We start from the raw sequence: 57,671 nt of genomic DNA, 5'->3' as shown, positions 1-57,671 counted from the left end.
GCGACACGAGTCCAAATGCAAGCAAGGTGGGCAAGGCCGGCACGGCAATCTCCTTCGGGGCGAAGCGGTCAGGGGCGAGTCCGAACAATGTATTGCATCCCGACCACCATCAGCATGAATAAAGTTCAAGCCGCCCATGAGCGCGGTTCATCGCACCGGCCGTTCGTTACCTGCCCTTTCTCGCACGCGTGTGGATCGCCTTCGCCGCCTTCGCGCGTTGCGCGTCGACGAGCCGCACGAACGCATCGGTGATCGCATTGCCGGCCGCATTCCACGACAACCGCACCGAGCGATGCAACTTCGGCGACAGTTCCAGCACGCGACCACCGAACGGCGTATACGTGAGCGTGATGCGCGGAACGATCGACACCCCCATGCCGGCTTCAGCCATCGACAGAATGGTACGCATCTCGACCACGTTGAACGCAGCCCGCAGCGGCACGCCGCCACGCGCGAAATAATCCGCGATCACCGGCCCGCAGCCCGCCTTCGAGAAAATGAACGGCGCCGCGGACAACTGCTTTGCCGACACGCTCTTGCGGCCGGCGAACATGCCGTCCGCCGCCACCGCGACAAAATCCTCGTCGAGCAGCGGCAGGTTGTGCGCGAACGTCTTCGTGCCGGCCACCACGCCGACATCGGCCGTACCGTCGTCGATCCACCCTTCGACCTCGCTGTCCGTGCCTTCGAGCAGCACCGCCGACACGCCCTGGTGCATCTCCTTCAACGCCTCGAGCGCAGGCACGACGAACGCCAGCGACACGCTCGGCAGCGACGCGACCACCAGCTTCCCTTCGAGCTTGCCGCGCGACAGGCTGAACTGCTGGCGCAGCAGCTGCGCTTCCCGCACCACGTTCTGGACGTACGGCCACAGGCGCTCGCCCGCCGCCGTCAGGACGACCGGCTGCCGGTCGCGCCAGAGCAGCTTGACCTCCGTGATGTCCTCGAGCTCGGTCAGTGCATGACTGATCGCGGATTGACTGCGGCTCAACCGGTCGGCCGCGGCCGTGAGTGAGCCGAGTTCGACCACGGCCGCCAGGGCCTGCAACTGGGCAAGCGTCATCGGGTCTCCTTGTTCAGGGATATGTATGTCGCGCATGATGCGACAAGCCATCATGAATTATATTGAACCGCGGAAATGATCGCGCCGACGCTACCGGTGGCGCGCCGCGGCCAGCGCCGCATGTCCTCCGCAACGCTCAGGTAAGATGCATCCTCGAATCGCCTGTCGATTGCCTGCTGACCCGGCCGCACGATGGTACGGCGCCGTGCGATCGACTTCCGGTTCAAGCCAATCCAGAACAAATGCGTGCGACACGCACGCGACCGCAACGGGCTGAGTCGACAGCGCTCGCTGCCGGATATGCCGCGACATGCCATTCCATGATGCATTTCAATCTGACTGAAGGTGTGCTGGTCTCCAGCCTGCAGGGGCTCAGTGCGTTCGATCTGGCCGGCATCGCCGTCGCGCTGTTGCTGGGCGGCATGGCCAAGGGGATCACGGGCATCGGCGTGCCGCTGATCGCGATGCCGATACTCAGCCAGTTCCTGCCGATCCGGCATGCGGTGCTGCTGCTGTCGATGCCGATCATCCTCGGCAACATTCCTCAGGCGCTGGAAGGCGGCCAGGTGCTGGCGACGGCACGCAAGATCGCCGCGCCGATCGCGGGCACCGTGATCGGCAACATCGTCGGTGTCGCGATCCTGCTGTCGCTCAATCCGGGTCATGCGCAGGCGGCGTCCGGCGCGCTGCTGATCGTCGCCGCGGCGCTGATGCTCGCCGCGCCGAAGCTCAACCTGCCGGACGCGTGGCAGAAGCCCGTCGGCTTCGCGCTCGGCTTCGGTGCGGCGCTGATGGAAAGCATCGCGTCGGTTCCCGGCCCGCTGCTCGCCACCTACCTGATTTCGTCCGGCGCGACCGGCCGCGTCTTCACAAAGCAGATCGCGATCATCCTCGTGGTGTCGATCGTCACGCTGATCACGACGTTCAGCGGCGCCGCGCACGCGAGCGGCGCCGACCTCGTGATCTCGGCGGCGGCCAGCCTGCCGGCCATCGCCGGCATGTGGCTCGTTCGCCCGCTGCGGGACAAGATGTCGCCCCGCCTCTTCAGGATGGTCGTGCTGCTGTTCGTGCTCGTCGCGGCATCGCAGATGATCTGGAAATCGGGCGTGTTCCGCCACGGCGGATCGCACGTTACCCAGACCGGCAACGCGCACGCGGGCATGAACTAGCAGGCGACGTACTGCCATCGATCGCGCATGCGTTCTGAAAGCTGCCAGGCGTAGTATTCGCGGACTCGGCGTATCGCCCCGCCCGACGGTGCGGACGATACGTCACCGACTTTGCTGCTCGCGCGCCGATGCCCACATTGGCGCTGCCGCGCTTTCAGAGGCATGAAATGGAAACCTACGTATTGCTCGGCTGCGGGTTCAGCCTCGGCCTGTTGATCGCCATCTGGGGTATCTGGCAGCTCAAGTAACGCTCGCCGGCACCGTCCGCGCAAGCAATCCGTATGGAGAGGGACGGGAAACCGTAGTTCGCGGCGGCGTTCATCGCCCAACTATTTCGCACTCCGATTCAGCTACCCGTGCCGGCTCCCGTTCGAAAGCAAGCGTGATCGAGCTGCATCAAAGCGCCCGCACTCGGACTTGAGCCAGTCCGAAAAAGCCGCAGTACGCGGATCGTCGGGATTGCGCGACAACAGCATGTAGCGCGCCGGCGCTCGCACGTGCCTGCCGAAGACATCCACGAGCCGTCCGCTCGCGATCTCGTCATGCACCAGCGCGGCGCGCCCCATCGCGACGCCCTGATGGTTCAGTGCGGCCGTGATTGCCAGGCTGGAGAAGTTGAACTGCGGGCCGTCAAGTTGCTCAGCCCACGCCGGACGGACTGCTTCCAGCCACGTGCGCCACTCCACGAACTCGGGTGCACCGCCCCACGGAGCAGCGTCGTGCAGCAGGACGACGCCGTCCAGCGATTCCCCGCTGGCAAAGGACGGATGCTGCGCCAGATACGCAGGCGTGGCGACCGGAAACAGGATTTCGTCGAGAATGGCCTCGGCATGCAGACGATCGTATTCCACCGGGTCGTAGCGCACCGCCACATCGATGTCATCGGTCTCCATGGCCTGACGATCCAGCACCTGAAACTCGGCCTTCACGCGAACCGGCACGTTCGGTTGTTGCCGGTGAAATTCGGACAGGCGCGGCATCAGCCATTGCAGCGCGAGCGACGGCAGGCAACTCACCTGCAGTGGCGCGTCCGACATGCCAAGCGCCTGAAGCGTGCGATTGATGTCGACGAACGCGCTCGACATCGTCCCCAGCAGGATTCCGCCCTTCTCGGTCAGCTTCAGCCCGCGCGCCTGGCGCACGAACAGCGGATAACCGAGCCGCTCCTCCAGGTGGCGGATCTGCTGGCTCACCGCGCTCTGCGTCAGGTTGAACGCCTGCGCCGTCTTCGTGAAGCTCAGCAACCGGCCGGCCGTTTCAAAGCAGAGCAACGCACCGAGGATCGAACCGTCGAGTCGCATATATATAAGTCAGGCTAATGCATCAATTAGAAATCGGCGCTTTTGCGCAGCCGTCCTGGATCGTAGCATTCCGGCCATACATCCCGTCTATCCGATGAAAGGCCGATCCATGACCATCACGCTCCAGCCCGCCGATCTATTAGCCAAACTGCAATCTCTCCAGCCGCTGCTGTGGCTGAATCCCCATGCCGGCAGCCCGCTGCCGCACGACGCACCGGGGCTCGGCGCCATCTCGATGGCCGAGGCGCGGCTGGCGCGCTGCGAACCGCTGATGGCCGAGCTGTTTCCCGAGCTCGTGGCGAGCGCGGGAAAAATCGAATCGCCGCTGATGCCGGCAGACAGCCTGCAGCGCATGCTGTCGCTCCCGGCGGACGCACACGGCGCGTGGTTCATCAAGCGCGACGACGCGTTGCCGGTCGCCGGTTCGATCAAGGCGCGCGGCGGCTTTCATGAAGTGCTCGCGCTCGCGGAGTCGATCGCGATCGAGCACGGGCTGCTCGAACCCGCGGGCGACCGGCGGATCCTCGCATCGGCCGCCGCACGCGACCTGTTTGCCGCGCACACCGTCATCGTCGGCAGCACCGGCAATCTCGGCCTGAGCATCGGCGTGATCGCCGCCGCGCTGGGGTTCGAGTCGGTCGTTCACATGTCGACCGACGCAAAGCCGTGGAAGAAGGCGCGCCTGAGAAAACGCGGCGTTCGCGTAATCGAACATGACGGCGACTACGCGCAAGCCGTCGCGGCCGGACGCGCGCAGGCACGCGATCGGCCGCGCAGCCACTTCGTCGACGACGAAGGCTCGCTGATGCTGTTCCTCGGCTACGCGGCCAGCGCCCGGCATCTCGCCGCGCAGCTCGCCGAGGCGGGCCGCCGCGTGGACGCGACGCACCCGCTCGTCGTCCATATCCCGTGCGGCGTCGGCGGCGCACCGGGCGGTATCGCATACGGTCTCAAGGCGCTATTCGGCGAGCACGTGCATTGCTTCTTTGCCGAACCCGTCGCTTCGCCGTGCATGCTGGTCCAGCTGGCCGCCGGCCCCGGCAAGCCCGTGTCCGTCTACGACGCGGGGCTCGACAACCGGACCGAGGCCGATGGCCTGGCCGTCGCACAGGCATCGCACCTCGTCAGTCCGCTGATGGCGTCCCTGCTGTCGGGGGTCTTCACCGTCAGCGACGTGCAGCTCTACGCCCAGTTGCTCGCGGTCCAGCGCGCGACGGGCGTGGAACTCGAGCCGTCGGCCGCCGCTGCCGTCGGCGGCCCCGGCTGGCTGACGCAGTCCCCGGCCGGCCGCGACTACGTGCATCGCCACGCGATCGACCTGCGCCAGTCGACGCACATCATCTGGGCGACGGGCGGCTCGCTCGTGCCGCCGGAAGAACATCGCCGCTTCCAGTCTCATGCGACAGCGCTCGCCGGTGCTGCAGTCGACAATTGACGCGTTGGGGCCGGCGTCCAGCCTCGTTCCCGAAGACACGTTAGACTGTCTCGATGGAACAATGCCGTTATTGCCAGAGAATCCGCGATGAATGGGATTGCCACGGTGACGAATGCCGCCGGGCAATCGCCAAGGCGCTGCGCCGGCAGCGTGCGGGCCTGCCCATGGTGCCCGATCGCATCCGCAACGAACTGCCGTCCGGCGCGCCGACCCAGCAGGTGATCGCCGTGCTGTCGCGCCAGCGCCTGCGCGCGCGCCGCGGCAACGAGGAACGCCGGGAGCGCAAGGAAATCGACGACGACGTCTGATCCGGCAGCGTCGCCGCCTGTCCGCATCCCCTCCGCCCGCGCCTCCGCCGCCGGGCGCCCATCCGTGCGCGTCATCCGCGCCGCGCGCATCCGCCCGCTCCCTTGCAAATCCGGCAATGCCGAATAGGGACAGAAGGCATTTATCTCGAAATTATTGTCTCGGCTGCAACGATCTTTCGCCAAATCTCACGTTTACCCTAGGTCGACCGGCGCCTACGATGTAATCAACCGCTTACGACATGGTGTCGAACGCGGAAAGCCAAAAACATCGGAGGTCATCATGAAATCGCTCGTTTCCGCAGTCGTTGCCGCTGTTGCCCTGTCCGCCTCGTTCGGCGCATTCGCCCAAAGCACCGTGACCCGCGCCCAAGTGCGCAACGAGCTGGTCCAGCTCGAAAGCGCCGGCTACAAGCCGAGCCAGTCGAGCCCGTACTACCCGGCCGACATCCAGGCCGCACAAGAGCGCGTGCACGCCGCCGACAACAGCGGCTACGGTGCGCAACCGGCCGCGACCGTCCAGGGTGGCGCACCGGCCGCCAAGGTGCAAAACCCGCGCGACTCGGTCTACTTCGGCCACTAAGCCAGCCGCTGCGCGCCTTCGCGCGCAGTCCGCACCGGCAACGAGCCCGTCCCGCGACGGGCTCGTTGCGTTTGCATCGTGCCCGTCAGCCGCCGGCCGTCACCGGCTGCCGCCCGACGCGACACGGCCGGCCGCTTCGTCGGTCCCGTTGCCGGTGCCGGTGCCGCCGCCCGAGCCGCTCCCGCTGCCGACCAGTTCCTGATAGCGCACGAACGCGCACTGCGTGGACGCCTTCGCCGCGTACATCGCCGCGTCGGCCTTCACGAGCAGTTCCTCGGCCGACGCACCATCGGCCGGAAACTCGCTGACGCCGATGCTCGCGCCGACGGCCATGCGCCGGTCGCCGAACTCCAATTCTTCCGCCATCACGAGCTGGATGCGCGACGCGACGTCACCGATCTCCGACGGCGAACGCACGTCCGAAATCAGCACGATGAATTCGTCGCCGCCGAGCCGCGCGACCATGTCACCGCCGCGCAGCGCGAGGCTCAGCCGCTTGGCGACCGCGACGAGCGCGCGGTCGCCGGCCGAGTGCCCGTGCTGGTCGTTGATCTGCTTGAAGCGGTCGAGATCGACGAACATCACGGCCAGCCCCTCGTGCAGCGCAGCCGCCCGCCGGATCGCGGCATCGAGATGCTCCATGAACAGCAGGCGATTCGGCAGCGCGGTCAGCGCATCGTGGCCGGCGAGGTGCGTGAGCTCCAGCTGCTTCGCGCGCAGCATCGCGACCTGCGTGCGGATCTCGACGCGCATGCTGTCGAAACAGCGCGCGAGGACGCCGATCTCGTCGGCGCGCCCGACCGGCAACTGCTCGGCGACCGGATCGTCGAACACGTGCGTCGCGGCGCGCGCGAGCGTCTGCAGCGGCCGCGTCATCGCACGCGCGAACAGGATCGCGAGGATCACCGCCATCAGGCTCGACACGAGCACCATCCGGACGATCCGTTCGCCGAGCATACTGGCCGGCGCCAGCACATCCGCGAGCGGACGCCCCATCCCGAGCACGACGAAGCGGTTGCCCTCGTCGTGCCCGAACGGCGTGCGAGCGAACGCGAACATCTGTCCCGGCGCTGCGTCGGGCTCCGCGAGGCCATTGAGCGTCACGCTCGCGCGTGTGCTGTCGAACAGCGTGTGGGTGGCGGCAAAGCGGTCCTGCATCAGCACGCGCCGGCCGCGATCGAAACCGAACGTCTGCGACGGATCAGGGTGCACGAGGAAATCGCCCCACTCGTTCGCGAGATACACCGCGTAGTCATCCGGCAGGTCGCGCTCGAGCCGGGCGAACACGCGCGACAACTCGACGTCGACGACGAGCGCGCCAACCGTCTGGCCCGACGCGTCGACGACCGGCGTGCCCACGCGCAGGATCGGCAGCCCTTCGGCCGCGTGCGACCCCGTCTCGTGGTTGATCACGATCGGCGACAGGTAGATATGACCGGGCGCCGTCGCGAGCGTATCGAACACGTAGGAAAACTGCCCCTTCTCCTGGAACGCACTGTCCGGCAGCACCACGATGCCGTGCGCATCGCGATCGACGCGGATGCGTTCGAGCCCGAAATCTCCGCGCGCGATCAGGCGGACCTGCAGATACTCCGGGTGATTTCTCATGAAGCTGACGAAGACCTGCTCGAGCCGCGCGCGTGGCGCGCCATCCTGCTTGCCGCCGCCCGAGACCAGCGCACACGACGGCAGCTGCGCGAGCACGAGCGCATCGTCAGCGACGTCCGCCAGCGCCGTGGTGAAGCGTTGCCCGAGCAGTTGCGTCGACATCAGCAGGCTGTGCTGCGCTTCCTGCACGAGCATCGTGCGGTTTGCGCGATACGCGTAATAGCCGGTCGTACCGGACGCGATCACGCCGATGCACGCGAACAGCACCGACAGTTTCGACGTGAGCCCGAGCCGGATCATTTTCCGAACCGCTCCGGACGATCGCCCGACACGATGCGGCTCCACAGCGATTCGCGCCGCGCGATGTCCTCGACGGGCTGGAGCCAGACGAGATGCTGGTGCCCGGTGTCGAGGCCCGGTGGCGCCGCGAGCGTGTTCGCGAGGCCCTGGCGTTCGGTCAGCAGCGCACCGATCGCCGGCTCGAGCATGTAGTTGATCCATGCGGACGCGAGCTCGGGATGTTGCGCGCCGCGCGTGACGGCCCAGCAGTCGAGCCACGCGAGCGCGCCTTCATCCGGGATCACGTAGCCGACGTCCGCGCCGGCCCGCCGCAGCAGTTCGACCTGCTGCGTGCCGTAGTTGCCGAACATCAGCGCCGCGCGATGCTGGACGAACAGCTCGGTCGCCTCTTCAGGAAGCGTGTAGTAGGTCAGCAGGTTGCGGCGCAGGTCGATCAGCTTGTGCGCGACGGCGAGCGTCTGCGCGGGCGACAGGCGAAACGGATCGGAATAGCCGAGCGCCAGCGCCGCGAACGAAAAATTGTGCTGCGCGCTGTTGAAGTCGAGCACCTTGCCGCGGTAGCGCGGATTCCACAGTTCCCGCATCGAGCGCGGCGCGACCGGCACCTGCTTGCGGTCGTAGATCAGCCCCATCGACGAATACGTGAACGGAATCGCATACGTGGCGCCCTCTTCGACGAGCCCGTCGATCGTCGCGAGTTGCTGGAAGTTCGGCAACTGCCGCCGCCGGTTCGGGATGCGCGACAGGTCGATCGGCGCGATCAAACGTTCGTGTGCATAGCGCTGGATCTCGGCCGTGTTCGCGGCCAGCACGTCGTACGGCGGTGGCGCCGCGCTGTGCATCCGCGCCCACAGTGCTTCGTCTGAGTCGACGAACGTCACTTCGACACGGGCGTGAAATTGCGCTTCGAACGCGCTGACGACGTCGTTGTCCGCATAGCCGGGCCATGCAAGCACGCGCAGCACGTTGTCGTTGACGGCTTCGGGAGACGCGGCGAAAACCGCAAGCGCAGGGGCAAGCAAGCCCACTGTCAAAATGATGAGCAGCCTGCGCACGGCGATACGTACGCGCGTACGTGCGCCGATTCCCCTGATGAATAGGACCCCGTGTGAATCGCCCGGCTGCATTCGACTGTCCTTTTTCGAGTCGATGCGATATCCCGCAACAAGACCATAAAACCTACGGTCGCGCAATCGGAAGAAGCCGTACAAGGGGTGTGCGCCGGTCGCCACCGCCGCATGAGGGTGACGTTACGCCGGCCCGTTTCCTCTGATGGAACGAACGTCAGCGCCACGCCTGCGTGAATTCCGCGATCACGCGCGACAGGTGTGCACGCATCGCGTCGCGTGCCGCGGCCGCGTCGCGCGCCATGATCGCCGCGAAGATCCGCTGGTGATCTTCCTGCGACGCCTCGCGCAGCGCGGTCGAGTGAAAATGCTCCTCGATCTTGTCCCACAGCGGATCGCTGCGCGCGCAGTCCCACATCGCGGTGACCATGTGCAGCAGCACCGTGTTGCCGGTCGATTCGGCAATCCGCAGATGAAACTGGCGATCGGCCGCGTCGTACGTGGCCTTGTCGTCCATCTGCTCGCGCATCGTCGTCAGCGAGAAAAACAGCCGGTCGAGATCCGCATCCTTGCGTTCGGTCGCCGCGAGCGCCGCGACTTCCGCCTCGATCAGCCCGCGTGCGCGCAGCGTCTCGATCGGCCCCGGGCCACGCGGCACCTCGAACGTCACCGGCCGCGCGGAGTCCGCCGCCGATACGTAGATACCCGAGCCGATCCGCACCTCGACGATCCCCTGCACCTCGAGCGCGATGATCGCCTCGCGCACCTGCGTGCGGCTCACGCCGAACTGGTCGGCCAGGCTGCGCTCGGACGGCAGCCGCGCGCCCGCCTCGAACGCGCCGGCGGCCACCATCGCGTGAATCTGCCGCGCAAGGCCGATATAGGAGCGGTCCGCGGCATCGGTGTCGCGGCTGGCTGGCAGGCTGGAAAGATCGGTCATCGAAAGGCTCGCAACAGGCTGGCCGGCGCCGTCGCGGCGCCGGATCGCCAAAATGGTACACCAATTCCGGCCCGCTTCCGATTCGGCGTGTTGACCGGTGTGCATGGGCCTTGCCTGAAGCGACATGCCAGCCAGATCTGAACCCAACAACTGGTAAACCACTATCCCGCACAACTGGCATACCAATCATAATCCGCACACCGGAGACAGGCCGGCACGCTGCCGCCCGTCCGCCCGATGCAACAACCGCCAGCCAGGAGCCGCTCCAGTGAAGATGTCTTTCCGTTGGTACGGCGAGTCCGATCCGGTCTCGCTGCAATACATCCGCCAGATCCCGGGCGTCACGCACATCGTGTCCGCGATCTACGACGAACCGGTGGGCGAAGTCTGGCCCGCGCACAAGATCGACGCGCTGAAGGCGACGATCGAGCGCGCCGGCCTGCAGTTCGAAGTCGTCGAATCCGTGCCCGTCCACGAGGACATCAAGCTCGGCAAGCCGGGCCGTGACCGCCTGATCGACAACTACCGTCAGACGATTCGCCATCTCGGCGCGGCCGGCGTGCGCGTCATTTGCTACAACTTCATGCCCGTGTTCGACTGGACGCGCACCGAGCTGTCGAAGACGCTCGACGACGGCTCGACCTGCCTCGCGTTCAGCACCGACGCGGTCGACCGGATCGATCCGGACGACGGCATCGCGCTGCCGGGCTGGGATTCGAGCTACCGGCCCGAACAGTTGAAGGCGCTGCTCGCCGAATATCGCGACGTCGACGAGGCGGCACTGTGGGCAAACCTCGAATACTTCCTGAAGGCGATCACCCCCGTCGCCGAGGAAGCCGGCGTGAAGATGGCGATCCACCCCGACGATCCGCCCCGCCCGATCTTCGGGCTGCCCCGCATCGTGAAGAACCGCGACGATCTCGCGCGGATCGTGCGCATCGTCGACACGCCCGCGAACGGGCTGACGCTGTGCTCGGGCTCACTCGGCGCGGGCCCGCAGAATGATGTCGAGGCACTCGTGCGCGAATTCGGCGCGATGGGCCGCATCCATTTCGCGCACATCCGCAACGTGAAGGTCGACCCGAACGGCGATTTCGAGGAAACCGCCCACCTGTCGAGCTGCGGCTCGCTCGACATCGCCGCGATCGTGAAGGCGTACCACGACACCGGCTTCACCGGTTACGTGCGCCCCGACCACGGCCGCATGATCTGGGGCGAGACGGGCAAACCCGGCTACGGCCTCTATGACCGCGCGCTCGGCGCGGTCTACCTGAACGGCCTGTGGGAAGCGCTCGCCAAGTTCGACCGCACGCCGTCGCAAGCCACGCGATAACTCGCCCATCGAGGCCGCCGGCGCTGCGGATCGCCAGCGGCCCGCCACGACATTCCGCGCGGAGACACCGCATGCCACGCATCCGATGGGCCATGATCCTCATGTGCTTCCTGGCCAACGTCATCAACTTCATCGACCGCGCGAACCTCGCGATCGCGGCGCCCAGCATCCGTGCCGACCTCGGCCTCGACGCGGTCGGCATGGGTCTCGTGCTGAGCGCGTTCTTCTGGACCTACGCGTTCCTGCAACTGCCGGCCGGCTGGTTCATCGACAAGGTCGGCGTACGCGTGAGCCTCGCGCTCGCGGTCGGCTGGTGGTCGGTGTTTACCGTCGCGACCGGCGCCGCGCGCGGCCTCACGCAGCTCGTCGGCGTGCGGCTGATGCTCGGCGTCGGCGAAGCGGCCGCGATCCCGTCGTTCGCGAAGGTCGCGTTCAACTGGTTCCCGCGCAGCGAACGCGGGCTCGCAAGCAGCATCTTCGACAGCGGTTCACGCGTCGGCTCGGCGCTGTCGCTGCCGCTCGTCGCCTGGCTGATCTCGATCGTCGGCTGGCGCGGGTCGTTCGTGATCACGGGCGGCATCGGCATCGTGTGGGCACTGGCGTGGTGGTTCATCTATCGCGACCCGGAACGCTATCGCGCGATCGCGCCCGACGCCGTCGATGCACTGCTCGCGCAACGCGGCGCACCGACCGTTGCGGCCGCAACCGACGGCCCGAAGGTGTCGTGGCTCGACCTGTTCCGCTACCGCACCGTGTGGGGCATGATGATCGGCCTGTTCTGCCTGAACTTCGCGATCTACTTCTTCATCACGTGGTTCCCGAGCTACCTGCTGCAGTCGCGCGGCTTCTCGCTCGCGTCGCTCGGCACGTGGGGCATGCTGCCAGCGCTGCTCGCGATTCCGGGCGGCTGGCTCGGCGGCTATGTGTCGGACAGCCTGTTCCGCCGCGGCTGGAGCGCGACCGCCGCGCGCAAGACCTGTCTCGTGATCGGGATGCTGCTGTCTTCGTCGATCGCGCTGTCGGCGGTCGTCGAGAACGTGTGGGCCTGCCTCGGCCTGTTCGCGCTGGCTTATGCGAGCCTGTCGTTCGCGGGCGCCAACGTGTGGACGCTCGTCGGCGAAGTCGCGCCGACGCCTGCGCATGTCGCATCGCTCGGCGGCATCCAGAACTTCGCGGGCAACCTCGCGGGGATCTTCATCACGACGTTCACGGGCGTGATGCTGTCGATCACGAAGGGCTCGTTCGCCGTGCCGCTCGCGGTGGCCGGTGCGTTGTGCGTGGTCGGTGCACTGTCGTACCTGTTCATCGTCGGCAAGGTCGAGCCGTTGCCGCCGCTGCGCGGCGGTGCGAACCCGCGGAATGTCGAGCCGAACGCGGCCTGACGCGGCAGGAAAGCGCGGCCGGCGCGCCCGCGCTTTCCTTTTCGGGCCGCGCATCGGACAATGAGCCGCGCCCGCCGGCGCGGCGCCACTCCGGCCCGCGCGCGGCGACGGCGCGCGCCACCCTCGCCGATGAAACGCTACGAAACCCTCGCCCACACGATCGCCGACGACATCCGCAACGGCAACCTCGCCGTCGGCACGCGCCTGCCGTCGCTGCGGCAGATCATCGCGCAACACGGCGTGAGCCAGTCGACGGTGTTTCGCGCGTACTACCTGCTCGAACAGTGGGGGCTGATCCGCGCACGCGAACGCTCGGGCTACTACGTCGCGCCGGGCGCGACGCCCGAGGCAAGCCCTGCCGCCAAGCGCCGTGCAAGCCGTCCCGGCGCCACGCGCAAGGTCGACATCAGCAGCCTCGTGTTCTCCGTCCTCGATGCGGCCACGCAACCCGGCATCGTGCCGCTCGGCTCCGCCTTCCCGTCGCCGCAACTGTTCCCGCTGCCGCGTCTCGCGAAATCGCTCGCGCAGGCCACCCGGCTCGTCAGCCCGTGGAGCACGGTCGTCGACCTGCCGCCCGGCAACGAGGCGCTGCGCCAGCAGATCGCACGGCGCTATCTCGCGACCGGCATCTCGCAGCCCATCGACGAAATCGTCGTCACGAACGGCGCGCTCGAAGCGCTGAACCTGTGCCTGATGGCCGTCACGCGGCCCGGCGACGTCGTGGCCGTCGAGGCGCCCGGCTTCTATGCGGCGCTGCAGGCGATCGAGCGGCTCGACCTGCGCGCGGTGGAGATTCCCGTCGATCCGCGCACGGGCCTCGATCTCGATGCGCTCGCGAACGCGCTCGACCGGCACGACATCCGCGCGTGCTGGTTCATGACCAATTTCCAGAATCCGACCGGCGTCACGCTGTCCACCGAGAAAAAACGCGCGCTCGTCGAGTTGCTCGCCGCGCGCGACGTGCCGCTGATCGAGGACGACGTGTACGGCGAGCTGCACTTCGGCCCCGACTATCCGCTGCCCGCGCGCGCGTTCGATCGACACGGCCTCGTGATGCACTGCAGTTCGTTCTCGAAGACGCTCGCGCCCGGCTACCGGATCGGCTGGGCCGCCGCCGGCCGGTTCGCGGAGAAGGTGCAGCGGCTCAAGCTGATGACGACGCTGTCGGCCAGCATCCCCGCGCAGGTCGGTATCGCGAACTATCTCGAGCACGGCGGCTACGACCGGCACCTGCGCAAGCTGCGCGGCGCGCTGCACACGCAGCTCGACCAGATGGACGACGCGCTGCGGCGCTGGCTGCCGGCCGGCGTCGAGTGGGTGCGGCCCGAAGGCGGCTATTTTCTGTGGCTCGCGTTTCCGGACGCGATCGACGCGATGGAGTTGCATCGCCAGGCGATCGCACGCGGGATCAGCTTCGCGCCCGGGCCGCTGTTTTCGGCCGCGCACGGCTTCGAGCGTTGCGTGCGCGTGAACTTCGGCCATCCGTGGAGCCGCGACATCGAGCGCGCGATCCGTGTGCTCGGCGAGCTCGTCGCACAGCCTTCGGTCCGCAAGGGCGGTTGAATCGCACACGATGCACGCGATGCAGGTGATGCGCACTGCCTGCGCTACGACGATGCACGCAATCCACGCGCGGGTTACAGTGCTGATCCCGCCGCCCTTCATGATTTCCGATGAGTCAACTGCCCTACCTCGATCACGACGCGCTGTTGAAACTGACGGCTGAAGCCGCGCACGTCACGCAGCCGTGCACCTGCACGAAAACGCCGCTCGCCGGATGGACGACCCTGCCGTTGTCGCTGCAGGGCGCGCAACTGACCGAAGTCGCCACGCTCGTGCCGCCCGGCGAGACGGAGCCGACCTACGCCGAATATCATCCGGGTGGCACGCGCTACGCGTCGGACGACGCGCCGATCGCCCTGCGCCATTTCCCGTACAACCGCTGCACCGTCAACCGCTGCCGCTCGTGCGGCCGCCTGTTCCTGCGCTACCAGGAAGGCGGCGGCTACTTCATCGACCAGCGCATCCGCGCGCTCGATCCGGCACTCGTCGTCGACGCCGCAGTATAAACACCCGCCACGGGCATGCACGCATGCCCGGCCCGCGCCGTCGTCACGCCGGCCATCTGCTGCGCCCTTTTCGTCCCCATCTGCTGCTTGTCCCGCCTCACTGCGTTCCCTACGCTGTCTCCGGTTGCCTGACACCCGTCGCAACGTCTCTCCCGAGCTGCGCGCTTCGCGCCGTGGCTCCACTCGCGTATCACGTCATGTATCGATATACCGTTTTCGACCGGGCGCTCGTGCACAGCCGCGCCGCCCAGTTTCGCGACCAGCTCGAACGCTGGCAGCACGGCACACTGAGCGAAGATGCGTTCCGGCCGCTGCGCCTGCAGAACGGCTGGTACGTGCAGCGCCATGCGCCGATGCTGCGCGTGGCCGTACCGTACGGCGAACTGTCGAGCGCACAGTTGCGCGTGCTCGCGCGGATCGCGCGCGACTACGATGTGCCCGACGACGCCATCTATCGCGCCGCATGCGACGCACAGTCCTTGCTCGGCACGCTGCGCCTGCCGACCCGCAGCGCGCACTTCACGACGCGCACCAACGTGCAGTTCAACTGGATTCCGCTCGCAAAAGCCGCCGACGTGATGGACCTGCTCGCGACCGTCGACATGCATGGCATCCAGACGAGCGGCAACTGCATCCGCAATATCTCGTGCGACGAACGCGCCGGCGTCGCGCCGGACGAGATCGCCGATCCGCGCCCGTTCGCCGAAGTGATGCGCCAGTGGACGACGCTGCACCCCGAATTCGCGTTCCTGCCGCGCAAGTTCAAGATCGCGATCACCGGCGCGGCCGAAGACCGCGCGGCCACCGACTGGCACGACGTCGGGCTGAAGCTCGTGCGCGACGACGCGGGCGCGCTCGGCTTTCGCGTGAGCGTCGGCGGCGGAATGGGCCGCACGCCGATGATCGCGACGCTGCTGCGCGCGTTCCTGCCGTGGCAACACGTGATGAACTACATCGAGGCGATCGTCCGCGTGTACAACCGCTACGGACGGCGCGACAACAAGTACAAGGCGCGCATCAAGATCCTCGTGAAGACCGAGGGGCAGCGTTACATCGACGACGTCGAGGAGGAGTTCCGCCAGATCGTCGATCACGACGGCGGGCTGCACACGATTCCGCAGGTCGAATTCGACCGCGTCGCCGCATCGTTCGTCCCGCCGCGGCTCAAGCCGCGCACGGCCAGCCTGCGCGATGCGAACCTGCGCATTTCCGCCCAGGCGGCACGCCATCCGGCCTTCGCGCGCTGGCTCGCACGCAATGTCGCCGACCACCGCGACCCGGCACTGCGCATCGTCACGCTGTCGTTCAAGCGCCGCCTGCAGGCACCGGGCGACGCGTCGCCGGACCAGCTCGACGCGCTCGCCGATCTCGTCGACCATTTCTCGGCCGGCGAGGCACGCGTCACGCACACTCAAAACGTCGTGCTGCCGTGGGTGCACGTCGACGACCTGTTCCTGCTGTGGGAAAACGCCCGCACCATCGGGCTCGCGAGCGCGAACGTCGGACTCCTGACGGACATGATCGCGTGCCCGGGCGGTGACTTCTGCGCGCTTGCCAACGCACGCTCGATCCCGATCGCCGACGCGATCACCGAACGCTTCCAGGATCTCGACATGCTGCACGACGTCGGCGACATCGACCTGCACATCAGCGGCTGCATCAATTCGTGCGGCCATCATCACAGCGGCCACCTCGGCATCCTCGGCGTCGACAAGGACGGCGCCGAGTGGTACCAGGTCACGCTCGGCGGCTCGGACGGCTCGACCGCAAGCGGCCCCGCGCGGCCGGGCAAGGTAATCGGCCCGTCGTTTTCGGCGGACGAGATCGTCGATGTCGTCGACGCGATCGTCAACGCGTATCTCGACGCGCGGATCGATGACGATGGCCGCAGCGAACGATTCATCGACACCGTCCGCCGCGTCGGCATTGAACCCTTCAAGGCCGCCGCGAACGACGCGCGCCATCAGGTGGAGCACGCATGAAACAAGCGCACCCGACCGCACGCATCCGGCTGCTGACGCCGGCCGAACACGCCGGCGACGCGCAGCAGCACGACGCGGCAACGCTGACGATCGGCAACGACGAGGAACTGCCGCCGCTCGCCGCGCAAATCGCGCAGGCTGCGCGTATCGACCTCGCGTTTCCGTCGTTCACCGACGGCCGTGCGTACAGCCAGGCGTACCTGCTGCGCAAGCGCTATGGCTTCGCGGGCGACTTGCGCGCGACCGGCGACGTGCTGGTCGACCAGTTGCTGCTGATGGAGCGCACAGGGTTTTCGAGCGCGGTGCTCGGCGACGGCACGGACATCACGGCCGCGCGGCGGCAACTCGACCGGTTCCCCGGCTTCTACCAGCACGATGCGCGAACGGCGACGCCGCAGCAGGACGCGGCAACGCCAGCCGGAAAATGAAACGGGCGGCCCGCAGGCCGCCCGTACGATGAACCGGAAGCTGCCGGCCGGCGCCCGCCGCGAAGCGGGCGCCGGCGTTCAGCGTGCCGCCACCGGCTTGCCGAACGCGCCGAGAATCTTCTTCTCGAGCGCGATGTAGTCGCGGCCGAAGTGATGATCGCCCTGCGTCTTGACCACGTCGGCGCCCGTGTTCACGAGTGCCGGACACATCGTGTCCTTCTCTTCCGCGCCATAGAAGCACTGCACGAGCTGCGGTGGCACCTTCGCGATTTCCGGCGCGACCTTCAGCGCCTTGTCGCTCGCGGGCATGCCGAGCCAGCCCGTCACGCGGATCTGGAAATCGGCGGCCGGCGCGAAGCCGAGCAGCGACATCACGGCGACCTTGTCGCGCAGGTCGGCCGGCAGCCGGTTGTACGCGAACGGCATCACGTCCGCCCCGAACGAGTAGCCGACCAGCGCCACGCGGTTCGCATGCCAGCGCGCCATGTAGGTGCGCATCACGCGCGCGAGATCGCGGCTCACCTGCGCCGGCGGCTTCTCGCTCCAGAAATAGCGCAGGCTGTCGATGCCGACCACCGACACGCCGTCGCGCTGCAGCGCCTCGGCGATCGTCTTGTCCAGATCGCGCCAGCCGCCGTCGCCCGAAATCACGATCGCGAGCTGGCCGTTGCCGCCCTTGGCCGGCAGCTCGACGAGCGGCAGGTCCGACACGTCGAGCTCGTCCCCGCTGCTGCTGTCACGCAGATGCGACGTGACGAGCGATACGAGCTTCGCGGAATCACCCGCGGCCGCCGTTTCGACAAAGCCCGGCATCGCGCGGCGCACGATCGTCGGATCGGGTGGGCACGGCTTGAAGCGCGGATCGAGCTTCGCGGCCGGACCGACCGATACGACGCCCGCGATCGTGTTCTCCGGCGCCATCGACAGGATCTGCTTCGCGATCGCGCCGCCCTGGCCAACGCCCGCGACGATCGGCGTGAAATAGCGCGACGATTGCGCAAGGCGTTCGAGCTGGTGGCTGACCGCCTCGGCGTCGCCGTCGAGGTGGTGGCAGGCCTCCTGCTTCGCGGCGAGATTCGTCGCATAACGCTCCGAATCGACGCCGACCGTCATCGCACCGGCCTTCGCGAGCGCGTCGGCGGCCTGCTGGTCGGCCGCATTCCAGCCGGCCTCACGCGAGAACAGCACGACGAAGCCGCGCAGCGGCCCGCTGGGTTTGGTCACCGTCACGGGCCCATAGCGGCCGCCCGAAACGGTTTCGGCCTTCACTGCGGCTGGCTGCGTGGCGCACGCGGCGCCGGCCAGCATCATTCCCGCGCAGGCGGCTGCCGCCCGCGCGATTCCCTTCTTCGACATCATGAACGCCGACCTCCAGCCAGCAATGACAGATCCGCCAGCGTGACGAACACGCCGACCGTGCCCGAGGCCGCGAGGTAACGCGGTTCCCAGTGCGGTTCGAACTTGCTCTTGAATGCGCGCAAGCCGCGGAAGTTGTAGAAGCGGCCACCGAAGCGCCAGACCATCAGGCCGATCCGGTGCAACGGCGACGGCATCTTCGCCGCCCCCATCCCCGAGAACGGCGCGATACCCAGGCTCAGCTTGCGGAAGCCCGCTTCCTTCAGATGCAGCGCGAGCTGCGTAAACAGATATTCCATCGCGTACGGCGACGCGTCCGGCAGATGGCGCATCACGCCGACCGTCGCCTCGGTGTTGAGGTCGGTCGTCATGAACGTGACGAACGCGATTGGCTTGTCGGCCTGCCGCACGAGCATCACCGACTGCGTCGCCAGATAGCCGTCGTGGAACGCGGCGACCGAGAAGCTCTTCTCGCGCGCGTCGCGGCTGTCGAGCCAGCCGTCCGAGATGTCGCGCAGCGCCGGCAGCGCGGCCGGCACGTCGCTCGGTGAGATCACCTCGACCGTCAGCGCGTCCTTGTCGCCGCGACGCAGCGCGTAGCGCAGGTGCGAGCGGTTCGAACCTTTCAGGTCGAACCGCTCGAGTGCGATATGCGCTTCCTCGCCGAGCTTCATCAGCGTGAGCCCCGCGTCGAGATACAGCGGCAGCGCGTTCGCGCGCACCTGGTAGAACGCCGCACGGCCGCTATGCGCGTGTGCGAGCGCAATGAACTTGCTGATCAGCGCCGGCCATTCCTCGCGCGGCCCGACCGGGTCGTGCAGCGCGGCCCACGTGCGGCCGTTCTTCGCATACATCAGGAACGCCTGGCGGGACTCCGAGAACAGGAACGACTTGTCGCCCATCAGCGCGAGGCCCGCATCACTGCATTCCTGCGCGCGGATGATCCGTTCGGCATCCGACAGATCCTGCTCCGCAGGCTTCACGAAGCGGCCCGGCGCCGGGCGCAGCAATTGCCACAGCGCGAACAGCGCGACGAACACGCCGGACGCGAGCGTCGCGCGCAGCGCGCGCGGCGCACGCGCGTCGAACGAGAAATGCGACCACAGCTCGCGCGTGTACGGCACGTCGCGGAACGCGAAGAACAGCACCCACACGGCCAGCATCAGCACCATCGCCACCGACACGAACCAGCTCACCGTGAAGCGCTCGGCCAGCAGCGACGAATGGCGGTTGAAGCGGCGACGGCTGACCAGCAGCAGCACCAGCAGCGTGCCGAGCACGCCGGCCTCGACGAACGCGAGCCCCTTCGCCAGCGACAGCGCGAGGCTGGCGAGCGTCAGCGCGAAAGTCATCCACCATGCGCCGTCGAGGCGGCGCAGCAGCCCGCGCGCGACGAACAGCAGCGCAACGCCGAGCACGCTGCAGATCACCTGCGAGCCTTCGAGCACCCACAGCGGCACGAGATGACGCAGGATCGCGATCCGGTACCAGAACGCAGGCGTCGCGCTCGAGATCACCAGCATCCCGCCGACCGCGAACGTCACGAGGCTCAGGAACACCGGCGCGAGCTGCGACACGCGCACGGCCTGCCGCGTCACGAGCCGGCGCCGCAGCGCGCGGCCTTCGAAACCGGCCAGCAGGCCGGCCGACAGCACGAGCGGCACGCCGAAATAGATTGCGCGATACGCGATCAGCGCGGCGACCATCGAGTGCGGCGGCACTTCGCGACCGAGCGTAAAGACCATCGCGGCTTCGAACACGCCGATCCCGCCCGGCGTATGGCCGATCATCCCGAGCAGCAACGCCGCTGCGTAAACAGTAATGAAGGTCGGGAAGCCGACCGGCGCGGCCGGCAGCAGCACCCACAGCGTCAGGCCCGCCGCGACGACGTCGAGTACCGCATAGACGACCTGCGCGACGAGATCGCGCCGCGCCGGCACGTCGAACGACAGCCACTTGAAGCGCGTGACGACCGGACGCGCGGTATTGCCGCACATCACCACCATCGCGGCCAGCACCGCGAGCAGCGCCGCGCCGGTCCACGTCAGCACGCCGGGCGCGACGTGCAGCATCGCGGCGAGCGCCTCCGGCACGCAGACCATGCCGATCGCCGTCATCCACACCATCGCGAGCGCGAGCGTGCCGCTCGTGAACACCGTCATCCGGCCGATCTGCGCGGGCGTGACGCCCGACACGCCGTACACGCGGGCGCGCACCGCGCCGCCCGTCAGCGCGCCGAAGCCGGTCGCGTTACCGAGCGCGGACCCGGCGATCGCGCCGATCCACAGCGCGACGCGCGGTACCTTCGCGGCGACATAGCGCAGGCCGACCGCGTCGCGGGCGACAAGTGCGAGATAACTGAGGGCCGTCGCGGCCAGCGAAGCACCCCACTCGCCGGCGGACATGTGACGCAGTTGGCGGATCACCGACCGGTAGTCGACGGATTCCGACAGGTGCTGGAAAACCACGATCAGCAGCAGGCCGATGCCGAGCGCGAGCAGCGGCGACAGCACACGCTCGTTGCGGATCAACGCCCGGGCACGGGCGATCACCGCCGCGGCGCGGCCGGGCGAACCAGAGTGGCGGGAAGACATAGGTTGTTCAGTGGTGGTGCATAGCGTGTCGCGGCGCAAGACGGCCAGGCGGCGACGTATCTGGTTGTTCTGCGTGGGCGGTCGGCCGAAGGAAGTGGCAGGCGGCGCCTGGATCAGAACTTACGAGTATACGGAATTTATATTACAGAATCTTTCAGGTTCGCATTGTGCGGTTTTGTGGCGCCTCGCACATCAAAATCGCATAAAAAATATCGCGTCCGACAAACGCAAGGTGCGCATCATACCGGGAACCGGAGGGGTTTTTTCATCGGATGAATGACTTGTGATGCATTTGGGAGAAAACTGCCGGGCGGCGCCCTGCGGGCGAGGATAAAACCATGAGGCTGGCGGGCTATCCGGGAATGGGGACAGGTCGGCTGACGGCCTGCTGCCACTCCGTTGGCAGGACAGCCGATGTCCGGTTTGTGCCGTTCTGTCTCGCAATCGGCGATGGCGCGCTGCTCTTGCGTGACCTTCGTCGCTAAAACTGCGCCGTCAGCTGGAAACCGAATGTGACACGCGCGGTCGGGAAACCTGACGGCTTGTAGACCGGCGTACCGGCGAACAGGTCGTACGCATACGCACCAAACCGCGTGCCGACGCTACCCTTCACGCCAATCACCGCGCCTGCCAGTTGCGTGCCGACCAATGCAACCGGCTGCGGCCCCCATACGCGACCGTAGTCGAGGCCCGCGTAGAGCGCCTGCCCCGTCTGTCCGATCGGCATCTGCAACTCGTTGCGCCAGTAGAAGCCGCGTGCGGCGGCCAGCATCGTCTCGCCGTCGAAGCCACGCACGGTGTAGCGGCTGCCGATCGTCAGGTCGTCGATGTAGTACAGCGTGTTGCCGGTGTACTGGCCGTGGAAGGTGCCGACGTAGCGGAACGGTTGTTTGGCGATGGTGAACGGCACCGACAAGTTGGCGTCGAGCACGGCCATCCGGAAGCGGTACGTCGGGCCACCCTCCGCCGCCAGCATGTCGTCCTGCGCGCCAAATGCACCGATGCCCTGCCGGTACGCGAGCATCCCGTCGAACTGTGCACCGCCAAGGTAATGACGGTCGGTCAGTCCGATCTCGAAGAACGTATTGTTGCGGCGCTGCTGCGGGATTTCGGTGTCTTCGATGAAGCTCTGACCGAAACGACGGGACAAACGGAATTGCGCGCCGAACACGTCGTTCTGGCTACGCAGCAACACGCGGTTCAGCTTGAAGTCGACCGTCTTCGAATTGCCGCTCGCGACGAAGGTCTGGTTCACACCGGCGATCTGCTGGTAGTACGTGTTCGTGTACGCCGACAGCGTCGCCGTCCAGTAGCCCCACGGGATCGAGTAGAAGCCGTTCCAGCCGTGCGAGCCGAGGCGCTTGTCGCCCAGTTCAAGATCCTGGCTCACGCCGATGTTGAAGATGTCGTTCAGGCCGAGCGGGTTGTCGATACCGACCGACAGGTTGCCTTGCAGGCGGCCAGTTGAACGCGTGCCGGAATTGTCGATCGATGCGACGACGGTCCACGGTTTGCCGCGTTTTACGTCGAGCACGACGTCGCTTTCGCCGGGCGTGTCGGCCGGGACGATCTGCATCGAGACGTCCTGGTTCGATACGCGTTTCATCTGCTCGAGGCCCTGTTCGAGGTCGCGCAAGTTCAGCAGGTCGCCGTCGCGGGTCGGGAACGCGGTTGTCCAGGTGCCTCGGAGTTTTTCGTCGGAGAAGCGGACGTGGCGGATTACGCCGGGGATCAGCGCGAGCTTGAGGGTGCCGGTCGAGAGATCCTGCCCGGGAAGCAGGACGCGGGTCGTGATGTAGCCGCGGGACAGGATCGCCTGGGACAGGCCTTTGACGAGTACGTCGAGGCCCTGCTTGCCGACGCATTTGCCTGCGTAGTGGCTCAGCCAGTCACGGGCGAAGGCGAAGCGGTCCATCGGCAGTGCAGATGCGCCTTGGGACTTTACTGTGTCGGGTAGTGAATCGGGGACGTCGAGCGTGAAGTTGTCGATGCGGAAGCACGGTGTTTCGGTCGGCAGAGTCGGAAAAGCAGCACTTTCCGACACCGACGAACGCACGGCCGGCGCGGACACGGTCCGCTCGCGTTCACGCGCTTGCTCCTGCTCCCGGGCACGTTGGTCGTTGGTGGTCGGCACCGCGCCCGACGGGATCGATTGCGCGGATACGCCGGCCGATGCAAGCAGCAAGGAGGCTGCAACAAGGTTGGTTCCCCGGATTTTGTTCTTCATGTATTCGGTTTTCTCGGTTATGCGTACCGCGTGACGATCCAGACGCCGATCAGGATGACAACTGCGCCGACCACCTGCATCGGCTTCAAGAAGTGCTCGTGCAGCGCCGTGAACGTCAACACCACGAGCATGGAGATCGCCACCATGGTTGGATACGCCGTGCCGAGCGTGGTCTTGCGCAGTGCGGCCGCGTAAAGCACGAAGCCGACCCCGTAAGCGGCAACGGCGGCGCCGCGCACAATCCATGGCAGCACGTTCGATTCGCTGAGCGCGATCCCCTTGAGCGCGGCAACTCTCAGCAATACGCCGGCTAGGCCGCCAAACACGCCACTCGCGACAACAATCACCCAGTTCATCGAGCGGCTTCCATCGTCACTACACCGTCAGGCCGACGATCGGACAGGCCCCGGCTGTCATCCGATGCGTCCGGGCTGGCGACGAAGATTGCGTTGAAGCGGTTCGCGCCATGCAGCGCAATCAACACGATCGCGGGAAATACGATCGAGAAGTTTCGCGCTTCGTCCCTGTAGCCGAAAAAGACGAACAGCACCAGCACGGGCAGAAATGCTGCGAAGAAATAGCGCCGGTAGCGCGTTGGCGTCGCACGCCAAGCGGCCCGAAAGAACACCGCAAGCGGCACGAGCATCAGCGGATTCTCCAGGCTCGGAGTAAAGATGCCTTTGCCGATGAGGTTGTAGAACGACAGATAGGATTGGGGATTCAACCAGAACTTCAGGTTGTCCCACACGTGATACTCGACGAATCCGCCCGCGTTCCCGCTGTATCCGCTCATGATGAATTGCCGGGTCGCGATGCAGATTCCGAGTTGCAGTACAAGCCAGCCGATCCGCTTCGACACTGCCACACCCCGCTCGTGCAGGAGGAACAGCGCGAGCGGAACGAGAAAGAACGTTTCCTTGTTCAGCGAGAACACGGCAATCGTCAGCGTGCAGGCCAGCATGCGCTTCGTCAGCAGGAAATAGCAGGCACCCAGTACGCCGAGCAGTTCGAAGAAATCGTAGTAGTAGCCGCCCTGCTGAAACGTCAGCGGATAGACGAAACTGAACGCGGCCAGAAAGCCGACCGAATGCCCGAAACTCAGACCGTGAAGCCTCGCCAGCTTGTAGATCAGCAACAGCGCAAACAATGTCGACAACACGATCGCGATGTACGTCATGTGGTAGACCAGCGCAGCGACAGGCGTCCAGTATTCATCCGGCACGCTCGTGAAATAGGCGTTGCGCAGAGAGTCGTGCCGTTTGATCGATTTGAACAACTTGCCCTGTTTCGCAGAGTCCAGTTGCTCGGCGATCCATTTCGCTGCGTGCGGAAACGACGAGCGATAGACATACGGCTTCGGTGCATCGCCGTTCATCATGCCGACCAGGCTGTAGCTGGTTGCGAAGTTGCCCTTCTGGTCGTCGCGGAAACCCCATTTCAACAGCACGCTGTTGGTGATGTTGCCTGCGCACACGAACAGCAGTACGTACACGATGGCGAAGCGGCAGAATGCTCGCACCCGGTTCTGGTTCTTTTCCGTCACACTCATGGAGCCGGCAGGAAGTGAGCGGCCAGCACGATCGCCACCATGACGCAAAGCATGCTGAAGCTACCGCGGTTTTCGAGGATATGGACGATGGGATCGTCGTGCATGGCGCCGCGCACCGTCGTGATCCAGAGCCGTCCGAACAGATAGATCATGCCGATCTGCACAAACCAGAGCAGATGCGGAACCGCATAGCGTGCGGCGGTTTCAGGTGCGTTGATGAAAAGGCCGAACACGACCACTGCGGCAAGCGACGCGCCGATACCGAACGGCCAGAGCACTTCGAGATCGCCCACGCGGTAATCGCGGCCTGCCGATGTTCGCTTGTCGCTTTGACGTAAAAGCACCAGCTCGGAGCAGCGCTTCACGAGCGCGAGACTCAGGAAGGCGAATACGGAAAACGCAAGCAGCCAGCGGCTGACCGTGATTTCCGCCGCGATGGCTCCAGCGACGATCCGGTAGGTGTACAGCAGTGAAAGTACGAGGACATCAAGCAGCACGATCGATTTCAGGCGCCAGCTATATGCTGTCGTCAGCACCAGATACAGCGCGAACATGCCGGCGAATGCGGGCGATACCGCGAATGCCAGTACAAAAGCCAGGAGTAGCAGCACGGCTGCGCAGCCCATGCCCTTTGCAATCGACAACGTGCCGCTCGCGAATGCGCGGTCGCGCTTGCGGGGGTGTCGGCGATCGTTGTCGAGATCCCAGAGATCGTTCCCGATATAGGTGGCAGACGCGCCGAGCGACATCGATAGAAATGCGAGCACGAGTGTGGCGACCTTGTCTGTGTCGAGAAAGGCGAATGCCGTCAGCAGCGGGACGAACAGGAGCAGGTTTTTGAGCCACTGGTGGACGCGCAGTGCCTTGCACCATGTCGAGAAGGTCGCGCGTACATTCGAGAATTCTCGCTCGACCGGCTTGCTGCTTCGGACCGCCGCGGCAATGCCAGGCTCGACGCCGGCAAGAACGACTGCGTTTGCGCCGGCCCAGACCGGCAAATCAGCTCTGCTGTTGCCCGCATAGACGAAATCGTCGCCGATCTTTCGGCGAATGCCGGCGAGCTTGGCGTCGCTTTTCAGGTTCGTGTCATGGCTGGACGCAATGACGAAATCGAACAGGCCGAGATGTGCATCCACACCCTCAGCAATAGAACGATGCGCGGCAGTCGCGAGCACGATCGTGCGACCGCAGTTGCGTTCGTTGACGAGATAGTCGACTAGTGCTTCGCGATAAGGAAGCAACTCCGCGCGAAAATCGGCATGTTCCGCAACCTTGACTTTGAACGCAGCGCGACCGCCAGCGAGCCAGAAAGGCAAGCGCAACAGGTTTGATGGCTTACGCCTGACGACACGGATCACGGACTCCATCAACGTGTCCGATAGCGTCAGCGTGCCGTCGAGGTCGACGACAAGTGGAAGTTTGTTGGTTTCTCGCATCTAATCTGATTTTTTAGCGTCAATTTCGACCATCGATAAGGCCGAACCCCTCTCACCACCAAAAGCACAAAACTTTATCAATCACTGAATTTAAACAACAGATCTCAAATAATTTACTCCACCAACCAATCAACACCCAAACTACAAATCAACAAAAAACCAACAAAAATCAATTATAAATTTTACGAAAAAAATAAATCACCACAAAAATAACCCAATCGATACATCTCCCACAAATCATGCCCAATACACTCGCCCATCGCCCCCAATCCAACCAATTTCCGCAGGACACTCTCCCCCCAAGAACCATACACCATGATCAATCTCGATCTCACGCAAAGGAAAAGCGTTCTCAAACAAACCAACGGCCTCACGGCTTCCTACATGTAATCCAATCCCGAATCTTCCCAAACAAATCACTCCTTCATCCAACATTCGCCCCACCACCCACAAAAACAACGCCTTTCTTTCAAAATACTCAGGTGCATCATCCTGAAGATATAGCCACACAGCATCGAGAGCCATTCCCTCAACATAACTAACAATAAATCTGTAGCGATCATCATGCATCATCGTCGAACACTCAGCGTCGCCCACATATCCTACGAACCGTGCAACGTTCCATCGGAAGCCACCCAAAGAATAGCCGGCATATCATAAAAGTAATCAGTGAGATCAGCGTCATTCTCAGACGTAACATTCATTGGCCAATGCGACCGCCAATAATCCAAGATTGTTTTCGCATCAACATCCCAAACATCATACCCTTCTCGCCAAAGCTCATTTGGAGGACAGAATTTCACCTTACCCTGATCAAGCAATTTTTCCAGAATATCAAAGAATGCCTCCTTTTGATCCGAAAAATCAATACCAGGATTAAATCCACCGATAGCACTAAACAATCCCGAAGCCCATTGCCCAAAAGCGCTATCCAAAATACGTTCAACATTCTCAATTTTCATTACTGATCACCCCTCAAAAACTTAATTTCCTTATTCGCTGTTGCCCCAATGGCTACCCGTGGAACTTCAATTGTCCACACAGGACCCGTTTCGGCCTGTGACGAAGATACGCTTCGTAGCGTAAAGTTTCCCATTGAAGTCTCGACTGTGTAACGAACACCCGCAACACCGCGAATCGTCAGCGGTGTCGGATCCGGCAACTTAGTCGCCCCCGACAACTGCACGAAGTATTGCTGCACTTGTGCATCGGTCACGCCCGAGAACATGGCAGCCTTCCCTGAGTTAGGAAGCGTCGCAAACGTACTTTCTCCAATCTGGATGGTTCCTTGCGCATTTGACGAGAATAAATTCGCCGCCTGCTCAAGTGCAGAAGGCGTATTCGTTACGGGTAAACGAACGCTACCGCCCGAGCTCCCAGCCGTAGTTGCTCCAGGTGACAACGACGCACTCGCCCCATTCCCATACGGTTGATTACGAGCAGCATTTGCAGCCTCCTCAACATCGCCACTGATATTCTTAATTGCCGTCCGTCCGGCCTTCACCCCGGCAATCTCGACCGCTAGCCCCGGTGTTACCGAGTTCGTTGCAATTGCTGCGGCCGTCTCGATCGTAATGATGCCTGCATTGACTGCAGCAGCGGGATTCGTCAAAGCAAGTATCAACGCCTCCGTGCCGAGGAGTGCCAACGCAGGAACCGCTGCCACAATCGCAGCGGCTCCCGCCACTTTTCCGGCCAGCGCACTGTCGTCGACCAGTTGACTCTGCGTTTGAAGCAGTTGCTTGACCTGCTCGTCCGTGCACTTTCCTTGAGCGCAGAACGTCTTTAGCAAATCAACGTTTAGCGGATTTCTGGCATCGCGCTTCAGTAGCGAAATCTGATTGTTCTCAACTTCGATCTTCGCTGCGCCAGTCACCGTCCCGACATTTTGCCCTGATACCACAGCTACGCCAGCGACGAGGCTCGTCACGAGGTTATCGCGGGCTTCACGCTCAGATGCAGACATCCCGTCAGACGGTTTCAGCAGACTCCCCAACACCGAACTTGCCGCCGCTCCCATCGCGCCGGCACCGCAACTCTGGCTACCAGCAGCAGCCCCTGCGCACCCAACAATCGCGTGAAGCGCCGCCCGCGCCGACTCGCTACCCAGCGAATCCGCGATCTGCTTGACGCCATTCGCCCCCAGTTCCTGCAGATACGCCACCGTCGCGTTCTGTGCAAACTGACCGGCTCCTCCCGTCACGTTCCCGCCAGCCGCGACAGCCAACGCCGTCAACACCTGACGATAGGTCCCGCCCGGCCCCCATTCCGATGACAGCTGATCCGCTCTTTGCTGCGCCGCCGCACGTTGTTCCGGAGTCAGGCTCGCGTCGCCTGCGGCCTTCTTCGCAGCATCCACTTCAGCCGCGCGGTTCGTCACGAAAGTCCCGACCTGATTGATGAACTGGCTCGTAATATCGAACCCGGCCTGGATTTTCTCCTTGTCGAAGATCGGCGCAAGTGCGCCGCCAGTATCTGAAGTATCCCGATTGATGCTCGCGACAGTCTCTGCGGCCGACTGTCCGGTGAGCTGTTGCTGCCGGGAATCGTCACGAATTGTCAGCACGCCGCCACTGATCCCGCTTCGCGTCGTCGAATTCGCATCGCCCGAAGCGCTCAATGCAACCGGAGGCGCAACCGCGAGCCCGCCATCCCCCTTCGGCAACTCGGTCCCGGCAACCGGATTCACATTGTCGGCCTTGCCTTTCTGATCCTTTCCGATACCGCTCTTGTTACCGTTCGCACCACTATCGCCACCGAAGCTGTAGCCCCCGCTCAGCGCGACCTGCGAAGCATCGTACGACGCGTGGTTCTCGATATCGCTGTGGGTCAGCGTCGCCGTCGTCAGACTGTTCACACTGTTCTGCACAGCCTTGTCGCTACTCGCGATCACGCCGCCCTTGAGATCGGTGTTGCCCTTCACATCGACCTGAAAACCGCCGTCGCCCGCCTTGATGCCCGATTGCTCGATCACACCGTCGTAGTCGCTGTTCATCTTCGTCTGACCGAAATTACCGGCGACGCTCGACACGCACGGCGGCGGACAAACGCTCACCGATACGCCCGCGTTCTGCTGCTTCGAATCGTAGCGATCCTTGTCCTGCAGGCTTTCGATATTCAGGTTGCCGCCAACATCCGCAACCACCTGCTTGCCGGATGCGACCGCGCCTTTCAGATTCGTATCGCCGCCAGACTGAATGGTCAGTTGGTTGCCGGCCGTCACATGTGTATTCGTCCAAGTCGACGAATCACCGTCCGCATTACCGCGATTCCCGGCGACGCCCGCCGTGAATGCCAACCCGTTCTTGGCCCCAACGGTCAACGTCACGCCAACGGATGCGCTCGAACCACTGTTCGTACTATGTTGGCTGCTCGTGTTCTGCGCCGCCTGCAGATTAACGTTGCCCTCGGCCGCAAGCGTCGCGTTGTTACCCGCCGAGATCGTGCTCCCGATCACATCGATATTGCTGCCCTTGCCAGCTCCGGCCGCGGCAATCGTCACATTCCGGCCCGCCGATACCGTACTTCCCACCGCCGTGCTTGACTGCGCTTGCGTCTGACTATCACTCTTGCTCGCGCCGACCGATACGTTGATGCCGATGCTCGCCGCCGCCGTCACCGGGTTGCCACCGACCGATTTCACCGCGTCGTAGGTATTCTTCGCCGCGAGTCCCGTCGTAGCCGCCGCAAGCGCAAGCAGACGCGGATCGCCGCCAACGCTCTGCGCCGCGTTCGCCATTTGCCTGCCCGTCTGTACCGCGGCGACAACCGGATTGGTCACGCCCACCGTCAACCCGGATTGACGGAACTGCTGTTGCTCCGCGAAGTTCGTCGTATCCGTCGCAGCATCGATCTTGACCGTCTTGCCGACGAGGCTAACGTCGTTACCCGCGTGCAGCGTGCTGCCGGTTACGTGCAGATCGCTGCCTGCCGCGACCGTCAGACTCCCGTTCAGCGAACCAATCATGCTGCCCGTGTTCGTGACTTCGGTCGAATGCTGCTGGTCCGACATCGAGCGCGTGCCAACAGATACGGACAGCCCCCCGTTCGACATGAACCCGGACTCCTTCTTCTCGTAGCTGTTCGCCGACTGGACGGTATCCTGCGACGTCCCTATCGTGACGTTGTTCGCGGCCCCGAGCTTGACGTCGTTTGTCCCGACGATGTTGCTGCCCTGAATAGTGAGATCCCTCCCCGCCTGAATCTGTACCGTATCGCCGGACACCGTGCTCGCCACGCCAACGTTCGCTCGTGTATCGTGCGACTCCTTCGCCGCCGTTCCAGAAACGAAACTGCCGCGCTTGACCTGCACATTCTGGTAGCTGTCGTGCTCTTCGCGGGCTTCGGCGATCGTTACATCCTTGGATGCCGCGATCGTCACGCCACCAGGCGTCGTTGAGTTCGTACCGGCCGTCACCGACGAACCGGTCAACGTGACATTGCCTTTGGTCGCATCCGTCCTGTTGACCGCACCGAGCGTCGCATTCTGGCCAGCGCTGAAAGCCGTTCCGACGGCCTGCTGATCGTACGTACGATCGACCTCCTTCCGTGACCGGCCATCGACGGCGACGTTATTCAGTTGATGCTCGTCAGTCACCGCCGTCGCCATCAGATTCCCGCCCGCCACGACCGCCAGATCCTTGCCGGCCGTCACGGTCGCCCCCTTGAACGACGCATCGTTACCGCTTTGCATCGTCAGGTTGCCGCCCGCACTGACGCCGCTCGTCACATGCGTCGTCGTCGACTCTTCCCAATGGTGCTGGTCGTTCAGATACAACGACTGATCCGTCTTCGACTGAACCGTATCGACGTTGATATCGCGCCCGGCCGTCACTTGCGCATTGCCCCCTGCCGACAGGTTTGCGCCATGAATCGACAGATCCCGACCTGCCTGCACGGCGAGATCCCCAGTCGACGCAATTGTCCCTTGCTGACCGATCGTGCTCTGGTTGACCTTGCTCGCCCCCGCGACCCCGCTCACGCCAACCGTATCGACCAGCGTCGTATTGACCACATCCCGCCCGGCCAGCACGGCCACCCGGTTGCCAGTAATCTGCCCCGATGCATTCACGACGTCGTTGCTCGCCGACACCACCGTCGTGCCGTTCGTCCCGCTGCTCGCGATCGTGCCGCCGCGATTCAGAATGTCCGTCGCGGTCACGACCGTCTTCGTGCCGCCCTTGATCACGCCGCTGTTCGTCGTGCTGCCGGCTGCGTGGATCTCGACGTCGTCGGCCGCGATCAGCGCGCCGGTCGGCTGCAGATCGTTCGCACGCGTCTTCGCCAGATACACGACCGGCGCCAGCACCTGGGTCGTACCGCCGTCCGGCAGCGTCACGGTCTGGTTCACGAGCCACACGATGTCGCTCGTCAGCGCATCCATCTGCGCGGCGGACAGCGCCATCCCCGGCATCATGCCGAACTGCTTCGCGTAATTCGCGCCGCTCGTCATCAGCGCGCGATACTCGTCCTCGGCATTCGCATAACCAGGCAGGAACGTGCGCCCGGTCAGTTGCGTGATCTGGTTGCGCACCATCTGCTGCTCATACATCCCATCGCCGAGACGCTTCTCGATGCTCGCCGGATTCAGGTTGAGCTGGCCGAGCATGTAATCGCTTGAGATGAAGTTCGTGTAGCTTGTAAGGCGCGGGTCGGTGACGATCAGATACGGTTGCCCGGGAGCCGGATTGATCGAGTACAGACCGCTGGTCGGCAGCTTCAGGTCGGGCAGCGCACCGGTCGGGCTCACCACCGACTGCAATGCATCGACCGGCTTCTGTCCGGTTACGGGGCCGACCTTCGACTGCCCGGTGCCCGTCACACCGCCATTGGCCTGGTTCGCGCCGAGCGTGCCGCCAGTTGCACCCGTCGCCGAGTTTTCCGCGGCGACGTTGCGGTTGTTCACGTCCTTCGCATCGATGTTGATCGACTGGTTCGCGACGATCGTGCCGCCGGTATTACCGATCGCGACCGGTGCGTACACCCGCGACGGCTGCACGATCGTGCCGACATCCGAGCTGGTGTTTTCGTTCCACGCATAAGTGGAAACGATGTCGTCCCGCTGGTACTGATACAGCGTCTGCCCGACGTTGTTGACCGTCGTGCCGCCGTAGCCGCCCGAGCCCGCGCGGCCCGCAACGTCCGTATCGCCGATCTTGATCGAACCGCCCGCCGAGATCGCACTGTATTCGTTGTTGATCGTGCCGACGTTCTTCATGACGATATTGCCGCCGGCGACGAGTTGCGCCTGCTTCGCCTGGCTCGCTACCTTGTCCTGCTGGATCGTCGTCGTGGTGTCGCGCGAGATCTCGACACGCTGATAGCCGTTGTGGCCGTCGCTGCGAGTCGCGTATTCGCTGGCGGGATCGTAGTTGACATGCGGGTCGTAGCCGTCCCAGTAGACGGCCGTGAACGTGCCATTGCCGTTATCTGTCAGCGTGTTGTAGTAAATCGTTTGCGGCTGACCGTTGACGTTGATGACGAGCACGCGATCGACGGCATTGTCGCCGTTCATGCTGGAGACGATCTGGTTGCTTGAATACGTCGCCGTCTGCGGCGTCTTGTACGGCCCGCGCCACGTCGCATCGGAACAGACGCCATGATTCGGCGCCGCGTTGCCAGTCGGGCAACCGATGTACTTGCTGCGCTTCGTCTCGTGCTTCTTGTCGACGCTGGTCGTCTCGGTGTCGACCGCGGGAGCCGGGCGCGTATTCGTGAACGTCTCGGCTGCCAATTCGACACCGCCCAGCGCCTCGATCGACGACTGGTCGTTCAGCACCGTCTGCGCGCGATTGGCGAGGAACCCATTGGCGTCTCGCTGGCCGTTCGCCGCGATGTTGATGTCGCCGACGCTGAAGATGCTCGCGCCGCCCGTGTTCGACAACCGGTTCGACGCATACAGGTTCGCCCGATCAGCTGCCGCAATCACGGCCGCCGCGCCGGTATTCAAAATAACGGCAGCGTTCAGCGTGACGTCCCGGCCGATGATCGTCGCCGTGTTGTTCAGCGTCACGCTGTTCGTCGTGACCGTGCCGCCCTCGATTCGACCCGCGTTGTCGATCGTGCCGCCGTTCGCGTTGACGATCGTGTTCGCCGAGTTCAGGTCGGCGCCCGCCTGGTTGTCGACATTGGCCGCGTTGACGGTCAGCGCACCGTTGGCGTCGAGCGTACCCTGGTTCGTCAGCTTGCCCGACGTCGAGAATGCCAGATCGCCGTTGGCGTGCAGTTTGTTCGCGGCGGTATGCGTGTAATCGCTGGCAAGCGACACGCTGCCGTTGCGGCCGGCGACGACCGATCCGTCGCCGCTCAGCGAGCCGGCCGTCACCGTCAGATCCTGGTCGCTGCCGATCGCGCCACCCCGGTTGACCAGCGTGCCGGTGTTCAACGCCACGCTGCCGCCGCTACCTGCGTCGTTGCCAATCTTGCCGTTCGTGTTGTCGATCGATGCGGTGGTCAGCGCCAGCGCACCGTTCGCACGAATCGAACCGGCCTGGTTGACGAGCGTCGTGTTCGGGCCGTTCAGTGTCGCCTGGTTCGCCGCGGACAGCACGCCGTTCGAGTTGTCGAGCCGGTTGGCGACAGCAAGCATCAGATCGCGCGCTGCCAGCACCTGGGCGCCCTGGATATTCGAGAGCGATTGCGCCGTCACCGTCACGTCGCCGTTGCCGCCGATCACGCCGGCACCAGGCTTGCCCGCCACATTGACATTCGTGATCGACGCGCCGCCGTCGATCGTCGTCGCACCGGTCCCGACGTTGACGATCCGGCCACCACTGTTGTCGATGCTGTTGCCGGCAAGCGTCAGCGTTGATGTCGCGCCATTCGCCTCGATCTGGCCGCCGGCATTGCCGATCGCGCCCTGAGCGTGAGCATCCAGATTGCCGTTGGCCTGAATCAGGCCGGCGGTGTTCGTCAACGCGCCGTTCGACTGCAGCGTCAGCGCCTGCGCCGACAGCAGCGAGCCGTTCGAGTTATCGAGGCGGCCCGCCGTGACCGACACGCCGCCATTGCCTCCGATCGTGCCGCCGGCCGTGTTCGACAGCACATTCGTCGACGTCACGCTCAGGTTGCTTGCACCGATGTTCTTGATCGAACCCGCATCGTTCGCGAGACTATCGGCTTTCACCGTCAGACCGTTGTTCGCCTCGATCGTCCCGCCGCCGTTGTCGATCCGGCCTTGCGCGTTCAGTGTGACGCTGTCGGCTCCGACGTAGCCACCGGAGCGATTGTCCAGCGACTGAACTGCAACGTAAGCCTGTCGCTGCGCACTCAGGGTGCCGGCCTGGTTCGACAGTGCGGCCGCCTGCAGCGCGAGTGCGCCATTGGTCGCGATCTGCCCGCCGTTGTTCGACAGCGTGCCAGTCTTGATCGACAGCGTGCCACTGCCGGCGTGTGCGATCTTGCCATGATCGTTGACGAGCGCGGCCGGCGAAAGGCTCAGGTCCGTGCTGTTGGTTTGCAGCGTACCGTCGGTATTGTCTAACGTACCGGATACGGCTGTGACCATAGTGCCCGCGCCGGTTTGTGTGATCGCCCCGTTACGGTTCGCAAGATCGGCTGCGGTCAGTGCCAGTTGCGCCGCGTTGATGGTGCCGCCGCTGTTGTCGAGCGACGTCGCGCTGACAGCCGCCTCCTGAGCCGCGACAATGCTGCCGGAGGCGTTCGTCAGTGCCGTGCCGGCATCGATGTTCGCGTTCCGGCCAGCCGACAGCGAACCGCTGCCGTTGTCGAGCGACCGGCTCGTCGTTTGAAGATCCTGTTGCGCTGTCACCGTGCCGTGATTGACCAGTGGACCGGCCTGGATCGTGACATCTCCATTACCCCCAATGACCCCGCCTTGCGCGCCGTCCGCCGTCGTGCCGGCTGCATTCGTCAGCAGGCCCGTCGTCGTTACCGACAACCCGTCGCCATTGAGCGACACGACCCGCCCGGCAGCGTTATCCAGCGACGCGCCTGCCACCGTCATCCCGGCGGCGCTCTGAATCGTGCCCTGGTTGTTCGAGATCGCGCCGCCGCGCACCTGCGCCGCGGCTTGCGACACCAGCGTGCCCAATTGGTTGGCAAGTTGCCCGGCCGCCTGCACCGACAGCGGGCCTTGCGCCGACACCTTGCCCCCCTGGTTCGACACGTTGCCGCCCGTGAGTGTGACGCTGCTGTCACTCGATAGGTTGCCGCGATCGTTGACGAGCGCATCGGCCGCATTCGCCGTGACGGCGCCCTGTGCGCTCGTCGTCGCGCCCGACAGATTGAGATCGCCCGCCTTCGCATTCAGCGCGAGCGTACCGTTCGCAGCCGTCTGGCTACCGGCGAGATTCACGCTGCCGCCGGTCAGCGCCGCATTGCCGCCGGCCATGTTCTGGCCAGTCGCCGTGAGCTGCCCCGACGCGGTCACGTCCAGGTCGCCGCCGTGCCCGACGGAGCCGTCGTTGTTCACGCCCGCGCCGAGCGTGCCGGTCGAGTTCACCGAACTGGCCGTGATCGTCGCATTCTGCTGCGCGGCGAGCGTGCCGCTGTTCGTCAGATCGGCCGCCGTGTCCGCCGACACGGATTGCCGGCCGTAGATCGTGCCGCTGTTGTCGATACCACCCACCGCCGACATCGCAAGTTTGCCGGTTGCCGTGGTCTTGCCGGTCAGCACGAGCCGGCCGTTCGACTGCAGCGTCAGTTCGCCCGCCTGCGCTGCAATCGTGCCGGCATTGCGCACACCGACACCGCCTTCCGTGCCGACCAGATATATCCGGTCGCTGTACATCCCGCCGAGCTGGCTGACGTCGATCGCGACGGCGGGCGCTGCGCCGTCGCCCTGGATCGGGGCCGCCGCGAGCGTGTCGTGGTTGACCTGATTCGCGCCCGCGACGACGTTCAGGTTCTTTGCGTAGATCGCCGCATTCGCCTGCACGGCGCGGGCAATGATGTCGACCTGGTCGACGTTCGCCGCATTGAGCCCCGCGCCCTGCACGGTGACGAGGCCGCGGTTGACGTTGTAACCGACAAGCGATCCATCGGCGCCGTAGTAAGGCTGACCCGTGGTCAACGTGGCGCGCGACGTATTGATGAAGCCGCCACCGTCAACGACGATGCCGGCCGGATTGGCCAGCACCACTTCCGCGCGATTCCCGGCGACTTCGACGTAACCGCGAAGCTGCGACGGATTTGCGCTGTTGACCTGATTGACGATGATGCGCGCGGACTGACCAGGCCCGAAGTTCGGGTTCCCGTTGATATAACCGGCCTGCTGCGTATTGACGAGCGTCGGCGAGTTATTGAGGATCGCGCCGTTTTTCTGAACGTCGAACTGGTTGTAGGTATTGACCGACACACCAGCGCCGGACGGCTTCGCGATATTCACCTGCGGCAAGCCATTTTGCGTCTGGATCACATGCGTGGGCGTGCCCGGCGTCGGCACGATCTGCGCCGGAGCGAACGAAGGCGCAGCCGCCAGCGATGCAGCCGCGATCAGCAAACCCGTACCGCCAAGCGCACGCCGGCCTGCACGGCGCTCGCCGGAAGCTGATTTCCCCGAGGCAGTTGCCGTCTCTTCGACAGCCACCACCATTCCCCGGAATCTGGAATACACCAGACGGTAGGTCTTGTTGTTCATCGTTCTTTATTGGACTTCTTTTCAGATCGATGAACGGTAGCAAAGCAATCGTCAGGAAACCATAGGAAGACTGTCAACGATTGCCAAGCGTCGTAAATATGTGAATAAACTGTCTTTTAGGACGAGTCCTATTGCACTTTCAATATTCAATTAATTCCCAATCATTTAAGCTGAATCAACCGAAATTTGCCTGCATTACTTCCCGCGCTCTTTCCCAAAAGATCCGAATCCGATGGATAACGCACTGCATTGCGATAGTCGGCAAATATTCAAAAAGTGTTGCAGTCGATTGGCTTCCCATCGACCGACTCCCAGTCTGTTTGCATTCTGACGGATGCTGAACACGCCGGCGCACACCTCACTCCACCCGCTCATGCTCCCCCAACCCGATCGCCTTGTAGTCGTAAGTCGGATAGAACTCCGTCCGATACGCGCCCCACGCCGTATCCTCCAGCACGCGATTGACCTCGCGCAGCCGCGACGCCGGCAGCCGCAGCACGACGATCTGCCCGATCCCCATCGTCACAGTCCAGCTCACCACTTCGACGCCCGGCGGCGGAAACGCCTTGTAGAACCCCTGCTTCGCGAGTTGCGCATTCAGTTCGGCGAGCGGGCGCGACTGGTCGTGTTTCAGGAATACCGTGAGCAGTACCGCGTTGTCGGGTGTCGCGGCAGCCGAACCGGCCGGCACGGTCGACGTCTGGCCGATGGCCGGTGCGCTACAGAGCGCGGCGCCCGCCAGCACTGCGGCGATTGCAAGGGTTCGAATCGGGGAATACGGGAATGCCGTCATGACGCGACTCCATGGCTTCGTGGCCGGAGCCGCCATCATGCGCCGCCGGCCCCATCGCTGCAGCCGGCCGATGCGGCTACGCGCCGTCCGTGCCGTCGCGTTCGCGCAGCACGTCGATGAACGCACGCAGCTTGGCCGGCACGTGCTTGCGATTGACGTAGTACAGCCACATCGGCGGCAGCGTGCGGCACGCACCGGGCAGCACTTCGACGAGCGTGCCGTCGCGCAAGTCCTGCTCGATCCGCTCGCGCATGAACGCGAACGCGATGCCGACACCCGCGCGCGCCGCATCGATCACCGCGTCGGCATCGTTCGTCACGAATACGGCGTCCGGATCGAGATCGACGTCGCGCTGCCCGTCGCGCAACAACCATTTGTGCAGGCGCCCGCTCTCCGAGAAGCGAAAACGGATGCACGCATGCCGCTCGAGCTCGGCAATCGACGCCGGCGCGCCATACCGCGCCAGATAACCGGGCGATGCAACCAGCGCACACGTCAACGCCGGCGCGATCCGCACGCCGATCATCCCCGGCTGCAGCCGGTCGGCCAGGCGAATCCCCGCATCGAACCCGTCCTTCGCGATATCGACCAGTTCATTCTCGTAGCGGATCTCGAGCCGGACTTTCGGGTAGCGCTCGCGGAACGTGGCGAGCACCGGCGCAATCACGAGCGCACGCGCCAGCGGCAGCGCGGTCACGCGCAACAGCCCGTTCGGCTCGCTGCGCGCATCCTTCAGCTCGTCGCGGGCCTGCATGACCTGCCGGTACGCAGGCTCCGTCTGCCGCCAGTAGCGCTGGCCGGCTTCCGTCAGGCTCACGCCGCGTGTGCTGCGATTGAACAGCTTCACGTTCAGCTCGCCCTCGAGCTGCCCGATCGCGAGGCTGACGGCCGCCGGCGTCAGGCCCAGTGCGGCGGCGGCGCGCGTGAAGTTGCCGGCCGTCGCGACGGTCATGAACACGTGCAGCCCGGCCATCGGATCGCGTCTGCTCATCATTAAAAAAACTTGAAACTCCTTCGAGCGGAATGCGGATTCTCCCATATACCGCAACTGCCTACACTGGCACTGTCGTCCCACCGGAGCCTCGCATGAACCCGCCCACCGCCGCGCTGCCGCTCGCGGCTGCCCGCCGCACGATCGACGCGGCACTTGCGCATGCCGCATCGCTGCAGGTCGCCGGCATCGCCGTCGCGATCGTCGATGCCGGCGCGAACCTGCTCGCGTTCGCGCGCGCCGACGACTGCTTTCTCGGTGCGATCGATCTCGCGCAACGCAAGGCGCTGACGGCGGTCCGCTTCCGCGCATCGACCGGCACCCTTGGTGCGATGTCGGGCGACGGTCCGCTGCGCGGCATCGAACACAGCCACGGCGGGCTCGTCACGTTCGGCGGCGGCGAACCGCTCGTCGACGGCGACGGGCGCTGCGTCGGCGCGATCGGCATCTCGGGCGGCAGCGTCGACGAAGACACCGCGATCGCGCAGCACTGCCGCGACCGCTTTCCGGCAACCTTCCACTCCACAAGGTAAGCACATGGCACAGAAACGCATCCTCATCACCGGCGCAGGCACCGGCTTCGGCCGCGAAGTCGCGTTGCGCCTCGCCGAACGCGGCCACGACGTGACGGCCGGCGTACGCGTCATCGCCGAAATCGACGCACTGACGGCCGCCGCCACGCAGCGCGGCACCGCGCTGCGCGCGATCAAGCTCGACGTCACGTCGGCGCACGATCGCGCCCGCGCGGCCGAGCTCGAGATCGACGTGCTCGTGAACAACGCAGGCGTCGGCGAAGCCGGCGCGCTGGTGGACCTGCCGGTCGAGATCGTCCGCGACCTGTTCGACGTGAACGTGTTCGGGCCGCTCGAACTCACGCAGCAGATCGCGCGCGGCATGCTCGCGCGCCGGCACGGCAAGATCGTGTTCGTGTCGTCGATCGCCGGCCTGATCACGGGGCCGTTCACGGGCGCCTATTGCGCGTCGAAGCACGCGGTCGAATCGGTGGCCGAGGCGATGCAGGCGGAACTGGCGCCGCACGGCATCCGCGTCGCGGTCGTGAACCCCGGCCCGTACAGCACGGGCTTCAACGACCGGATGATGGAGACCACGCGCCGCTGGCACGACCCGGCCGTGCATACCGTGACGCCCGAGCGGCTGACGTTCCCGCTCGAACAGCACGACCCGGAGGAAATGATCGCGAAGATGGTTGAAGTGATCGACAGCGACGGCGGCGCGTTCCGCAACCTGCTGCCGACATCGTCGGAAGCGTTCGTGCGCGCCGAACAGGCACGCGCATGGGAGCGGCAGCAGTAACCCGCCGGCGGAACGGCGGCGGCGCGTTCCGCAACCTGCTGCCCCGGTCGTCGGAAACGTTCGTACGCGCCGAGCAGGCGCGTGCGTGGGAGCGGCAGCAGTAACCCGCCGCCGCCCACGCGCTCAGTACACGTCCCGCATGTAGCGGCGCGCCTTCGAAAGCCGCGCGACGTAGTCGTTCGCGGCCTCGTCCGACATGCCGCCGTGCTCGGCGACCACCGCCTTCAGCGCCGTATCGACGTCCTTCGCCATCCGCGCCGCATCGCCGCACACATAGAAGTGCGCGCCTTCCTCCAGCCACGCGAACAGCTCGGCGCCCTGCTCGCGCATCCGGTCCTGCACGTAGATCTTGTCGGCCTGGTCGCGCGAGAACGCGAGGTCGAGCCGCGTCAGGAAGCCGCTGTCGTGCATCGCGCCCAGCTCGTCGCCGTAGTAGAAGTCGGTCTGCGCGTGCTGCTCGCCGAAGAACAGCCAGTTGCGCCCGCGCGCGCCGCGCGCCTGCCGTTCGTGCAGGAAGCCGCGGAACGGCGCGACGCCGGTACCGGGGCCGACCATCACGATCGGCACGTCGCCGTTCACCGGCGGCCGGAAATGCGCGGACTTCTGCACGAACACGGGCACGCGGCCGTCGTCCGCGCGATCGGCGAGGAACGTCGACGCAACGCCTTTGCGTGCGCGCCGGCCGTTGTGATAGCGCACGGCCGACACGGTCAGGTGGATCTCGCCCTGGTGCGCGCTCGGGCTCGACGCGATCGAATAGAGGCGCGGCTGCATGCGCTTGAGCATCCCGACCAGCTCCGTGCCCGACAGCTCGACCGGAAACTCGTGCAGCACGTCCGCGAGCTGCTGCCCCCACAGCCATTGCTTCAGGTCGCCCTTGCGTTCGTCGCCGAGCAGCGACTTCAGCGCGCCGTTCGCGCTGCGCGACGCGATGAAGGCGAGCGTGTCCGGATGCGGGCGCGTGATGTCGAAATGACGCGCAAGCGCGTCGCCGAGGCGCACGTCGCCGACGCCCGCCACCGACACGGGCGCATCGGCCTTCAACGCGGTAACGGACAGCAGTTCGTCGACCAGCTCCGGGCAGTTGGTCGGCCACACGCCGAGCGCGTCGCCGGTTTCGTATTCGAGGTTCGCGCCTTCGGTCGACAGCGACACATAGCGCGTGTCCTTCGCCGCGCCCGGACGGTTGAGCCGCAGGTTCGCGACGAGTTTCGACGGCGCCGGATGCGCCTTCGTCGGCAGCAGCCCCGACGGGCTCAATCCACCGGTCTGCACCGCGTGCAGCGCGGCATCGGCTTCCTTGATCCGCGCGACGACGCGTTCCAGCCACTGGTCGGCGTCGCGCTGGAATTCGACGTCGCAATCGACACGCGCGCAGAGACGCACCGCGCCGAGTTCCGCGAGCCGCGCGTCGAGCCGGCGGCCATGGCCGCAGAACTGGTCGTAGTTGCGATCGCCTAACGCGAGCACCGCGAAGTGCACGCCGTCGAGGCGCGCGGCGCTGCCGGCCTGCAGCGCTTCCCAGAATTCGCTGCCGTTGTCGGGCGCATCGCCGTCGCCGAACGTGCTCGTCATCAGCAGCACGTATTGCGCGCCGGCGAGCGACGCGATTGGATAGTCGGACATGCACGCGGTGCGGATCTCGAAGCCCGCGTTCATCAGCTGCGTCGCGTAATCCTCGGTCAACGATTCGATGTTGCCCGTCTGTGACGCCCACAGCAGCACGACCTTCGGCCGTGTGCGCACGATCCGCACGCCGCCGGACGCACCGGCATCGGCCGGCAGCGACGGCGCCGCACCCTCCTGCGTCCGAGCCGGCAGCGAGCGGCTGAACAGCCCCGCGAGCATCCCGTCGAGCCAGAACCGCACCGGCGGCGTGAGCGGCGCGCCGGCCGGCAGCACGGGCACGCTGCCCTCACGCCGGCCGGCGCTCGCCTTCAGTCCGCTCACGAGCCCGGCCACGTACAGCCGTTCGGTGTCCGTCAACGGCGGCGGCGCGAGGTCGGCCACGCCGAGTGCGGCCGCGAAAGTGTCGATGTCTGCCATGTCGGATTCCTGTGAAGCAGTCGCCTGCGCCATCACCGGCGCGGGCCGCGCGTCGTCGGCGCAGGCGTCGGGTTGCGTCGTCTCTTCGTCGGCGGACGCGAACGCGTCGGTTTCGACGCGCCGCAGCGCGACCGCGCAGTATTTCAGTTCGGGTTGCTGCGATTCGGGATCGATCGCGTCGTTCGTCACCGCGTTGATGCACAGGTCGTCGCCGTACACGTCGTTCCAGTGCATCGGCGCGAAGCAGTTACCGCGTTGCACGCGCTCGGTCACGACGGCGGGCAGCACCGCGCGGCCGCGTGCCGAGCGGATCTCGACGCTGTCCTTCGCGGCGATGCCGAGCGCGCTCGCATCGTCCGGGTGCAGCTCGACGAACGGGCGCGGGTTGAGCTTGTTCAGCATCGCGACCTTGCCCGTCTTCGTCATCGTGTGCCATTGATGCTGCAGCCGCCCGGTGTTCAGCACGATCGGGAACGTGTCGTCGGGCAGCTCGGCCGGATCGACATGCGGCCGCGCGAAGAAGCGCGCCTTGCCCGACGGCGTCGGGAATGCGAGGCGCGGCGCGTCGTTGCCGTCGGCGGCCGGGCGCAGCGTCTGGCTCACGCCGTCGTTCAGGTAGCGGATCGGGTGCCGATCGCGCGCGGTGCCCGGCGCAACCGGCCACTGCACGGGCCCGTCGCGCAGCGCCGCATGGCTCGCGCCGCGCAGGTCGTAGCCGGTCGACGGATTCGAGAAGCGGACGATCTCGTCGAACACGTCAGCCGCCGACGCATAGTCGAACGCATCGCCGAAGCCCATCGCGCGCGCGACTTCGGCGACGATGCGCCAGTCGGGCAGCGCGTCGCCCGGCGGCGCGACCGCCGCGCGCATCAGCGTCATGTTGCGCTCGGAGTTGATCATCACGCCGTCGCCCTCGGCCCACAGCGCACCGGGCAGCAGGACGTCCGCATAGCGGTTGGTCTCGGTGTCGAGGAACGCGTCCTGCGCAATCACGAGCTCGGCGGCCTGCAACCCGGCGATCACGTTCTGCCGGTTCGGCACCGTGGCGACCGGGTTCGTGCAGATGATCCAGCATGCCTTGATGTCGCCGGCCGCCATCCGCGAGAACAGGTCGACCGTGCCCTGCCCGGTCTCCTTGCGCAGCGTGCCGGCCGGCACGCGCCACAGGTTCTCGACGAACCGGCGATCGTCGTCGGATGCCACCGAGCGCTGGCCCGGCAGCCCGGGGCCCATGTAGCCCATCTCGCGCCCGCCCATCGCGTTCGGCTGGCCGGTCAGCGAGAACGGCCCGCTGCCGGTGCGGCAGATCTTGCCCGTCGCGAGATGCAGGTTGCAGATCGCGTTGGTGTTCCACACGCCGTGCGTGCTCTGGTTGAGCCCCATGGTCCAGCAGCTCATCCATTCCTGCGCGTCGCCGATCCATTGCGCGGCCGTGCGGAGGTCGGCTTCCGCGAGCCCGGTGATTTCCGCGACACGCTCGGGCGTGTAGTCGGCGAGGAACGCCGGCATCGCGTCCCAGCCTTCGGTGTACGCGCCGATGAACGCGGCATCGGTGCGGCCGTTCGCATGCAGCAGGTGCAGCAGCCCGTTGGTCAGTGCGAGATCGGTGCCCGGCCGGATCTGCAGGAACAGGTCGGCCTTGTCGGCCGTACCGGTGCGGCGCGGATCGACGACGATCAGCTTCGCGCCGGCCTTCACGCGATCCATCATCCGCAGGAACAGGATCGGATGGCAGTCGGCCATGTTCGCGCCGATCACGAAGAACAGGTTCGCGCGATCGAAATCCTGGTACGACCCGGGCGGGCCGTCCGCGCCGAGCGACTGCTTGTAGCCGGTGCTCGCGCTCGCCATGCAGAGGCGCGAGTTCGACTCGATGTTGTTGGTGCCGACGAAGCCCTTCGCGAGCTTGTTGACGAGGTATTGCGCCTCGATCGACATCTGCCCCGATACGTAGAACGACACTGCATCCGGGCCGTGTTCATCGAGCACCGCGCACAGGCGGCGCGCGGTCTCGGCGATCGCATCACGAGCCGGCAGCGGCACCAGGTCGTCCTCGCGCGCACGGCGCACGAACGCACGGTCGAGCCGCCCGGAGCGGCGCAGCGCGACGTGCGCCGACGAGCCCTTCGTGCACAGCCGCCCGAAGTTGGTCGGATGGTCGGAGTCGCCGGACACCTTGACGACTTCGCCTTCCTCGACGTGCAGCACCATCCCGCAGCCGACGCCGCAGTACGGGCACACGCTCTTGACGGGGGTGGCGGTCATGCGCGCTCCGGGGCGGTCAGGCCGCGATCCACACGAAACCGTCCTCGACCCGCGACGGATACGCGCTCACCGACTGCTCGGGCGCCTCGAGGCATTCGCCGGTGCGCAGGTCGAAATGCTGCTTGTACAGCGGCGACGCGACGACGACGCGCTCGCCGAGGCTGCCGATCAGCCCGCGCGACATCACGGCCGCCTGCGACACGGGATCGACGTTGTCGATCGCGAACACGCCGCCTTCTTCGGCATGCGCGACGTGAAAGACCGCGACCTGCTCGCCGTTGACGAGTGCACACACGCCGGTGTTCGGCACGATGTCGTCGAGCGGGCACACGCGGGTCCAGGACAGCGGAAGACGATCGTTCATGATGGGCTCCTTGGAAAAGACGCTGGTGTCGGTCAGGGTCAGACGGTTGCGGGTTCGGTGGCGGCTTGCGTCACGCCTTCGGCCACCACGGGAATCGATACGGGCTTGCCACCCGTCCGTTCGCCGGGCGTCGCGGGCCGGATCTGGCCGCGCGTCTCGACGAATTCGATGGTCGTGTCCGGCGCGTCGCTGTTCACGAAGTGGCGGAAGCGCTTGCGCGTGTCGGGATCGGTGACGGCCTTCTTCCATTCGCACTCGTAGGTGTCGACCACGTGCTGCATGTCGGCCTCGAGTTCGGCGCCGATCCCGAGCTTGTCGTGCACGACGACGTCGGCCAGGTAGTCGAGGCCGCCTTCGAGGTTGTCGCGCCACACGCTGGTACGCTGCAGCCGGTCGGCCGTGCGCACGTAGAACATCAGGAAGCGGTCGATGTAGCGCATCAGCGTGGCGCGGTCGAGATCGGACGCGAGCAGTTCCGCGTGGCGCGGCTTCATCCCGCCGTTGCCGCACACGTACAGGTTCCAGCCCTTCTCGGTCGCGATGATGCCGACGTCCTTGCCCTGCGCTTCCGCGCACTCGCGCGTGCAGCCGGACACGCCGAACTTGATCTTGTGCGGCGCGCGCAGCCCCTTGTAGCGGTTCTCCAGGTCGATCGCGAGGCCGACCGAATCGTCGACGCCGTAGCGGCACCACGTCGACCCGACGCACGACTTCACGGTGCGCAGCGCCTTGCCGTATGCATGGCCCGATTCGAAACCGGCCGCGATCAGCTCCTCCCAGATCGACGGCAGCTGCTCGACGCGTGCGCCGAACAGGTCGACGCGCTGGCCGCCGGTGATCTTCGTGTAGAGCCCGTACTTCTGTGCGACCTGGCCCACCGCGATCAGGCCTTCCGGCGTGACTTCGCCGCCCGGCATGCGCGGCACGACCGAGTACGTGCCGTCGCGCTGGATGTTCGCGAGGTAGTAGTCGTTCGAATCCTGCAGGCCCGCGTGCTCCTTCTTCAGCACGAACTCGTTGAAGCACGACGCGAGAATGCCCGCCACCGCCGGCTTGCAGACGTCGCAGCCGAGGCCGTGGCCATGCTTCGCGAGCAGTTCGTCGAAGGTCGTGATGCGCTCGACGCGGATCAGGTGGAACAGCTCCTGGCGCGAATGCGGGAAGTGCTCGCAGAGATGGTTGTTGACCGCGAGGCCCTGCTTCTTCATCTCGGCCTTCATGATCTGCGTGACGAGCGGCACGCAGCCGCCGCACGACGTGCCAGCGCCCGTGCACGATTTCAGTGCGCCGAGGCTCGTCGCGCCGTCGGCGACCGCCGTGCAGATCTGCGACTTCGACACGTTGTTGCACGAGCAGATCTGGGCGGCCGCGGGCAGCGCCTCGACGCCGATCGCCGGCTTCGCGACGCCGTCCGACGACGGCAGGATCAGGAACTCCGGCGACTCCGGCAGCTCGATGCGGTTCAGCATCATCTGCAGCAGCGTGCCGTATTCGGCTGCATCGCCGACCATCACCGCGCCGTGCAGGAACTTGCCGCAGTCGGACACCACGAGCTTCTTGTAGACCTGGCGGCGCTCGTCCGCGTACTGGTAGGTGCGGCTGCCGGCCGTCGTGCCGTGCGCGTCGCCGATGCTCGCGACGTCCACGCCCATCAGCTTCAGCTTCGTGCTCATGTCGGCGCCCGCGAATGCGGCCCCGGCCTCGCCGTTCGCATCGCCGCCGAGCTGCTTCGCGACCACGCGAGCCATGTCGTAGCCGGGTGCGACGAGGCCGTACACCATGCCGTTCCAGGCTGCGCATTCGCCGATCGCGTAGATGTCGGCGTCGCTCGTGCGGCACGCGTCGTCGATCGCGACGCCGCCGCGCGGGCCGACGTCGAGCCCGCATGCGCGGGCCAGTTCGTCGCGGGCACGGATGCCGGCCGAGAATACGATCATGTCGGCGTCGAGGTGCGAGCCGTCCGCGAACGCCATCCGGTGCGTGCCTTCCTCACCATCGACGATTTCCAGCGTGTTCTTGCCCGTATGCACGGTCACGCCGAGCGCCTCGATCTTCGCGCGCAGCATCCGGCCGCCGCCGTCGTCGACCTGCACGGCCATCAGCCGCGGGGCGAATTCGACGACGTGCGTGTCGAGCCCCATGTCGCGCAGCGCCTTCGCGCATTCGAGGCCGAGCAGCCCGCCGCCGATCACGACGCCGCGCTTCGCGTGCACGCCGCACGCCTGCATCGCCTCGAGATCCTCGATCGTCCGGTACACGAAGCAGCCGTCACGATCGTGCCCCGGCATCGGCGGCACGAACGGGCGCGAGCCCGTCGCGAGCACCAGCTTGTCGTACGCGAGCGTTTCGCCGGACGCGAGCGTGACCGTATGCGCGGCGCGGTCGATCGACGCGACTTGCGCGTTCAGGCGCAGGTCGAACTGCGGATGACGCTCGAAGAAGCCGGGTTCGACGAGCGACAGGTCGTCCGCCGACTTGCCCGCGAAGAATTCGGACAGGTGCACGCGGTCGTACGCCGGGCGCGGTTCCTCGGCGAGCACGGTGACCTGCAGCGCGCCCGCGCTGCCCGCCTCCGCCGCGACGCATTCGAGGAGCTTGTGGCCGACCATGCCGTGGCCGATGACGATGAGTTTCATGGTGACGTTTCCTTCGGTCGATCAGTTCGCGACGGTGCTGGCAGCCAGCGCGCGATCGCGCAGCTCGGCTTCGCGTGCCTTGTGTTCTTCGCTGAAGCGCACGGCCATCGCGCACAGGGCGGTCGCGGTGACGGCCAGCCCGAGCAGGCTCAGCGTGTGCTGCACGTCGCCGACACCCTTCAGCAGGAAGCTCGCGGCCACCGCGCCGACGTTGCCGCCCGCGCCGACGATCCCCGCCACGCCGCCGAGTGCCTTGCGGTCGATGAACGGCACCAGCGCGTAGGTCGCGCCGCAGGCCATGTGCGTGAAGAGGCCGAACGTGAGCATTGCGACGAGTGCGATGCCGACGCTTTGCGCATGCGAGAACCAGATCAGCCCGAGCCCTTCGCCGACGATCAGCGCGCACAGCAGCGTCGCGCGAACGTCAAGGCTGCGGCGCGCGGCGATCTTGTCGGACAGCCAGCCGCCGAGCGCGCGGGCAAACAATGCGAGCAGCCCGAACAGGCCGACCGCGAAGCCGGCGTCCTTCAGCGACAGGCTGAAGTGATCGACGTAGTACAGCGCGGCGATGTTGTGGATGAACACCTCGACGCCGAAGCACGCGCCGTACGTGACGAACAGCATCCACACGCGATAGTTGCCGCAGGCCGCGACGAAGCTCGCCCAGCCGCCCTTCTTGCCGCTGTCGACCGTCACGCCTTCCTTGCGCAGCGCGATGATGTCGCCTTGCGGGCAGTCCTGCGTGAAGCGCCAGTACGCCCAGGCCATCACGAGCATCGCTGCGCCCGGCACGACCAGCGCGATGCGCCACGACGAATCCTCGCCGAAGCCGAGCATCAGGCCCGCGGCGACGAGCAGCGGCATCAGCGCCTGCGTCGCGCCGGCACCGGCGTTGCCCCAGCCGGCCGTCGTCGCGTTCGCGGTGCCGACCACGTTCGGCGCGAACATCACCGACGTGTGGTACTGCGTGATCACGAAGCCCGCGCCGATCGCACCGATGCCGAGCCGGCAGATCAGGAACGACAGGTAGTCATGCGTGAACGACACCGCGAACACGGGGATCGCGCCGAGCAGCAGCAGGCCGACATACACGCGGCGCGGGCCGAAGCGGTCGCACATGGGGCCGACCAGCAGCCGCACGGCGATCGTCGCGGCCACGGCCGCGATATTGATGTTGGCGACCTGTGCGGCCGTCAGGTGGAATTCGCGTGCGATCAACGGCATCAGCGGCGCGCACGCGAACCATGCGAAGAAACACACGAAGAACGCCATCCACGTCAGGTGGAACGCGCGCATCGGCGCGGTGCGGAAGCTGAAGAGATCGATACGGGTAGCTTTGTCGGTCATGTCATCCGCCAAACGAAAAACGGCGTCCTGCGCACCCGGTCTCGTCGAGACCCGATGCGTAGGACGCCGTTGCCCATGAAGCCCGTTGCCGGGCGCGTCTGTAATCGGTACTGCCGGACGAATCGCCGTTGATCCGCCCGAACCAGCTAACGCAAGCGCCGTGCCATGTCGTTGCGAATCGGGCCGACAGCCCCGCCGCGCAAGGCGCGTCGGGCGTTGTGCGACGCGCGGCGACACGCGGCACGCGATGCGCCGTGAGGCAGCAAAGCACAGATGTGGTGCGCTGCAGCACTGTCGCCGTGCGACATCGCGGTGCGCGCTGACGGGGCACGATGCACGCCGATGCGGCATTGCGGCTGCCCGCGCGCGGCGGCTGCATGGGCATGCGTGGCCATCGCGCGGCGCGATGCACGCTGTTCCCGCCGTGCCGGCACGACGTGTCATGCCGGTTGGCCCGGATATTGCTGAATCGGATGCATGACACCGGCAACGGCGCCGGTGGGCAGTCCCCGCAAACCATGCCCGTCATCCAGGCGGGCCGATCAGGACAACGGTGTCCCTCCGTGCGCGGCACGGCCGGATGCCGGTGCGTTTCGACCGCCCGCCGCCGCCGCGCAAGACAACGCGCTATCGACCGCCGCATGCAGGCGGCACAGGAACACGACATGACGACAGGCAAAGTCACGCTGTTGGGCGCCGGCCCCGGCGATCCCGATCTCCTCACGCTGAAGGCCGTGAAGGCGCTGGCCGCTGCCGACGTGCTGCTGCTCGACGATCTCGTCGCGCCCGGCATCGTCGAACTCGCGCCGCAGGCACGCGTGATCCGCGTCGGCAAGCGCGGCGGCTGCCGCTCCACGCCGCAGGCATTCATCGAGAAGCTGATGCGCCGCTACGCGCTGCGCGGCGCGCACGTGGTGCGCGTGAAAGGTGGCGATGCGCTGCTGTTCGGGCGTGCCGGCGAAGAACTCGCGACGCTGCGTGCCGCCGCGATTCCGGTCGAGATCGTCAACGGCATCTCGTCGGGCTTCGCAGCCGCCGCGAGCCTCGGCATCTCGCTCACGCACCGCGAGCATTGCCACGGCGTCACGTTCGTCACCGCGCATCGGCAAGACCACGGCGAACCCGACTGGGCGTGTCTGGCGGCGACCGGCACCACGCTCGCGATCTACATGGGAATGAGCCGAGTCGACAGCATTGCCGCCGGCCTGCTCACCGTGCTGCCGCCCTCGACGCCGGCCGCGGCCGTGCAATGGGCCGGCACGCCCGACGAACGCCGCTGGACCGGCACGCTCGGCGGTCTCGCGCGCGGCATCGACGAAGCGCGGCTCGGCAGCCCGGCGGTGATCCTCGTCGGCGGCGCGATCGGCGAAGCGGCCGTTCTGGACGTGCCGGACGCGGGCGCCGCGATCGAAACGGCCTTGTCCCGGGCCGCATAGCATGCGCGACACCACGCGGCACCGGCCGCCCACCTATCATGAAGACAGCGGCACCGGCCGCCGGGCCGCCGCGCGCGGCACCGACACGATGTCCGCGCGGGGCCGCCACCCCCGATCCGCACATCGCGCCACGATTTCGCCGCCGCCGTTCGCGTCATGAGTACGTCTGCTTCTTCCGCCCGCCTGCGCGTGCTGCTCGTCACCGACACCGACAAACCGATCGGCGAGCTCGGCGACGCGCTCGCGCACCTCGGCTACGAGATGCTGAACGACGTCGCGACGCCCGCGCGCCTGCCGGCAGCCGTCGAGGAGCAGCATCCCGACGTCGTGATCATCGATACCGATTCACCATCGCGCGACACGCTCGAGCAGCTCGCGGTGATGCACGCCACCGCCCCGCGCCCCGTGCTGATGTTCAGCCACGACTCGAACCAGTCGCTGATCCGCGCGGCAGTCGGCGCGGGCGTCAGCGCGTATCTCGTCGAAGGGCTGTCGGCCGAGCGCCTCGCCCCGATTCTCGAAGTCGCGCTTGCCCGCTTCTCGCACGACGACGCGCTGCGCCGCCGGCTGGCCGACGTCGAGCGCGAACTCGCGGAGCGCAAACTGATCGACCGCGCGAAGCGCCTGCTGATGGACCAGCGCAAGCTGTCCGAACACGACGCGTACGCGGCACTGCGCAAGCGCGCGATGGATCAGGGCCTGCGCATCGTCGACGTCGCGCGGCAACTGCTCGACGCGTCACCCCAGTCATGACCGCCATGGATACCTCAACTCCCGTCGCGCCGGAACGCGCGCATCTTCGTCTCGGGTTCGTCGCGCTGAGCGATGCGGCCCCGCTGATCGTCGCTCAACGCCTGAACCTCGGCGCACGGCACGGCCTCACGCTCGAACTCAGCCGCCAGCCGTCGTGGGCCACCGTCCGCGACAAGCTGCTGAGCGGCGAGCTCGACGCCGCGCATGCGCTGTACGGGCTCGTCTGCGGGCTGCAGCTCGGGATCGGCGGCCCGCAGGCCGACATGGCCGCGCTGATGGTGCTGAACCGCAACGGCCAGGCGATCTCGTTGTCGCGCGGCCTCGCCGACGCGTATCGCAACAGCGGCAGCGTGCGCGACGCGTTCGCGACGCTCGGCCGCAAGCCGCTCCTCGCGCAGACATTCCCGACCGGCACGCACGCAATGTGGCTGAACCACTGGCTCGCGTCGCACGACGTCGATCCGCTGCGCGACGTGCGCAGCGTCGTGATCCCGCCGCCCGAGATGGTGGCCGCGCTCGCCAGCGGCGAACTCGACGGCTTCTGCGCCGGCGAGCCGTGGCATGCGGTGGCGGAAGCCTGCGGCGCGGGGCGCACCGTTGCCGTCACGAGCGAGATCTGGCCCGATCATCCGGAGAAGGTGCTCGCGACCCGGCGCGATTTCGTCGCGCTGTATCCGGCCACTGCCCGTGCGCTGATCCGCACGCTCGTCGATGCCTGCGCATGGCTCGACAACGCCACGCACCGTCGCGAGACGGCCGACTGGCTCGCGTCGCCCGACGCGCTCGGCGTGCCGGCCCGGCTGATCGCACCGCGCCTGCTCGGCGACTACGGATCGGGACCGTTCGCCGTGCCGCCGCTGCCGATCCGCTTCCACGACGGCGGCGCCGTGAACCGCCCCGATCCGCGCGAAGGCGAGTGGTTCCTGTCTCAATACCGGCGCTGGGGCATGCTCGACGGTTCGCACGACGACGCGGGGATCGCCCGAGCGATCGCGCAAACCGCGTTGTATGATGCTGCCGTCGCCGAAAGCGGCGCACCGGGCCTGTCGCAGGCGTGATGCGCACCGCGTGATGCAGGCGGCGCGCGCTCCCGCGCCACGCCTGTCCGGGCCGCCTGTCGGCGCCCGGCACGCATCCCCGGGTGACGCCGCATGACCACTCCGTCCCCGATCAGATTCGATGCCGAAACCATCGCGCGCGCCGCTCGACGTGCTGCTCACTGAAATCCGCGCGTGCCGTGCCTGCGAAGCCGACCTGCCGCTCGGCCCGCGCCCCGTCGTGCGTGCCCATCGCGACGCGCGCATCCTGATCGTCGGGCAGGCGCCGGGCGCACGCGTCCATGCGAGCGGCATCCCGTGGGACGATGCGAGCGGCCAGCGGCTGCGCGGCTGGCTCGACGTCGACGCCGACACGTTCTACGACGAGACGCGCTTCGCGATCGTGCCGATGGGCTTCTGCTACCCGGGCCGCGGCGCGAGCGGCGACAACCCGCCGCGCCCCGAATGCGCGCCACTGTGGATCGACCGGTTGCTCGCCGAGCTGCCGTCGATCCGGCTCACGCTGCTGATCGGCCAGTATGCGCAGCGGCATTTCCTGCGCGACACCCGCAAGGCCACGCTGACCGACACCGTGCACGCCTGGCGCGACTATGGCCCCGACGTGCTGCCGCTGCCGCATCCGTCACCGCGCAACCAGGCGTGGTTCAAGCACCACCCGTGGTTCGACGCCGGCGTCGTGCCCGAGCTGCGGCGCCGGGTCGCGCCGCTGGTCGCCCGGTAAACACAACCGCTGCCAAGTCGCGACGCTTCGCGACACCCCCGTTATCCGGATCGAATCAAGAATGAACGACACCCCCACCGACCTCGACTTTGCCTGCAACGGCTGCGGCGGATGCTGCCGCAACCTGCGCATTCCGCTGACGATCGACGAGGCCACGGCGTGGCTGCAGCGCGGCGGCCACGTGGAGCTGCTGTGCGATGCGATGCCGTGGCTCGTCGAGCCCGAGCCCGACAACGCGTTCGCCGCGTACAAGCGCGTGCGCTCGAGCGCCGCGCTCAGCGGCTCGCTGCCCGTCCGCATCACCGTCATGCTCACCGCGACCCATGCCGGGCCGTGCCCGAACCTGCTCGACGACCTGCGGTGCGCGATCTACGACGAGCGCCCGCTCGTGTGCCGGATCTATCCGGCCGAAGTGAATCCGTTCGTGCCGCTGGTGCCGGGCGGCAAGCAATGCACGCCCGACGCGTGGCAGCAGGCACCGTTCGTCCGCGGCGGCACGATCGTCGACGCGGACACCCGCGAGAACATCGCGCGCTCGCGTGCGGCGAGCGAAGCCGAGACGCCGCTGCGGGCACAGTTGTGTACGGTGCTGGGGATCGATACGGCGGCCGTGGCCAACGAAGGGTTCGCGGTCCACACGCCGCCGGCCGCCACGCTGCTCTCCGCACTGACGGCGCTGCGCGCATCGGAGCCGGCACCGGCCAGCGCCGACGACGCCATCGCGTGGACGCTCGTGTCGAACCGTACGTCGACGGTAGATGCGCTCGTGTCGGTCGGCGCGGCGAGCCAGCGTGCCGGCAGCGGCAGCCCGCACGCCGGTTATCTCGGCTTCCACCCGGACGAATGATCGCCGCGCGGCACGCCGCGAGCGACACCGGGCAAAGACGCACGGCCGCACAGATCGCCGTCGCGCCCGGTTCGCTGTACCATCGCGGCTCAACCGCATCACGAACAGCAGAATCCTTCATGCCCTCCACCGCCCCGCCGCGCCTGTACGGGATGCCCGAACGCAGCGACCGGCTCGATTTCTACATCCGCGACCAGGCGTCGCGCCAGGCAATCACCGAGCCGCACCGGCACGCGTATTTCCAGATCCAGTTCAATCTCGGCGGCGACACCGAGCAGCGGATCGGCGGCGTCACGCGGCCGTTTCCGCGCGGCGCGCTCGCGTTCGTGCTGCCGCACCGCGAGCACCTGATCCCGCATCCGGAAGGCGCTCACTTCATCGTGATCAACTTCAGCCAGGCGTTCCTGCGTGCCGATCTCGACGTCGACCCGCTCGATCTCGAGGACGTACCCGCGCACCGCTTTCCCGAGCTGACGCCGTTCCGCTTCCAGGAACATCTCGACTTCATCCTGACCGGCGACACCTACGAAGAAGCTCGCCGCCTCGCGCTGTGCATGCTCGACACCGATCGCGTGCGCACGTTCGGCTCGACCACGCTGCTGCGCGGCTACCTGCTGCAACTGATCGGGCTCGTCTGCACGCAGTACGCGGGTGCGCTCGACAAGCTCGCGCAGCGCGGCGCCCAGCGGGCGGGCCGGCGCGACGCGCTCGCGCGCGTGCTGCGCCACGTGCGCGCCAACCTGACCCGCGAGGACCTGACGCTCGCCGCGACCGCCGAGGCCGCGTTCCTGTCGCCCAACTACCTCGCGCACCTGGTCCGCAAGGAAACCGGCAGCACCTTCACCGATCTCGTGACCGAGCGCCGGATCGCGCTCGCGCAGTCGCTGCTGGCGCACACGAGCCGGCGCATCGCGGACATCGCGCGCTCGGTCGGTTTCCGTGACGAAGGGTATTTCGCGCGGCGCTTCCGCGCGCGGGTCGGCGTGTCGCCGAAGGCGTACCGCGACGCGAATGCCGCGCTGCCGGACGGCGACGACGCACCGGCGGCGGCCGACGCGTAGTTTTGTCCCGGTAAAACGCAGTTGCGTCGCATCCGGCCGCGCGGGCGTCGGGTATCGTTGCACGCATGCCGGCCCGTGCACCGTACGGGCGCGGCATCCGTCTTCCCACCGAACGAGGCCATCCGATGTCCGCTTATGTCATCGACGCTGCCGAGCGTCCTTCCGTCGAAGTCGACCAGTCGTCCGCGCGCTTTCCGGTGCGCCGCGTCTTCTGCGTCGGCCGCAACTACGCCGACCACGCGCGCGAAATGGGCGCCGATCCCGACCGCGAACCGCCGTTCTTCTTCACGAAGCCGGCCGACGCGATCGTCCCGGCCAGCGGCACCGTCGCCTATCCGCCGCTGACGAACGACCTCCACCACGAAATCGAGCTGGTCGTCGCGATCGGCAAGGACGGCCGGTCGATCGACCCGGCCGACGCGCTGTCGCACGTGTGGGGCTACGGCGTCGGTGTCGACCTCACGCGCCGCGATCTGCAAGCCGAAGCGAAGAAGCTGAGCCGTCCGTGGGACTGGGCGAAGGGCTTCGACGCATCGGGCCCCGTGACCGCACTGCGCGCGGCAGCGGCCACCGGCCACCCGGCGACGGGCCGCATCTGGCTGGCAGTGAACGGCGACACGCGCCAGCAAGGCGACCTGGCCGACATGATCTGGGCCGTGCCCGACGTCATCGCGTATGTGTCGCGCTCGGTCGAGCTGAAGGCCGGCGATTTGATCTTCACGGGCACGCCGGCCGGCGTCGGTGCGCTGCAGCCCGGTGACCGCGTCACGGGCGGCGTCGACGGTGTCGCGACGTTCGAGTTCGTCGTGGGCGTGAAGCCGTAAGCCGTCACGCAGCACGCATGGCGGCCGCCTGGGCGGGGCCGCCGTGCGATATCCCGATATCGGTCAGTCGTAGCGGCGCAGGAATGCGTCGGCCACGGCCGGCGGATTCAGCACATTCGCCGATTCGTTTTCCAGCGCCTCGGCAGCATCGTCGTCGCTGATCGACACGAACAGCGTGATCGCCGCCCTTTCGTCGCCCGTGCCGAACAGGCCCTCACGGTCGAGCAGGCGCAACGCCCCGATCATGTCGGCGTGCAGTTGCCGCGAAAATTCCGGGAATCTCGACCGGACAAACTGCGGGCTCAGCACGTCATCGGCGAGCTTGCCGCAGATCGCATTGAACGGCGACGCTTCCGCCGCCGCATACGCCCATTCGGAAAAGCCCCACGCATACCACGGGTCGTCGTCCGGGACAGCCGGTTGCTCGCGGATCCGGCGCAGCCCCTCGACCGAATTCGCCGCCGGCACCACCGTCATCGCGCCGCTGTCGGTATACAGCGCGAACGCGTAGAAATGCTCGTCCGGGTGCTGCGCCCGCAGCGCGCTAAATGTCGCCCTCGCGGCGTCGGCAATTTCTCGCTGAAAATCAGAAAAGTCGCTCATCCCCCCTCGTCCAGTCGCCCTGCGCGCGTCGGAGCGTGCCCGGCGCGCGGAGGGTTCGTCGTCTCCCGATATTCGGCCGATTGTCCGCCAATCGCCCGCGGCACGGTAGCGTGCCGGGTTCCGCTCGCCTGCGTTCACCGCCTCGCGTCCCGCGCATCGAACACCCGCACGCAGACGGCCGCCGCCAGCGCGATCGCGGCCGACAGCAGCATCATCGCCAGCGGCGCATAGCGCGCGTTACCGGGTGTCAGCACCGCACCCATCAGCGACGAAAGCGCGGCGCCACCGGCGATCGTCATCGCACCGGCCAGCCCCGACGCGCTGCCCGCCAATTCCGGGCGCACCGACACCGCGCCTGCATGCGCGCCCGGATTGGACAACCCGTTGCCGATGCCGACCAGCACGCACGGCCCGAACCATGCGATCGCATGCGTCGCGCCGCCGAACATCAGCGCGAGGCCGATCAACGGCCCCGCACACGCGACGATCCGTCCGCACAGGATCGTCGTGGCCAGCGCGTAGCGGCGCGCGTAACGCGCAGCCAGGAAGCTGCCGCACACGAAGCCGGCCGTGATGGTGCCCATATGGAAGCCGATCTCCGCGGGCGCGATGCCGAACACCGTCTGCGCGGCGAGCGGCGCGCCGGCCAGGAACGCGTAGAACGAGCCGGTCGAAAACGCCATGCAGAGCGCGTAGGCCCAGAAACGGCGCGCACGAAGCAGCGCCGGATATGCGCGAAGCTGCTGCCCGAGGCTCGACGACCGCTTCGTATGGGTTTCGACGAGATCGAACGCACACCAGACGAACAGCGCGATGCCCGCCGCGCCGAGCAGCCAGAAGCTCGCGCGCCAGCCCGCCGTCTGGTCGAGCACGCCACCGAGCGTCGGGCCAAGCATCGGCGCGAACGCGGCCGCCATCGCCGCGTAGCCGATCCGGCTCGCCGCGCGCGCACCGCCGCCGGTGTCCCGGATCGTCGCCATCGACACCGGATAGACCGACGTGATCGCCGCCTGCATCAGCCTGCATGCCAGGAATGCACGAATATCGGTCGCCATCACGCAGCCGAGCGAGCCGAGCGCGAACACGCCGACGCTCGCCAGCACGACCGGCCGCCGCCCAAACCGGTCCGACAGCGGCCCCATCACGAACTCGAGCGACGCGGCCACCGCCGCATAACCGCCGAGCGACAGCGCGACGAGCGCATAGTCGGCGCGCAGGTCGCGCGCGATGGCCGGCAGCGACGGCAGGAACAGGCTCAGCGGCAGCACCGAGCACGCGCACAGCAGGATCAGTGTCGCGTGTCTCGGCGACGCCCGTTCGGAAGCGATCGGCAGGTTCGATTGCAAGCGTGTGCCCTCCACGCACGTGCCGCCCGGCCGTGCGCAATGCAAAAAAAAGCCCCCGAACGAGTCGGGGGCGCATGGGTGCCGGCGCGGTGCCGCTACCGGACCCTGCGCCTGTGGACGACTACGATGATGAATGCTGCTTTCATGCCGGATGGCTCCTGGTTGCCTGGCTGACTGCGTGCGATACCGGACGATGGTAGGTGGACGATACCGGCCGCGTCAACGCCCTAACGCGCACGCACCGACACGAACTTCCGCGCGTTGTTGCGCTGGATCAGCACCGCGATCACGCTGCCGCCGTTCGCTTCGAGCGCCGGTATGTCGTCCGGCGTCTCCAGCAGCGTGTCGTTGAGCTCCAGCACGACATCGCCCGGCTGGATGCCGGCCTTGGCTGCCGGGCCGTGCACCGCGTCCACCATCATCCCGACCGCGAGCCCCGTGGAACGGCGCTCGTCGTCGGTCAGCGCGTGCATCGTCAGCCCGAGGCGGTCGCCGCCGTCGCCCGCGCCGGGCCCCGGCGCCGGTCGTGCAGCCGCCGA

43 protein-coding genes and 1 pseudogene (1 of these 44 running past the window's edge) are annotated in these 57,671 nt (G+C 66.4%); 20 read left to right on the top strand and 24 right to left on the bottom strand.

Translation table 11 applies throughout. The annotated features are described in order from the left end of the window. A protein-coding gene (locus G3O06_RS18465; protein WP_174915470.1) for a LysE family translocator crosses the window boundary here: on the bottom strand, window positions 1-43 show its start. 590 nt of this gene lie to the left of the window's left edge; 43 of the gene's 633 nt are visible here — the first part of the coding sequence; it begins with the start codon at window positions 41-43; its stop codon lies beyond the left edge, outside the window. A gap of 123 nt (window positions 44-166) precedes the next feature. Further along, a complete protein-coding gene (locus tag G3O06_RS18460) occupies window positions 167-1,063 on the bottom strand; it encodes a LysR family transcriptional regulator (protein WP_174915469.1) in 897 nt (298 codons plus the stop codon). Between the two features lie 320 nt (window positions 1,064-1,383). Between G3O06_RS18460 and G3O06_RS18455 the strand changes: the two genes are divergently transcribed. Continuing rightward, window positions 1,384-2,232, top strand: a complete 849-nt coding sequence (locus tag G3O06_RS18455; RefSeq protein WP_205817067.1) for a sulfite exporter TauE/SafE family protein — start codon at window positions 1,384-1,386, stop codon at window positions 2,230-2,232. Window positions 2,233-2,582: 350 nt separating this feature from the next. Here G3O06_RS18455 and G3O06_RS18450 read toward each other — a convergent pair whose 3' ends face one another. After that, a complete protein-coding gene (locus G3O06_RS18450; RefSeq protein ID WP_205817066.1) occupies window positions 2,583-3,539 on the bottom strand; it encodes a LysR substrate-binding domain-containing protein in 957 nt (318 codons plus the stop codon). Between the two features lie 103 nt (window positions 3,540-3,642). Here G3O06_RS18450 and G3O06_RS18445 point away from each other — a divergent pair, with 103 nt between their 5' ends. The 3 genes from G3O06_RS18445 (at window position 3,643) to G3O06_RS18435 (ending at window position 5,856) form a co-directional block, all read left to right on the top strand. Then, complete coding sequence (locus G3O06_RS18445; RefSeq protein ID WP_241020118.1) at window positions 3,643-4,968, top strand: D-serine ammonia-lyase; 1,326 nt, start codon at window positions 3,643-3,645, stop codon at window positions 4,966-4,968. 53 nt (window positions 4,969-5,021) lie between these two features. After that, window positions 5,022-5,276 carry a hypothetical protein gene (locus G3O06_RS18440; protein WP_027791787.1) on the top strand — a complete coding sequence of 85 codons (255 nt, stop codon included), beginning with the start codon at window positions 5,022-5,024 and terminating at the stop codon, window positions 5,274-5,276. Between the two features lie 280 nt (window positions 5,277-5,556). Continuing rightward, on the top strand, window positions 5,557-5,856 hold the full coding sequence (locus tag G3O06_RS18435) for a DUF4148 domain-containing protein (protein ID WP_174915467.1): 300 nt from the start codon (window positions 5,557-5,559) through the stop codon (window positions 5,854-5,856). Between the two features lie 99 nt (window positions 5,857-5,955). Here G3O06_RS18435 and G3O06_RS18430 read toward each other — a convergent pair whose 3' ends face one another. The 3 genes from G3O06_RS18430 to G3O06_RS18420 form a co-directional block, all read right to left on the bottom strand. Further along, window positions 5,956-7,764: a diguanylate cyclase gene (locus G3O06_RS18430; RefSeq protein ID WP_174915466.1), complete on the bottom strand. Its 1,809-nt coding sequence runs from the start codon at window positions 7,762-7,764 to the stop codon at window positions 5,956-5,958. Continuing rightward, entirely contained in the window at window positions 7,761-8,891 is a 1,131-nt protein-coding gene (locus tag G3O06_RS18425; RefSeq protein WP_205817059.1) for an extracellular solute-binding protein, read from the bottom strand. Before G3O06_RS18425 ends, G3O06_RS18430 begins: the two co-directional genes overlap by 4 nt. 157 nt (window positions 8,892-9,048) lie before the next feature. Beyond that, complete coding sequence (locus tag G3O06_RS18420; RefSeq protein ID WP_205817057.1) at window positions 9,049-9,771, bottom strand: FCD domain-containing protein; 723 nt, start codon at window positions 9,769-9,771, stop codon at window positions 9,049-9,051. A gap of 268 nt (window positions 9,772-10,039) precedes the next feature. Between G3O06_RS18420 and uxuA the strand changes: the two genes are divergently transcribed. The 6 genes from uxuA to G3O06_RS18390 all read left to right on the top strand — a co-directional run bounded on the left by uxuA (window position 10,040) and on the right by G3O06_RS18390 (window position 16,965). Continuing rightward, window positions 10,040-11,104 carry a mannonate dehydratase gene (uxuA, locus tag G3O06_RS18415; protein ID WP_205817055.1) on the top strand — a complete coding sequence of 355 codons (1,065 nt, stop codon included), beginning with the start codon at window positions 10,040-10,042 and terminating at the stop codon, window positions 11,102-11,104. A 71-nt stretch (window positions 11,105-11,175) separates the two neighbouring features. Further along, the gene (locus G3O06_RS18410; protein WP_205817054.1) at window positions 11,176-12,486 is read left to right on the top strand and encodes an MFS transporter; all 1,311 of its coding nucleotides are present in this window, start codon (window positions 11,176-11,178) and stop codon (window positions 12,484-12,486) included. A gap of 129 nt (window positions 12,487-12,615) precedes the next feature. Then, window positions 12,616-14,049, top strand: coding sequence for a PLP-dependent aminotransferase family protein (locus G3O06_RS18405; protein WP_205817053.1), 1,434 nt, complete (start codon window positions 12,616-12,618; stop codon window positions 14,047-14,049). A gap of 110 nt (window positions 14,050-14,159) precedes the next feature. Continuing rightward, window positions 14,160-14,555: a hypothetical protein gene (locus tag G3O06_RS18400; RefSeq protein ID WP_205817052.1), complete on the top strand. Its 396-nt coding sequence runs from the start codon at window positions 14,160-14,162 to the stop codon at window positions 14,553-14,555. Between the two features lie 197 nt (window positions 14,556-14,752). After that, a complete protein-coding gene (locus tag G3O06_RS18395) occupies window positions 14,753-16,537 on the top strand; it encodes a nitrite/sulfite reductase (protein ID WP_205817051.1) in 1,785 nt (594 codons plus the stop codon). Next, the gene (locus G3O06_RS18390; RefSeq protein ID WP_205817050.1) at window positions 16,534-16,965 is read left to right on the top strand and encodes a DUF934 domain-containing protein; all 432 of its coding nucleotides are present in this window, start codon (window positions 16,534-16,536) and stop codon (window positions 16,963-16,965) included. Before G3O06_RS18395 ends, G3O06_RS18390 begins: the two co-directional genes overlap by 4 nt. A gap of 78 nt (window positions 16,966-17,043) precedes the next feature. On the opposite strand, the gene G3O06_RS18385 is transcribed toward G3O06_RS18390, so the two are convergent. The 11 genes from G3O06_RS18385 to G3O06_RS18335 form a co-directional block, all read right to left on the bottom strand. After that, window positions 17,044-18,324 (bottom strand): virulence factor family protein, encoded by a 1,281-nt coding sequence (locus tag G3O06_RS18385; RefSeq protein WP_205817049.1) that lies wholly within the window; start codon window positions 18,322-18,324, stop codon window positions 17,044-17,046. Then, window positions 18,321-20,915, bottom strand: a complete 2,595-nt coding sequence (mprF, locus tag G3O06_RS18380) for a bifunctional lysylphosphatidylglycerol flippase/synthetase MprF (protein WP_205817048.1) — start codon at window positions 20,913-20,915, stop codon at window positions 18,321-18,323. Before mprF ends, G3O06_RS18385 begins: the two co-directional genes overlap by 4 nt. A gap of 481 nt (window positions 20,916-21,396) precedes the next feature. Next, window positions 21,397-23,142 (bottom strand): ShlB/FhaC/HecB family hemolysin secretion/activation protein, encoded by a 1,746-nt coding sequence (locus G3O06_RS18375; protein ID WP_205817047.1) that lies wholly within the window; start codon window positions 23,140-23,142, stop codon window positions 21,397-21,399. Between the two features lie 17 nt (window positions 23,143-23,159). Next, window positions 23,160-23,498, bottom strand: a complete 339-nt coding sequence (locus G3O06_RS18370; RefSeq protein ID WP_205817045.1) for a small multidrug resistance protein — start codon at window positions 23,496-23,498, stop codon at window positions 23,160-23,162. Beyond that, the gene (locus G3O06_RS18365) at window positions 23,495-24,691 is read right to left on the bottom strand and encodes a hypothetical protein (protein WP_241020117.1); all 1,197 of its coding nucleotides are present in this window, start codon (window positions 24,689-24,691) and stop codon (window positions 23,495-23,497) included. The genes G3O06_RS18370 and G3O06_RS18365 overlap by 4 nt, the downstream gene beginning before the upstream one ends. Then, window positions 24,688-26,127 (bottom strand): UbiA family prenyltransferase, encoded by a 1,440-nt coding sequence (locus G3O06_RS18360; RefSeq protein WP_205817043.1) that lies wholly within the window; start codon window positions 26,125-26,127, stop codon window positions 24,688-24,690. Before G3O06_RS18360 ends, G3O06_RS18365 begins: the two co-directional genes overlap by 4 nt. A 237-nt stretch (window positions 26,128-26,364) precedes the next feature. Then, on the bottom strand, window positions 26,365-26,700 hold the full coding sequence (locus G3O06_RS18355) for a DUF596 domain-containing protein (protein WP_205817042.1): 336 nt from the start codon (window positions 26,698-26,700) through the stop codon (window positions 26,365-26,367). Between the two features lie 29 nt (window positions 26,701-26,729). After that, window positions 26,730-27,089 (bottom strand): hypothetical protein, encoded by a 360-nt coding sequence (locus G3O06_RS18350; RefSeq protein WP_205817040.1) that lies wholly within the window; start codon window positions 27,087-27,089, stop codon window positions 26,730-26,732. After that, window positions 27,089-36,727: a hemagglutinin repeat-containing protein gene (locus tag G3O06_RS18345; RefSeq protein ID WP_205817038.1), complete on the bottom strand. Its 9,639-nt coding sequence runs from the start codon at window positions 36,725-36,727 to the stop codon at window positions 27,089-27,091. Before G3O06_RS18345 ends, G3O06_RS18350 begins: the two co-directional genes overlap by 1 nt. A gap of 358 nt (window positions 36,728-37,085) precedes the next feature. Further along, complete coding sequence (locus tag G3O06_RS18340; RefSeq protein WP_205817031.1) at window positions 37,086-37,520, bottom strand: hypothetical protein; 435 nt, start codon at window positions 37,518-37,520, stop codon at window positions 37,086-37,088. A gap of 76 nt (window positions 37,521-37,596) precedes the next feature. Beyond that, complete coding sequence (locus G3O06_RS18335; RefSeq protein WP_205817064.1) at window positions 37,597-38,511, bottom strand: LysR family transcriptional regulator; 915 nt, start codon at window positions 38,509-38,511, stop codon at window positions 37,597-37,599. Window positions 38,512-38,606: 95 nt separating this feature from the next. Between G3O06_RS18335 and G3O06_RS18330 the strand changes: the two genes are divergently transcribed. The 3 genes and pseudogenes from G3O06_RS18330 to G3O06_RS49995 all read left to right on the top strand — a co-directional run. Next, a complete protein-coding gene (locus tag G3O06_RS18330; protein WP_205817030.1) occupies window positions 38,607-39,044 on the top strand; it encodes a heme-binding protein in 438 nt (145 codons plus the stop codon). Between the two features lie 4 nt (window positions 39,045-39,048). Next, window positions 39,049-39,825, top strand: a complete 777-nt coding sequence (locus G3O06_RS18325) for an SDR family oxidoreductase (RefSeq protein ID WP_174915454.1) — start codon at window positions 39,049-39,051, stop codon at window positions 39,823-39,825. A gap of 17 nt (window positions 39,826-39,842) precedes the next feature. Further along, window positions 39,843-39,929: pseudogene (locus G3O06_RS49995) on the top strand (short-chain dehydrogenase); the annotation flags it as partial. A gap of 19 nt (window positions 39,930-39,948) precedes the next feature. Here the strand turns inward: G3O06_RS49995 and G3O06_RS18320 are convergent. Genes G3O06_RS18320 through G3O06_RS18305 form a run of 4 tightly spaced genes read right to left on the bottom strand, consistent with a single transcriptional unit; the run spans window position 39,949 to window position 48,483 of the window. Continuing rightward, window positions 39,949-44,136 (bottom strand): bifunctional nitrate reductase/sulfite reductase flavoprotein subunit alpha, encoded by a 4,188-nt coding sequence (locus G3O06_RS18320; protein ID WP_205817029.1) that lies wholly within the window; start codon window positions 44,134-44,136, stop codon window positions 39,949-39,951. 16 nt (window positions 44,137-44,152) lie between these two features. After that, window positions 44,153-44,500, bottom strand: coding sequence for a nitrite reductase small subunit NirD (nirD, locus tag G3O06_RS18315; protein ID WP_011354949.1), 348 nt, complete (start codon window positions 44,498-44,500; stop codon window positions 44,153-44,155). Window positions 44,501-44,538: 38 nt separating this feature from the next. Continuing rightward, window positions 44,539-47,136 carry a nitrite reductase large subunit NirB gene (nirB, locus tag G3O06_RS18310; protein ID WP_205817028.1) on the bottom strand — a complete coding sequence of 866 codons (2,598 nt, stop codon included), beginning with the start codon at window positions 47,134-47,136 and terminating at the stop codon, window positions 44,539-44,541. 21 nt (window positions 47,137-47,157) lie between these two features. Beyond that, entirely contained in the window at window positions 47,158-48,483 is a 1,326-nt protein-coding gene (locus tag G3O06_RS18305; protein WP_174982394.1) for an MFS transporter, read from the bottom strand. 665 nt (window positions 48,484-49,148) lie between these two features. On the opposite strand from G3O06_RS18305, the gene cobA reads away from it, so the two are divergent. The 7 genes from cobA to G3O06_RS18270 all read left to right on the top strand — a co-directional run bounded on the left by cobA (window position 49,149) and on the right by G3O06_RS18270 (window position 55,183). Next, window positions 49,149-49,919 carry a uroporphyrinogen-III C-methyltransferase gene (gene cobA / locus G3O06_RS18300; RefSeq protein WP_205817027.1) on the top strand — a complete coding sequence of 257 codons (771 nt, stop codon included), beginning with the start codon at window positions 49,149-49,151 and terminating at the stop codon, window positions 49,917-49,919. A gap of 156 nt (window positions 49,920-50,075) precedes the next feature. After that, entirely contained in the window at window positions 50,076-50,672 is a 597-nt protein-coding gene (locus G3O06_RS18295; protein ID WP_174915449.1) for an ANTAR domain-containing protein, read from the top strand. 5 nt (window positions 50,673-50,677) lie between these two features. After that, the gene (locus tag G3O06_RS18290; RefSeq protein ID WP_174973970.1) at window positions 50,678-51,730 is read left to right on the top strand and encodes a CmpA/NrtA family ABC transporter substrate-binding protein; all 1,053 of its coding nucleotides are present in this window, start codon (window positions 50,678-50,680) and stop codon (window positions 51,728-51,730) included. Between the two features lie 121 nt (window positions 51,731-51,851). Further along, window positions 51,852-52,451: a uracil-DNA glycosylase family protein gene (locus tag G3O06_RS18285; RefSeq protein WP_205817026.1), complete on the top strand. Its 600-nt coding sequence runs from the start codon at window positions 51,852-51,854 to the stop codon at window positions 52,449-52,451. Window positions 52,452-52,512: 61 nt separating this feature from the next. Further along, window positions 52,513-53,298, top strand: coding sequence for a YkgJ family cysteine cluster protein (locus tag G3O06_RS18280; RefSeq protein ID WP_205817025.1), 786 nt, complete (start codon window positions 52,513-52,515; stop codon window positions 53,296-53,298). Between the two features lie 119 nt (window positions 53,299-53,417). Next, window positions 53,418-54,359: a helix-turn-helix transcriptional regulator gene (locus tag G3O06_RS18275; RefSeq protein WP_089442303.1), complete on the top strand. Its 942-nt coding sequence runs from the start codon at window positions 53,418-53,420 to the stop codon at window positions 54,357-54,359. Between the two features lie 125 nt (window positions 54,360-54,484). Beyond that, window positions 54,485-55,183, top strand: a complete 699-nt coding sequence (locus G3O06_RS18270; RefSeq protein ID WP_205817024.1) for a fumarylacetoacetate hydrolase family protein — start codon at window positions 54,485-54,487, stop codon at window positions 55,181-55,183. A 63-nt stretch (window positions 55,184-55,246) separates the two neighbouring features. Here G3O06_RS18270 and G3O06_RS18265 read toward each other — a convergent pair whose 3' ends face one another. The 3 genes from G3O06_RS18265 to G3O06_RS18255 all read right to left on the bottom strand — a co-directional run. Further along, window positions 55,247-55,786, bottom strand: coding sequence for a DUF4303 domain-containing protein (locus G3O06_RS18265; protein WP_205817023.1), 540 nt, complete (start codon window positions 55,784-55,786; stop codon window positions 55,247-55,249). Window positions 55,787-55,920: 134 nt separating this feature from the next. Beyond that, a complete protein-coding gene (locus tag G3O06_RS18260; RefSeq protein ID WP_205817022.1) occupies window positions 55,921-57,132 on the bottom strand; it encodes an MFS transporter in 1,212 nt (403 codons plus the stop codon). A 227-nt stretch (window positions 57,133-57,359) separates the two neighbouring features. Continuing rightward, window positions 57,360-57,671 (bottom strand): PDZ domain-containing protein (locus tag G3O06_RS18255; RefSeq protein ID WP_205817021.1); only part of this gene is annotated, 312 nt, incomplete at its 5' end.

The sequence above is a fragment of the Burkholderia sp. Ac-20345 genome (genome assembly GCF_017104825.1).
Taxonomy (GTDB): Bacteria; Pseudomonadota; Gammaproteobacteria; order Burkholderiales; family Burkholderiaceae; genus Burkholderia; species Burkholderia lata_B.
The sequence above is the reverse complement of the archived record's forward strand: the minus strand, read 5'-3'. Positions and strand labels throughout refer to the sequence as shown.

What these genes read in the sequence shown, in the direction of transcription:
- G3O06_RS18460 (WP_174915469.1), bottom strand. Translation starts at nt 1,063, where the DNA reads ATGACGCTTGCCCAGTTGCAGGCCCTGGCGGCCGTGGTCGAACTCGGC.
- G3O06_RS18455 (WP_205817067.1), top strand. Translation starts at nt 1,384, where the DNA reads ATGATGCATTTCAATCTGACTGAAGGTGTGCTGGTCTCCAGCCTGCAG.
- G3O06_RS18445 (WP_241020118.1), top strand. Translation starts at nt 3,643, where the DNA reads ATGACCATCACGCTCCAGCCCGCCGATCTATTAGCCAAACTGCAATCT.
- G3O06_RS18440 (WP_027791787.1), top strand. Translation starts at nt 5,022, where the DNA reads ATGGAACAATGCCGTTATTGCCAGAGAATCCGCGATGAATGGGATTGC.
- G3O06_RS18435 (WP_174915467.1), top strand. Translation starts at nt 5,557, where the DNA reads ATGAAATCGCTCGTTTCCGCAGTCGTTGCCGCTGTTGCCCTGTCCGCC.
- G3O06_RS18430 (WP_174915466.1), bottom strand. Translation starts at nt 7,764, where the DNA reads ATGATCCGGCTCGGGCTCACGTCGAAACTGTCGGTGCTGTTCGCGTGC.
- G3O06_RS18425 (WP_205817059.1), bottom strand. Translation starts at nt 8,891, where the DNA reads ATGCAGCCGGGCGATTCACACGGGGTCCTATTCATCAGGGGAATCGGC.
- G3O06_RS18420 (WP_205817057.1), bottom strand. Translation starts at nt 9,771, where the DNA reads ATGACCGATCTTTCCAGCCTGCCAGCCAGCCGCGACACCGATGCCGCG.
- G3O06_RS18410 (WP_205817054.1), top strand. Translation starts at nt 11,176, where the DNA reads ATGCCACGCATCCGATGGGCCATGATCCTCATGTGCTTCCTGGCCAAC.
- G3O06_RS18405 (WP_205817053.1), top strand. Translation starts at nt 12,616, where the DNA reads ATGAAACGCTACGAAACCCTCGCCCACACGATCGCCGACGACATCCGC.
- G3O06_RS18400 (WP_205817052.1), top strand. Translation starts at nt 14,160, where the DNA reads ATGAGTCAACTGCCCTACCTCGATCACGACGCGCTGTTGAAACTGACG.
- G3O06_RS18395 (WP_205817051.1), top strand. Translation starts at nt 14,753, where the DNA reads ATGTATCGATATACCGTTTTCGACCGGGCGCTCGTGCACAGCCGCGCC.
- G3O06_RS18390 (WP_205817050.1), top strand. Translation starts at nt 16,534, where the DNA reads ATGAAACAAGCGCACCCGACCGCACGCATCCGGCTGCTGACGCCGGCC.
- G3O06_RS18385 (WP_205817049.1), bottom strand. Translation starts at nt 18,324, where the DNA reads ATGATGTCGAAGAAGGGAATCGCGCGGGCGGCAGCCGCCTGCGCGGGA.
- mprF (WP_205817048.1), bottom strand. Translation starts at nt 20,915, where the DNA reads ATGTCTTCCCGCCACTCTGGTTCGCCCGGCCGCGCCGCGGCGGTGATC.
- G3O06_RS18375 (WP_205817047.1), bottom strand. Translation starts at nt 23,142, where the DNA reads ATGAAGAACAAAATCCGGGGAACCAACCTTGTTGCAGCCTCCTTGCTG.
- G3O06_RS18370 (WP_205817045.1), bottom strand. Translation starts at nt 23,498, where the DNA reads ATGAACTGGGTGATTGTTGTCGCGAGTGGCGTGTTTGGCGGCCTAGCC.
- G3O06_RS18365 (WP_241020117.1), bottom strand. Translation starts at nt 24,691, where the DNA reads ATGAGTGTGACGGAAAAGAACCAGAACCGGGTGCGAGCATTCTGCCGC.
- G3O06_RS18360 (WP_205817043.1), bottom strand. Translation starts at nt 26,127, where the DNA reads ATGCGAGAAACCAACAAACTTCCACTTGTCGTCGACCTCGACGGCACG.
- G3O06_RS18355 (WP_205817042.1), bottom strand. Translation starts at nt 26,700, where the DNA reads ATGATGCATGATGATCGCTACAGATTTATTGTTAGTTATGTTGAGGGA.
- G3O06_RS18350 (WP_205817040.1), bottom strand. Translation starts at nt 27,089, where the DNA reads ATGAAAATTGAGAATGTTGAACGTATTTTGGATAGCGCTTTTGGGCAA.
- G3O06_RS18345 (WP_205817038.1), bottom strand. Translation starts at nt 36,727, where the DNA reads ATGAACAACAAGACCTACCGTCTGGTGTATTCCAGATTCCGGGGAATG.
- G3O06_RS18340 (WP_205817031.1), bottom strand. Translation starts at nt 37,520, where the DNA reads ATGACGGCATTCCCGTATTCCCCGATTCGAACCCTTGCAATCGCCGCA.
- G3O06_RS18335 (WP_205817064.1), bottom strand. Translation starts at nt 38,511, where the DNA reads ATGAGCAGACGCGATCCGATGGCCGGGCTGCACGTGTTCATGACCGTC.
- G3O06_RS18330 (WP_205817030.1), top strand. Translation starts at nt 38,607, where the DNA reads ATGAACCCGCCCACCGCCGCGCTGCCGCTCGCGGCTGCCCGCCGCACG.
- G3O06_RS18325 (WP_174915454.1), top strand. Translation starts at nt 39,049, where the DNA reads ATGGCACAGAAACGCATCCTCATCACCGGCGCAGGCACCGGCTTCGGC.
- G3O06_RS18320 (WP_205817029.1), bottom strand. Translation starts at nt 44,136, where the DNA reads ATGACCGCCACCCCCGTCAAGAGCGTGTGCCCGTACTGCGGCGTCGGC.
- nirD (WP_011354949.1), bottom strand. Translation starts at nt 44,500, where the DNA reads ATGAACGATCGTCTTCCGCTGTCCTGGACCCGCGTGTGCCCGCTCGAC.
- nirB (WP_205817028.1), bottom strand. Translation starts at nt 47,136, where the DNA reads ATGAAACTCATCGTCATCGGCCACGGCATGGTCGGCCACAAGCTCCTC.
- G3O06_RS18305 (WP_174982394.1), bottom strand. Translation starts at nt 48,483, where the DNA reads ATGACCGACAAAGCTACCCGTATCGATCTCTTCAGCTTCCGCACCGCG.
- cobA (WP_205817027.1), top strand. Translation starts at nt 49,149, where the DNA reads ATGACGACAGGCAAAGTCACGCTGTTGGGCGCCGGCCCCGGCGATCCC.
- G3O06_RS18295 (WP_174915449.1), top strand. Translation starts at nt 50,076, where the DNA reads ATGAGTACGTCTGCTTCTTCCGCCCGCCTGCGCGTGCTGCTCGTCACC.
- G3O06_RS18290 (WP_174973970.1), top strand. Translation starts at nt 50,678, where the DNA reads ATGGATACCTCAACTCCCGTCGCGCCGGAACGCGCGCATCTTCGTCTC.
- G3O06_RS18285 (WP_205817026.1), top strand. Translation starts at nt 51,852, where the DNA reads ATGCCGAAACCATCGCGCGCGCCGCTCGACGTGCTGCTCACTGAAATC.
- G3O06_RS18280 (WP_205817025.1), top strand. Translation starts at nt 52,513, where the DNA reads ATGAACGACACCCCCACCGACCTCGACTTTGCCTGCAACGGCTGCGGC.
- G3O06_RS18275 (WP_089442303.1), top strand. Translation starts at nt 53,418, where the DNA reads ATGCCCTCCACCGCCCCGCCGCGCCTGTACGGGATGCCCGAACGCAGC.
- G3O06_RS18270 (WP_205817024.1), top strand. Translation starts at nt 54,485, where the DNA reads ATGTCCGCTTATGTCATCGACGCTGCCGAGCGTCCTTCCGTCGAAGTC.
- G3O06_RS18265 (WP_205817023.1), bottom strand. Translation starts at nt 55,786, where the DNA reads ATGAGCGACTTTTCTGATTTTCAGCGAGAAATTGCCGACGCCGCGAGG.